Below are 57,671 nucleotides of genomic sequence, written 5' to 3'. Positions count from 1 at the left end.
CCATTAGTCTGTCTGCATCTTTGTATTTCCCTGCGATGATGGCACTGCGTAATTCGACCTGTAGAGCCTTCAATTTATCTAAGCCAGTTGGAGGTTTCGCAAGACGACGCAAACCATCAGCTTGATCCATAGATCTGATGTCATTGTTCATTTAATCTCCCATTTCGATGAAGAACTATATCTATTTGAGTTTGATGAGAAAAAACTTCTGCTGAACAATTTACACACTCATATTTGAAGTATTTTTTGCGGAATACTTTTTCTATGAATGAGCGGTGTATTCGATTAAACACCGTACTCTTATTACACGAAGGGCACACCCCATAAAGTTGCATATAAATTAGCCTACTGACGAACGGACAATATTTTATTCATACCCAAATTGATATGAAACTTGGTTATATGCATGACATTACTTCAAGTTTTTGTTTTTTGATGTGATCTTTGCCGCATAATTTAATGTTAAATAGGCGGTTGGATAAAGTTGGCAGCGGTAGGTTGAAGGTAGATTTATGTAGGATTTTTACACAGGCTAGGCTAAATATTTTCTGCAATTTCTTGTCTATTGGCGATATTGAGCGTATCCGCCCCGTGGGAGCATGGGGAGAATACTGGAAAACAGCTTAATAAAGATTTATACCGAGAGCGAGCCGATGTGCTCAGAGAGTGGGCTGGTGCAGAGATTCTTTACCTAACCATATTTAACGATAGTAGTATCTTGGCAAATGGCGTGTCTGTAGAGCTAATAATTCCACGCCACAAAGGGTCATCACTTCACGTACCCAAGAATAAGTATCCAGAAGAGCCTAAAGCAGAATACGAACCTTACGATAGATTAAAAATTAAAGGTATTCATAGTCTTAATAATCTACCAGACTTGAGTGTGTCATCTGATACTAAAAACTACTACATCAATTGGAGTGTAAACCGCCTGCAAGCGCAAACCAATTTAGAAGCAGATGGGTATGTACTAATTAAAACTGATAAGCCACTTGAGACTCAATGCACTATCTTTTGTGATGAGTTGCCTCAGCCAACCAAGACTACATTCAAGTCAAACCCACCGTTGGGTACTGCTATTGTTTCTGTAGATGAATTGTCGGATGAATCCTACTATACATCATTGCGCGATAAGCTCATTATGGATGGGTATGTTATAAGAGTTTTTGAAGAAATGTTGAACGAATATGAGCTTGAGGACTAGGTAGTTCTAGCACTGCGTTTGTTTACATATTGACATTTATCGCTACTTGCAGAATGTGAGGGACAAAGAGTTTTATTGAGCTGAAGGTTAAGTGTCAAAGAAATCAATAGAAACTTTTTGCTAGAGCTTCAATTTTCAACAATTGTATAGGTTAGTCTTTGGCCTAATTTCAATAACACACCTAGTATAAGGTGGTAGCTATGGCTCTGATCAAATGTCCTGAATGCTATACAGAAGTTAGTACTTCTGCATATAACTGCCCTAAATGTGGGGGGGCAGCTAATTGCTTAGCAATTTTCAACAACTGCCTTGTATATTTGTATTTTTTACCGTCACTTTTGTCATGCTAACCAACTGTTATTTAATAGAAAGCCGATGGCATTAAACCATCGGCTTTAGACTTAGTCATCCCCTAAGTAGTCATCATTATTTGGATTGTGAGCATCCGCCCAGTCATCCATATCAGAATCATTATTAGGGTTATTAATATCAGACCACAGGTCTAGCTCGTCTTGTGACATATCTGAAGGATCCATCATAATTATTTCTTTCCTTGATAACGTGAGTTGTTTGGGTTTAGTTGATTTGCTCGATTATCTTGAGCCTTTTGGTACGTGGTGTTATGTCCAGATGTACCTTTGTTGCTGTTAGCTTGATTTGCTTTATGGTTGTTCTGTTTGTTGCTCATCGTTCTATCTCCTTTGTTGAATGAACGATGACATTGTATGAGAGGTGGTTTAGTAGCGACGATGATGGGACGGTGATTGTTCAGTGATTCTTAGTGATATTCAGTGATTTTGGACGAATGAGTGGAAAATGTCATAGCTTAAAATGGAAACTACCACTGTATTACCTACAGATTTCGCCACCAGAGCCACTAACATAGTATTAATAATAACCAGTACAACAGCAGCCTATGGCAAGCTGTTGTACTGGTTATTATATATTAAATATAAAAATCCCATCCAAGATCTAGACCTCATCTATCAAGCCACATCAACACTAATCTCGCACGCAACTCATCAGAGAGTACCGAGATCATCACTCAGCAAGCTTAGAGCAGCGATATTCATACCCTGATGGTTAGTAGTAGCGATGGAGAATACCGCCATTTATTACTCTTTAATGAGGTCGGTAAGTCAGCCGACTAACACCTAACCCATTTTTTCTTGGACTGAGGACTACGCTTGATTTGGTTATTTTTGGAAAGCTCATTGATTGCCTTGGTAAAATCTGACTTTGACAGCCCTAGCTGCTTTTGAAAGCTAGGATCTAAAGCACGAGGAGACTTCAAAGCATGAAGAAGCTTGTCTTCAGGGGATTTTTGGGGTGTCTGTTGTGACTTAATAATTGGAACAACGGTGTTGTCTCTAGTTCTGATGCTTTGACAAGGTGCGCCTAATTGCTTGCACTGAAACTCAAATGCTGAAATCAAACTTTCATCGTTACTGTATAGCTCAAAATGAACAGAGCCCAACTGCTTTTTATCTAAAGCAAGTAGCACCCTAGACAGATATGCAATGATATAGAAATCGGCTTGGTTCTGACCTGTCGGATAGTCAGATAAGAACAGATACAACGACTTTTCACAAACAAGCTTGACTGAATCTGACTTAGAAAAAACAAAGACTTTATCAACGACCGAAGCATTAATTTTTTCTAGCTCCTTCAGTCCTACATTTTCAGCATCGACGAAAATCATCTTCATAGTTGGCCAAGCTCCATTTGTTCACCACTATAAAGAAGATTACACAGTTGCATATCGATATCAACTTGGAGTTAATTCATCTGTGTGATTGATTGTAGGTGTATTACCCCAACGCGCTTCCAACACACACCGCAAAACCGCCTAACTCAAACTGGCTTTTCGACTATCCATCGAAACGATCCGTTGTTCCATAAGGGCAAAACCAAAACCGCATAGCACCGTAAAGTCACCATGGTCGTACCATGGCTCTTCTCGCTCGAAGCCCTTGATAATACTGGCTTGCGAGATTACAGAAGTTTGCATTTGTTGGATTTACTAGGATTCCCTTGCGCACAGAATCGTCATGCGATGAACCATATATGGACCATGGGAGAAATTTTAAGGCGGATAAAGAGAGCTTATTGGAGCGAAAAAAGAGATGACAACAGGAAAGGAGTTTTGAGGTAAGCAACTGAAAACTAGAACATTTTCAAACACCTAAAACGACGAAAGGCCGCTATAAAAGCGACCTTTCTATGTATGGTACCGGTGGGCGGACTTGAACCGCCACGCCCGAAGGCAACGGATTTTGAATCCGTCGTGTATACCAATTTCACCACACCGGCATCTCTGGGCTATTGCCCTTTGATGGTTGGCATTATACGTAAGCTTTTGACCTGCGCAAGCAGAAAAACCTTAAATAACTATCGTTTGCTGATAATTTCGCCACAAAGTGTGACAAAGCTAAGCTCAGAGAAGAAAATCAAATTCATCTTCACAAAAAATCGCGCAAAATTCTCTCTCGTTCAGAAAAGATTTACTGTCGATTCACTGTAATATCAGAAACGTAGCCGTTGCCAATGTTAGCTAGCGCACCATGTATCATTAATGCTGCATCTTCTGCACTCATAAAGCTACTCGTATCCAAGCTCTTACCACTGGTTTCCCAAAACTCCGTCGCCATTCCTCCCGGATACACGGCAATAATCTTCATTGGCTTACCTTTCAGCTCCAGACGAACCGATTCAATCAATCCTTTGACTGCCCATTTCACAGCACAGTATGTGGATTCTTGAGCTTTGGGCTGCTGAGCCGCAGTAGACATGATCATCACTATATTAACAGGCTGATCCTTGTATCGCTTAACCAACTCACGAAGCACGTTAATCGCTGAGCTGAGATTATTCTCTATTAAGGTTTGAATCTGCTCTGGATCTTGCTCTTCTAACAACCCAAAGTACCCACTGCCTGCACTGTGAACCACCGTGCTCGGAATAGAATCTAACTGTTCAAACAATTGTTCCACTTCTTGATGGGATGCGAGATCACAAGCTCGATAGCCAACATTGTTCGATAAGCGGTTTGTGACTGTAGAGAGCTTACTCTCACTTCGTCCAGTCAGATAAGTGGCTTTCCCTTCCGCATCATAAAGCTTGGCCAACTCCGCCCCTAAGCCGCTACTTGCACCTGTGATTACAATCATTTTCTACCTCGTTCGTAAAAATGCTTTCTAATGTGTGTACCAATTAAGGTAACGGAATATAGGCTGATTCACATCTTACGAACGCCATTCTTTGAAGCAGCATGACTTTCTGATTTTAACGCTCGTTAACTTCTAAATATGCCCAATAGTTTTCAAAACTATCCAATGGTTCGGATACCTGTACCTTGATCACGAAGCCCATCAAGCACAAAGAGAAACCGGAAATTTCACCTATGCTTAAACAAAGAATAACGTTTTGAATTTCCTATCGACTTTCTCACTAAAGATAAGAGGCACATGAGAATGACCGGCTCCAAATGGCAGTGGCTGCTTAAACAAATGACACGTAAACTGTGGGTTCGTACATCACTTTTCGCCTTACTTGCTGTTGTAACCGCCCTGATCTCTATTGTTTTAAATAAATTCATTACCCTGCCTCCCACCATCAATGTCAGTAATGAGCTGCTGAATAACATATTGAATATTCTCGCGACGTCGATGCTGGCGGTGACGACGTTTTCACTCAACATTATGGTTTCAGCGTACAGCGCGGCCAGTGCAGGGGTCACTCCTAGAGCTACTAAGCTATTGATGGAAGACAGCACAACGCAAAATGCTCTGGCGACTTTTCTTGGCTCATTCTTGTTTAGTTTGGTAGGCATCATCGCACTTGGTATTGGCGCCTATCACGAGCAGGCACAGATCTATTTGTTCATCGTAACCATGGTGGTGATCATTATGATCATCCTGACTCTACTTCGCTGGATTCAGCACCTATCTGTACTTGGTAGAGTCTCGGAAACCACCTCAAATGTGGAACAAGCGCTATTAAGTGCGATTCGAAAACGAGGCTGTGAGCCTTGGCTGGGTGCATTTCCTTGGAGTCATCCAGAGCACAAACCGAGAGGAAGCAAACCGATTGTCAGCAAAGAAATTGGTTACTTACAACATATTGATATGCACCACCTAGATAGTGTTGCTAAAGCCTCTCAATCCACTATCTATATTGAGAGGCAGCCAGGGAGTTTTGTTTATCTTGGTCAACCATTGGCTTGGGTCTGTGGCGAATTAACAGAAGAAAGTGAGGTAACGGCAGCGTTCACGATCCGAACTGAGCGATCCTATGACCAAGATCCTCGCTTTGGCTTAGTTGTACTTGCAGAAATAGCCTCTAGGGCCCTCTCTCCTGCCGTTAATGATAATGGTACTGCGATTGATGTTCTGGGACGTTCGATTCGGGCGCTTTCACTTTGGGGAGAACTTATTAGCCAACAGCCGACCAAAACTCGCTTCCCAAGATTGTTTGTGCCCTCGTTAAACTGCCAAGATTTATTCGATGATGTCTTTTTGCCGATAGCGCATGATGGGGCAGCTCAACTGCAAGTTCAGGTTCGCCTGCAAAAGGCATTACTAGCCCTGTCTAGTATGTATCCCAAGCTGTTTAGCGCTCCAGCAACCAAGCTTTCAGAGAAAGCATTAGAACTCGCGTTGACCCAACATTTTACTGAAGATGAAAAGCATCAACTTGCGCAACTTTCGAACCAGGTAACTGACCCAAAAACACGGTGTTGACGATTCATTCAATCAGCATCGTTTTAAGCATACGCCTCAAACATGCGTATGCGCAGCCATCATCCTTCGTGAAAAGTCTCTTAGATTTGGTCGTAATTGGAGAGTCTGTGCGTCAGCTCTCTTTTCACAGACTGGCGGAATCTATATCCTGACGCACAATTTTTAAGGTAAGTGATGGAATTATGACTACTTCTACAACTCTTCCACCAGCGGGATTTTTCCGTCGATTGGCCGCTTTGTTTTATGACACTCTAATTGTCTTAGCCATTGAGATGATGGCGGCGGGTGTCGTAATAGCAGTGGTGTTTGCTTTGAATGCAGCAGGCTTGCTGAGCTACGGAGAATATGTGGATGCCGCAGATATGTTAGGGAAACACCCGGTGTTGAGTCCGATATTCACACTTTATCTGGCGGTAGTCTGGATTTACTTCTTCGTCTTTTTCTGGACGCGAGCAGGTCAAACCCTAGGCATGCGCGCTTGGAAAATGCAAATTCGAAACGCGAAAGACGGCGCTCCAATTACGGCGACTCAAGCATTAATCCGCCTTGCGACATCAGGCTTTGGTCTTGCGAACTTAACCGTGCCAATTGACCCGCAAAAACGTGGTTTCCACGATATCTGGGCAAAAACTGAAGTGGTGGTTTTGCCAAAAGCAAAATAAATCGCCTAGAAACAAAAAAGGAAGGCATAGCGCCTTCCTTTTTCTTTGATTATAGCTTTCTTCTTAGCAACGCCACCGCAATCGCCAAAAACGCTAAGCTCGGGGCTAAGGCACCAAATATCGGCGGTATGCCATACACCAGAGTCAATGGCCCGAAGAACTCGCTGGAGATATAGAAAGTGAAACCAGCCACAACGCCAGATAAAACTCTCGCCCCCATTGTTACGCTTCGCAGCGGACCAAAGACGAAAGACAATGCCATCAACATCATTACGGCAATCGACAAAGGCTGCGTCAACTTACGCCAAAATGCGAGTTCGTAACGTGAAGCATCTTGCTCTGATGCTTTCAAATACGTCACGTAATCATATAAGCCGCTCAGAGAGAGCTCTTCTGGTTTTACTGTCACCACGGCTAGCTTGTCAGGAGCCAACGACGTGTGCCATTCCATTTGATCCATCTCTTGTTTGGAAATCACGTTTTCGTCTTGCATGTTGGTGATTTGCACGTCACGCATCAACCAATTGTTATCTTGTTGGTAATCCACTTCTTCAGCGAAGATAACTTTTTCTAAGTTCTTGTCATCATCAAAGCGCCACATGTTCAACGCATACAACTTGTCATCTTCCACTTTACCGATGAAGATGAAGTCGTTGGCATCACGAGCCCAAACCCCAGCACGAACCGAAACGATGCTGCCGCCAGACAATGCAAAAGATCGCAAATCACGCGCCATTTTCTGAGCTTCTGGAGCACCCCATTGGCCTAAAGTCATCACGATAAACATCAATGGAACGGCCGTTTTTAGCACGGACAAACCGATATCCAGCTTGGAGAAACCCGCCGCTTGCATGACCACAAGCTCAGAGCTTGACGCCAGCATACCCAAACCAATCAGCGCACCCAGCAATGCTGCCATTGGGAAAAACATTTCAACGTCACGAGGCACGCTCAACAAAACGAAATACAAAGCGTGCGTCAGGTCATACACACCACGCCCCACTTTTCGTAGCTGTTCCACGTATTTGATGATACCCGATAGGCCAACAAACGTTGCCAGAACCAAGGCTGTGGTAGAGATGATGGTTCTACCGATGTAAAGGTCTAAGATTTTGAACACAGCTTACGCGAGCCTCTTCTTACGGAATTTTTCTTTCATTCGTCGAGCTGGAACACTGTCCATCATATTGGCCATGATCGCGACAATCAGCAACATCGCATTAATAGGCCACATGCCAATCGCCGCAGGAATCGCACCATCTTCCAATGCCGATTTTGTCGCACTAATCGCAAGGAAGTATGCCAAGTAAATCAGAATCGCCGGGCCCATTTTGGCAAAGCGCCCTTGACGAGGGTTCACCGCAGACAAAGGAATCACAAGCATCGTGAGCAATGGAATACATACAAACAGAGAAATACGCCATTGCAGCTCCGCTTGCGCTTCAGGATCCGGGTGGCCAATCAAATCCGCCGTTGGGTAAGCTTCCCAGTCACGACCTTTCTGTTTGACTTCACGCTGCCCGATCACCCCTTCATATTCATCAAATTTGGTGATCATATACTCCACGCGAGTTGGCACACCTTCATAGCGTGTACCTTCTTGCATCGTAATAACCTGACGGCCATCTGACAGTTCTTTTACTTCACCAGAAGAAGAGAACATCACGCTAGGTAGAACCGAATCTCGTGGACGCATTTGCGCGACAAACACGTTACTAAGCGTGCTGTCCTTAATATCGTCAATGAACACCACGGATGAACCGTCTGGCGTACCTTGGAACTGACCCTTTTTAAGTAAGTCGACGCTATTTTCCGCCGCGACTTGTTCGTAAAGGTGTTCCACTCGGTCTTGAGACCAAGGTGATAACCAAAGTGCATTAAACGCAGCCACACCAGAGGTGATCAACGCCAAGTAAAGTGCAGCTTGCACTAGGAACTTGTTGCCGATCCCCGTCGCATTCATCACGACAATTTCGCTTTCTGCATAGAGACGACCAAAAGTGATCAATATGCCGATGTACAAACTCAATGGCAGCATCAATAAACCCATTGCTGGCATGTTCAAACCAACAATAGAGAAAATCAATCCAGCAGGAATATCCCCGTCAGAAGCATCAGCGAGAACACTGATGAACTTCTGGCTCACAAACACCAAAAAAAGTACGAAAAAAATCGCAAATTGACTCTTGAGTGTTTCGCGGATCAAATATCTAACAATAATCACGCTGAAATTACCTATACAAAACTTGTTTTTTTGGTCGAATCACTATAGTTTCCCGTTGAACCATTTATTTTTTTAAAAATTATAAACTAAATGTTAGTCGCTTAAATCAGCTCTAAATGTAAGCTCGGAGCTAAAATTCAACAAGTAAGCGATCATTATCTAACATTTAGAGCAATTTGTCTTCAGGATGTAGGAGTACGCATGGAGTTCAGTGTTAAAAGTGGCAGTCCAGAGAAACAACGTAGCGCATGTATCGTTGTTGGTGTGTTTGAACCACGTCGCCTTTCTCCAGTAGCCGAGCAACTTGATAAAATCAGTGACGGTTACATCAGTTCACTACTTCGCCGTGGTGATCTAGAGGGTAAACCTGGTCAGATGCTGCTACTGCATCAAGTACCAGGTGTTTTGTCAGAGCGCGTTTTACTTGTCGGTTGCGGTAAGGAACGTGAGCTTGGCGAGCGCCAGTACAAGGAAATCATTCAAAAGACGATCAGCACACTTAACGAAACAGGTTCAATGGAAGCTGTATGTTTCCTAACAGAACTGCACGTTAAAGGTCGCGATACTTACTGGAAAGTTCGCCAGGCAGTAGAAGCGACGAAAGATGGTCTATACACATTCAACCAATTCAAGAGCGTTAAACCTGAAACTCGCCGCCCACTGCGTAAACTTGTTTTCAACGTACCAACGCGTCGTGAATTGAGCCTAGGTGAAAAAGCAATCACCCACGGTCTAGCCATTGCGTCTGGTGTAAAAGCATCGAAAGACCTTGGCAACATGCCACCAAACGTAGCCAACCCAGCTTACCTTGCCTCTCAAGCTCGTCGTCTAGCGGACGATTACGAAAGCGTAACCACCAAGATCATCGGTGAGCAAGAGATGGAAAAACTGGGCATGACATCTTACCTAGCGGTAGGTCGTGGTTCGAAGAACGAATCTATGATGTCTATCATCGAGTACAAGGGTAACCCTGACTCAGATGCAAAACCTATCGTGCTTGTAGGTAAAGGTCTAACCTTCGATTCAGGCGGTATCTCATTGAAACCGGGCGAAGGTATGGATGAGATGAAGTACGACATGTGTGGTGCGGCATCGGTATTCGGTACAATGAAAGCTTTAGCGAAGCTAAACCTACCAATCAATGTAATTGGTGTTCTAGCTGGCTGTGAAAACATGCCAGGCAGCAACGCTTACCGTCCAGGTGACATCCTGACCACAATGTCAGGTCAAACTGTTGAAGTACTAAATACTGACGCAGAGGGCCGTTTGGTTCTGTGTGATGCACTGACCTACGTAGAGCGTTTCGAACCAGACTGTGTTGTTGACGTAGCAACACTAACAGGCGCTTGTGTTATCGCACTTGGCCACCACATCAGTGGCGTTCTATCGAACCACAACCCACTGGCGCACGAACTTGTAAACGCATCTGAGCAATCAAGTGACCGCGCGTGGCGTCTACCAATGGCGGACGAATACCACGAACAGTTGAAGAGCCCATTTGCTGATATGGCAAACATTGGTGGTCGCCCTGGTGGCACTATCACTGCGGGTTGTTTCCTGTCTAAGTTTGCGAAAAAGTACAACTGGGCACACATTGATATCGCAGGAACTGCGTGGAAGTCAGGCGCAGCGAAAGGCTCAACGGGCCGTCCTGTCTCAATGCTTGTCCAATTCCTTTTGAACCGCAGCGGCCAAGAGACAGAAGAGTAATTTCTGAACAAAATCGAAAAGGGCCGCAAGGCCCTTTTTTATTACCCCGATTTTCTTCATTGAAAATGGGCTTTAAGATGGTCTTAGGATGAGACCAAGGCAAGTGAGAGAATGATGCAAACTGCGACCTTCTACATCATTAACGAAGAGAGCCCGCAAGCAACGACGGCTGGCTTTGAAGAGTACATCGTTTTTTTGGCGCAGCATTTCGCACGCCAAGGCGCTAAAGTGTACCTAAACTGCCAAGATAAACCGCATGCCGAACAGCTTGCTGAAGCTTTCTGGCAAATTGATGCAGACCAGTTCATGGCACATAATCTCGTTGGCGAAGGACCGAAATACGCCACCAATATTGAAATCGGCCACGATGGCGTGAAACCATCTTGGAATCGTCAACTGGTAATTAATTTGGCGGAAAATGAGACAACCTTTGCGAACAAGTTTGCTCAAGTGGTAGACTTCGTGCCTTGCGAAGAAAAAGCTAAACAGCTCGCAAGGGAAAGATATAAAATTTACCGACAAGCAGGCTACCAGCTGCAAACGATCGAAATTCAATATCCTTAGCGGTCAATCCTTATAGTTAAGCTCTCTCTTTAGAGAGTTCACTTATAGAGATTGACTAAGATTCAACCATCAACGTATCCATTTAAAGAGCGCTATGGAAAAGACATACAACCCAACTTCAATCGAACAAGCTCTGTATCAGACTTGGGAAGAGAAAGGCTACTTTAAGCCACACGGTGACACTACTAAAGAATCATACAGCATCATGATCCCGCCACCGAACGTCACTGGTAGCCTACATATGGGCCACGCGTTCCAAGATACGATCATGGATACGCTTATCCGTTGTGAACGTATGAAGGGTAAAAACACCCTTTGGCAAGTAGGTACTGACCACGCAGGTATCGCTACTCAGATGGTTGTTGAGCGTAAGATCGCAGCAGAAGAAGGCAAAACTAAGCACGATTACGGTCGTGATGCTTTCATCGACAAAATCTGGGAATGGAAAGGCGAATCAGGCGGCACAATCACTAAGCAGCTTCGTCGTCTTGGCGCATCGGTAGACTGGGATCGTGAACGCTTCACGATGGACGATGGTCTGTCTAACGCTGTTCAAGAAGTTTTCGTTCGTCTATACGAAGATGACCTAATCTACCGCGGTAAGCGCCTAGTTAACTGGGATCCAAAGCTACACACCGCTATCTCAGATCTAGAAGTAGAGAACAAAGACACTAAAGGCCACATGTGGCACTTCCGCTACCCGCTAGCAGATGGCGTTAAAACAGCAGATGGCAAAGACTACATCGTTGTTGCAACCACTCGTCCAGAGACCATGCTAGGCGATACTGGTGTTGCGGTTAACCCTGAAGATCCACGTTACAAAGATCTTATCGGTAAAGAAATCATCCTTCCTATCGTTGACCGTCGCATCCCAATCGTGGGCGATGAGCACGCTGATATGGAAAAAGGTACTGGCTGTGTGAAAATCACACCTGCGCACGACTTCAACGACTACGAAGTTGGTAAGCGCCACCAGCTACCAATGATCAACATTCTAACTTTCGACGCAAACATTCGCGGTGCGGCTGAAGTATTCAACACAAACGGTGAGCCAAGCGACGCTTACTCAACAGAACTTCCTGCTAAGTACCACGGCATGGAACGTTTTGCTGCACGTAAAGCTATCGTTGCTGAGTTTGACGAGCTAGGCCTGCTTGAAGAAGTGAAAGATCACGATCTACAAGTTCCTTACGGCGACCGTGGTGGCGTGGTTATCGAACCAATGCTAACTGACCAATGGTACGTACGTACTGCGCCTCTAGCGAAAACAGCAGTTGAAGCAGTAGAAAACGGCGACATCCAATTCGTTCCTAAGCAGTACGAAAACATGTACTTCTCTTGGATGCGTGACGTTCAAGACTGGTGTATCTCTCGTCAGCTATGGTGGGGTCACCGCATCCCTGCTTGGTACGACAACCAAGGCAATGTTTACGTAGGTCGCACTGAAGAAGAAGTTCGCAAGAACAACAACCTAGAGTCAGTCATTGAACTGCACCAAGACGAAGACGTACTGGATACCTGGTTCTCTTCTGCACTATGGACGTTCGGCACTCAAGGTTGGCCAGAGCAAACTGACGATCTGAAAGTATTCCACCCTTCAGATGTATTGGTAACTGGTTTCGACATCATCTTCTTCTGGGTTGCGCGCATGATCATGATGACCATGCACTTCGTGAAAGACGAAAACGGCAAGCCACAAGTACCATTTAAAACGGTTTACGTTACCGGCCTAATTCGTGACGAAAACGGCGACAAGATGTCTAAGTCGAAAGGTAACGTGCTTGACCCAATCGACATGATCGATGGTATCGACCTAGAGTCTCTAGTAGAGAAGCGCACTGGCAACATGATGCAACCTCAGCTAGCGAAGAAGATCGAGAAGAATACTCGTAAGACGTTTGAAAACGGTATCGAAGCATACGGTACAGACGCACTGCGTTTCACGCTTGCAGCAATGGCATCAACAGGTCGCGATATCAACTGGGATATGAAGCGCCTTGAAGGTTACCGTAACTTCTGTAACAAACTATGGAACGCAAGCCGTTACGTAATGATGAACACAGAAGAGCAAGATTGTGGCTTCAACGGTGGTGAGATTGAATACTCACTAGCGGACAAGTGGATCGAGTCTCAGTTTGAACTAGCGGCGAAAGCGTTCAACAACCATATCGACAACTTCCGTCTAGATATGGCGTCTAACACGCTGTACGAATTCATCTGGAACCAATTCTGTGACTGGTACCTAGAGCTAACTAAACCAGTTCTATGGAAAGGTACAGAAGCGCAACAGCGTGGTACTCGCCGTACACTAATCACAGTTCTTGAGAAGACGCTACGTCTGGCTCACCCAGTGATTCCTTACATCACTGAAACTATCTGGCAAAGCATCAAGCCACTAGTTGAAGGTGTAGAAGGCGAGACAATCATGCTGCAAGCACTGCCTCAATTCGACGAAGCAAACTTCAACCAAGAAGCGCTAGACGATATTGAATGGGTGAAAGCGTTCATTACCAGCATCCGTAACCTACGTGCTGAATACGACATCAACCCAGGTAAGCCGCTTGACGTTATGTTGAAAGCAGCAAACGCAGAAGACGCAGCTCGTCTAGAAGCAAACAAGCAAGTACTGATGTCTCTAGCGAAACTAGAATCTGTACGCGTACTTGCTGCTGACGAAGAAACGCCAGCGTGTGCGACAGCATTGGTTGCTAAGTCTGAGCTGATGATCCCAATGGCGGGTCTGATCGACAAAGACGCAGAACTTGCTCGTCTAGATGGCGAAATCAAGAAGACTCACGGCGAAATCAAGCGTATTGAAGGCAAACTAGGTAACGAAGGCTTCGTTGCGAAAGCACCTGAAGCAGTTGTTGCTAAAGAGCGTGAGAAGCTTGAAGGCTACAAAGAAACACTAGCGAAGCTGGAAGAGCAAAAGAAAACCATCGCAGCTCTTTAATCGTTAGCGTTGGACTAGAAGCGAAACGCTTCTGCTCTTAAAATCAGAAAGGTTGGTCATCATGGCCAACCTTTTTTTTTATCAGTCCATTCAGTAAAAATCCTCCTATCGATAGTTTTTACCTATCAAATTAATATCCACCACCCATTGGCGTTAATGAGAAGTATTATCGATAATGTATTCATCGAAACAAACACGATTGAGTAATTATCATGAAAAAGACACTAACATTCGCAACGCTGCATTTTACTATCGCATTTAGTGTCGCTTACGTGCTTACTGGCGACATTCTAATTGGTAGTTTAATTGCCATGATTGAGCCATCAGTAAACACCGTCGCTTTTTACTTTCATGAAAAAGCTTGGGCAAGTGTTCCCGCTTTAAAAGCTCGTCAATTCATGACCAAGCTAAAAACCGCGAGTTTCGCAACGGTACACTTTAGCGTAGCGTTTACGGTGGTTTACTTGTTAACGGGTGATGCATTTATCGGTGGCGTTATGGCAATGCTAGAGCCATCATTAAATACCGTAGCCTACTACTTCCACGAAAAAGTTTGGTTACGTAAATCGTCTGATCAGAGCTCAGCGCCGCATTTTTGCTTCCACAAACACGCTTAAGAGCGGGTCGAAACCGAAGCAACAGCGAGCTCAAACCGATTCATCATTGACAATGTTGCGCACCGCAATTAAATTAATTGCGGTGCGCAACTTATTATAGGTAACTTAAGATGAATCCTCGTCAGCTCAGACATTACTCCCGACAGACCGTCCGCTTGTTAGGTATGCTTGATAAACAATGTGGCGAGGTTACCCTCACCCCAGTACAAGCTCATGCCTTGGGCGAGATCCAATTACAGCCACTGACTATCAATCAACTGGCGCAGCAGCTTAACGTAGATAAATCCAATGCCAGCCGCACCGTAACTGCTCTCATCAAGCAGAGCCTGGTTGAGAGCATCGAAAATCCAAAAGACAAGCGCAGCCAGTTCATAGCTTTGACCGAGCAAGGCCAACACGCGCTATCTCAACTCGACCAACAACAAAATACTTTCTTCGAATCATTGCTATCCCATCTGGACGAAAACGAGCAGCAACAGCTCAAACAAGGGCTTGAAGTGTATCTAAAAGGCTTAACCAAAGTATGCCAAGCAAACCAATTTGTTCTTCGCCCACTCAGCAAGGCCGATAACCCACAAGTCGCCGACGTGATTCGTCAGGTTTCCGCGGAATATGGTCTAACCGCAGACAAAGGATACGGCGTCGCAGACCCAACACTTGATGACATGTATTCTGTGTATAACCAACAAGGTGCCGCTTATTGGGTGATTGAGCACAATGGCGTCATCGTCGGTGGTGGTGGTTTTGCTCCACTAGCAGGCGAACCTAACGTGTGCGAACTACAGAAAATGTACTTTTTACCCCAAACTCGTGGACACGGCTTGGCAAAACGTATCGTCGCGATGAGTTTGCAACTGGCGAAGCAACTTGGCTATCAAAAGTGTTATTTGGAAACGACAGAGTGCTTAAAAGAAGCGATAGGTTTGTATGAGAAGTTAGGCTTTGAGCATTTACATGCCCCGCTTGGACAAACAGGGCATGATGCATGTGAAGTAGTGATGCTTAAAACACTGTAATAAAGAGCATTACTAAGAATTAAAGCACAACATGGGTAACGCAAAGCTCTTGGCTAAGCGCAACTGAAAATGCTTGGCGCTGCCCATCTAATTCCACCGCAAGTTGGTAGAGATCTTTCGGATCGGGATTATTCAAATCAGCGTACTTAGGCGCTTCGATCTGAAATAACGCACTGGCATGATCGGCGCGCACATCAATTGGAATATGGTAAGTCATACCATCAAACTTCACTGATGCCGAGACCAGACCCGGCACAAAAGTCTGATAGTAAAGATCCACTTTAAACTCACAACCACCACCGTGGTGCCAGATTTGTTCGGTCGCGACACGCTCTAAACGTACGTTGCGAATAAACTGCAGGTAAGGCACTTGCCACACGCCTAAGCGGTCATCGCTTTTTCTATATTCATGATCAGACAGCGAACACAGCTCAGGTTTATCTTCATCAAACAAAAGATCTTCGTCTTCCTCTAAGAACAAGATTTCAAAGCGGTTACGCCCCATTTGCATGTAAGGGCGAATGTCTTTCTTGTAGACATTCTGAGAGCCATCGCAGTCAAACAATGCAACGCCATTCAAACGCACCTCAGCGTGGTAGTCCACCCCACCCAGCACCATTTCAACCGCCGGGAACGCCATCATGGATTCATCCACCTCAATGTCGTGCATCAAGTGCCACTCTTGTTGGCGAATGGCTGCTTCCGTCAGTTCAGCGGGCAGCACCTGACTCAGAGGAGCAGGGAAAGTGATGTCATCCTGTGGGATAGAAAGGTCCGTCAGTGGAGAGACTTGCCATAATCCGGCGAGTGAGAGTTGCATATTTACCTTGAGCTAGATCAATTTTCACGCATTATAGGGAGAAATCCCCCATAAACTCAACGTGAATTGTTTATCGTTACCCAGCGTTGTCATTTTCTAAGCATAAAAAAACCAGCGATAAACGCTGGTTTTTCGAAAACATTAAATTACTCGTCTTCATCATCTTCGTCAGAGTAAAGCGCATCTTCGCCTTCGTAGTACGTACCCCAGCCATCGTAGATGATGTCGTATTTTTCAGCTAGGTGAACCAGCTTTTCAACTTGTACGTCAATCGCCTCTGCATTTAGAGCCGATTCCATTGTCGCGTCACAACACAGCAGTTTGTTGCCGTCTTCGTCTTCTGTTTCTTCTGCTTCTAGAACTTCGAAGCCCATTTTGAACGCTTCAACAACCGCTTTTTCTAGCGTATCGAAATCTTCAGCAAAAAGGTGGTGCTCAATTTCGTATAGCGAATCTGGATCGCTGCCATCTTCTAGCAATGCTGCAATGATATCGCGAGTCTCTTCCTTTTGAATCTCAATTAATTCTTCTACTGATAGATATTCATCTTCGTGAGACATGTTTTTGGCTCCAGATTAGTTACTTGATGGAAACACTATACCCGATACTGAGTATGCTGATCCGGTGAAATATGGCATGGATTGCGATGAAAAGCCACAAACAAACGCCAAACCGCGATGATTCTTTCTGCCCAAATATTAAAACCTATCACAAAGAAACAAAAAGTTAACAAAAAACGGTATTTTTTAATATTCAGAAGATCCTAATTGAGCTCATTGTAGGATATTTGATGGTTTGTTGAGTGATTATGACGCCTGAGTGAATACAGCCACGCTACCAATTTGGAAGGATAACGAATAAAGAAAACTGAAAAACTGCATATTTTAGAATAGAAATGCACGTTTTATGCACTAAGCATGTAATCTTTCCTGCAAAATACAAAAAGAATAAAAACGCATTCATTTAAAAACTAGCAATATGGAATTAAAAACCAAAAATTAAATACAAAAATGCCAACTAAAATAAAAACCACTAAAAATATAACCAATCACAACATTTAAACGAAGTTAACGAATTTGCATCTTTGCCGTAAGGTTGTCATAACTAATGGCTGGAAAATTTGTAAGGATGCAAAATGAGTAAGCTGTACGTTGGATCAGAAGTTGGTCAACTTAGACGAGTACTTTTAAACCGCCCAGAGCGCGCCCTCACCCACCTCACGCCGTCAAACTGCCATGAGCTATTGTTTGATGACGTGCTTGCTGTAGAAGCCGCGGGTGAAGAGCATGATGCTTTTGCTCGAACCTTGAGAGAGCAAGATGTTGAAGTACTTCTGCTCCACGATTTACTGGTGGAAACCCTAGCCGTTCCAGAGGCAAAGCAGTGGCTGTTGAATACGCAGATTTCTGACTTCCGCTACGGGCCAACCTTCGCTCGCGATTTACGCCAATATCTTTTGGAAATGGACGACGAACACCTCGCGACTATTTTGCTTGGCGGCTTAGCCTATTCTGAGTTACCTATTCAATCTTCTTCGATGCTACCGAAGATGAAGCGCCCATTGGATTTCGTGATCGAACCACTGCCAAACCATCTATTTACCCGCGACACCTCATGCTGGGTATATGGCGGTGTATCACTCAACCCAATGATGATGCCTGCGCGCCAACGCGAAACAAACCATTTACGCGCTATCTATCGCTGGCACCCGATCTTTGCAGGCCAAAATTTCATTAAATATTTTGGTGATGATGATCTGCATTACGACAACGCAAACGTTGAAGGCGGAGACGTACTGGTGATCGGTAAAGGCGCGGTATTGATTGGCATGTCTGAGCGAACCACGCCACAGGGGGTAGAAAACTTAGCGGCAAGCCTGTTTAAAGCAGGGCAAGCGAGCGAAGTGATCGCCATTGACCTGCCTAAGCACCGTTCTTGTATGCACTTAGATACGGTCATGACACATATGGATGTGGATACTTTCTCAGTCTACCCAGAAATCATGCGCAAGGATCTGGATACATGGCGTCTGACCCCGAAAGGCACAGACGGTGAAATGCATGTCGAAGCGTCACACAACTACCTACACGCGATTGAATCCGCTCTTGGTCTTGATCAGCTTAAAATCATCACCACAGGCGGTGACAGCTACGAAGCAGAGCGCGAGCAATGGAATGACGCGAACAACGTGTTAACTGTGAAACCAGGCGTTGTGATTGGTTACGAGCGCAACGTCTACACCAACGAGAAGTACGACAAAGCTGGCATCCAAGTGTTGACAGTTCCTGGTAACGAATTGGGTCGTGGTCGTGGTGGTGCTCGCTGTATGAGCTGTCCAATAGAACGAGACGATATATAGCCGATTCACCTTTTACATTAAGTGAATAAAAACTAAGGTTGATGTGAATGCATCAACCTTTTTTAGTTTTACTTTAAAATAATTATTCACAAATAAAGCATTTATATGTTTTAATGCAATGACTCAATTCAATCACACGTACTAAGGGACGAGCTATGGCTTTCAATTTACGTAACCGCAACTTTTTGAAGCTATTGGATTTCTCAACCAAAGAAATCCAGTTCTTGCTCGAACTGTCTGCAGAGCTAAAAAAAGCAAAATATGCAGGAACAGAGCAGAAGACACTTCAAGGTAAAAACATTGCACTCATCTTTGAGAAATCTTCTACTCGAACCCGATGTGCGTTTGAAGTCGCCGCCTTTGATCAAGGCGCACAAGTCACCTATATCGGTCCTTCAGGATCTCAAATCGGCCATAAAGAATCGATGAAAGATACCGCGCGCGTCTTAGGTCGCATGTATGACGGCATCGAATACCGCGGCTTTGGTCAATCCATTATGGAAGAGCTTGGCGCTCATGCGGGCGTGCCGGTTTGGAACGGATTAACTGACGAGTTCCACCCAACGCAAATCCTCGCAGATTTCCTTACCATGCAAGAACATGGTCGTGGCAAACAACTCCACGAAATGACCTTCGCGTACCTTGGCGACGCTCGTAACAACATGGGTAACTCATTGATGGTTGGCGCAGCGAAAATGGGCATGGACATTCGCCTAGTGGCACCAAAAGCATTCTGGCCAGAAGAACATCTTGTCGCGACTTGCCAAGACATTGCTAAACAAACCGGCGCGAAAATCACCTTGACGGAAAACGTCGAAGAGGGCGTGAAAGGCTGTGATTTCCTCTACACTGATGTTTGGGTTTCAATGGGTGAAGCAGCAGAAGCATGGGATGAGCGTGTCGCGCTTATGACGCCTTATCAAATCAATATGGATGTCATCAAGCAGACGGGTAATCCACACGTGAAATTTATGCATTGTCTACCTGCGTTCCATAATGACGAAACCACTGTCGGTAAAGAAATCGCAGAGAAATACGGCATGAAAGGCCTAGAAGTCACCGAAGATGTGTTTGAGTCAGAGTACTCTATCGTCTTTGATGAAGCAGAAAACCGCATGCACACAATCAAAGCCATTATGGTTGCAACGCTAGGAAGTTAGTGTTTTTTGGAAAGCAAAAAGCATGATGTAATCGCTTGCGCTCGCAAAAGTTAGGCGTATAATGCTCGGCAATTTGTCTGAGGATTAAGAAATGACCAAGCTGATTGCTGACGTAAAAACGCGATTTGCTCTAACTAAGCGACTACGCTTACGTGGTGTTATTTTCGTTAATTCTATCGATTTTTAAACCTCCCCATTTGGGGAGGTTTTTTTATGTCCAAAATTCCTCAGCGGTCAATTTTGGAGATAGTCATCACTGTTATAGGGAAGAAGATCATGGCGAACTCGCTTTACCAGAAGCACATCATCTCTATTCCAGAGCTTTCTCGTGAAGAGCTGGAACTTATCGTCGAAACAGCAGGTAATCTGAAGAAGGAACCTCGACCAGAACTGATTAAAAACAAAGTCGTTGCGAGCTGTTTCTTTGAGCCATCAACGCGTACTCGCTTGTCATTTGAGACCGCGATTCAACGCATTGGTGGTGATGTCATTGGTTTTGATAACGATGGTAATACGTCTCTGGCGAAGAAAGGGGAAACGCTTTCTGATTCTGTACAAGTTATCTCTTCATACGTCGATGCATTTGTGATGCGCCACCCTCAAGAAGGTGCAGCGCGCCTTGCTTCCGAGTTTTCGAATGGCGTTCCAGTGATTAACGCGGGCGACGGTGCTAACCAACACCCAACACAAACTCTGCTTGACCTCTACACCATCGCGGAAACGCAAGGTCGCTTAGACAACCTAAACGTAGCATTTGTCGGCGATTTAAAATACGGCCGCACCGTTCACTCACTGACTCAAGCACTGGCGAAGTTCAATAACATCCGCTTCTACTTTGTCGCTCCAGACGCATTGGCGATGCCAGAGTACATCTGCGAAGAACTCGATGAAGCTGGCATTGAATACAGCCTACACACAGAGATGGAAGCGGTAATTCCTGAGCTCGATATTCTTTACATGACTCGCGTTCAAAAAGAGCGTTTCGACGAGTCTGAATATGCGCACATCAAGTCAGCTTACATTCTGACGGCGGCTCTATTGGAAGGCGCGCGTGAAAATCTAAAAGTACTGCACCCGCTACCTCGTGTTGATGAAATCACGACAGACGTAGATAAAACCCCACACGCGTACTACTTCCAGCAGGCACAAAATGGCGTGTACGCTCGCCAAGCGCTGTTGGCTTTGGTTCTAAACGAAACACTGTAATCGAGGAGATAAAAACATGGCTAAAGAAACTCAATTGCAGGTAGAAGCAATCAAAAACGGCACCGTCATCGACCACATTCCAGCACAAATTGGTATCAAAGTGCTGAAATTGTTCGATATGCACAATTCTTCTCAACGTGTAACGATTGGTCTGAACTTGCCATCTTCAGCTCTGGGTCACAAAGACTTGCTGAAGATTGAGAACGTGTTCATCAATGAAGAACAAGCAAGCAAACTGGCGCTGTACGCACCGCACGCGACGGTAAACCAAATCGAAAACTACGAAGTCGTGAAAAAACTGGCTCTAGAGTTGCCAGAGAAAATCAACAACGTGTTTGAGTGTCCAAACTCAAACTGTATCTCTCACAACGAGCCAGTAGAAAGCAGTTTTAAAGTTTTCGAAAAGAAAGAAGAGATTCGTTTGAAGTGCAAATACTGTGAGAAAGTATTCTCACGTGAGATTGTGACTGAGCGATAATCTCGCCAACGCTCCGAACTCTCATACGCATGAAATACCCTGTCTTGGCAGGGTATTTTGCTCTTTACCTGCCGCAGGTTTAAAGGCAAACTGATTACCTTCAAGCATATTAATAAGGCTTGGGTATACTCTTTCTTCCCCTAAAACAGATGGAAAAAATCAAATGACGAAAGTACTTCACACTGAGTCTGCACCAGCAGCAATCGGTCCTTACGTTCAAGGCGTAGATCTAGGCAACATGGTTCTAACTTCTGGTCAAATTCCAGTAAACCCAGCGACAGGTGAAGTGTCTGCTGACATCGCAGAACAAGCTCGTCAATCTCTAGACAACGTAAAAGCGGTTGTTGAAGCATCTGGTCTTAAAGTGTCAGACATCGTGAAAATGACGGTTTTCGTTAAAGATCTAAACGACTTCGGTACAGTAAACGAAGTGTACGGCAAATTCTTTGATGAGCACGAAGTAGCAAACTACCCTGCTCGCTCTTGTGTTGAAGTTGCACGTCTACCAAAAGACGTAGGTATCGAAATTGAAGCAATCGCGGTTCGCAAATAATTGCGATATCAGATTGAATGAATAAAAAATGGGTAGCCTTAGCTACCCATTTTTGTATTCGGTATTTAACCCGTTTAAGCGGCGTTACGCTGTTTTACTTCTTCATCCAGCGCTTCTAGCTTTTCCTTCATCTGCTCGCGGCATACATTTGCGAGTTCACGAATGCCATCTTTACCGTAACCTTCAGTGCTCACCGGTGGCAACATTTCAACAATCACATGACCATTGTTCCAGCGGTTAAGTTTAATGTGGTCAGTGGAGCTACATACGATTGGAATAATTGGCACTTCAGCGCCGATTGCCGCATGGAACGCACCCGTTTTAAACGGCAGCAAACCACGACCACGTGAGCGTGTACCTTCTGGGAACATCCAAACCGACACATCACTTTCTTTCATGCTGTTAACCACTTGGTCGATGGTACCTTTCGCTTTTGAACGGTTTGCACGGTCAATCAGAATATTGCCTGTCAACCAGTAAAGCTGACCAAACAATGGCATCCACGCTAGGCTTTTCTTACCGACGGTCACCACTTTCGGTGTCACTGCCGCAGACACAGTAAACATGTCCCAGTTGTTTTGGTGGTTAGCGATGTAAACGTGCTGACCACGAGAGTACGCATCTTCAGGAATACGTAATTCTAGCGTTACCCCAAATACGCGAGACATCTTGGCAAACAAGCGGCCAAATGTGAAAACGTGTTTAGGATTTCGAGGGCTTAATAGGCAGTAACCACAACCACCAATAAACATCACAATTGCGAAAATTGCGACAGCAAATACACGTAACAGTGCAATCATTCTTGTTCTCCAGGAACCGGCTTTTGCCAGATACAGCTATTAATATCGCTTTTTACATAGTCAGAAACTATGACAGAAAGCGCGATATAAAAAAGCCGAAACCTGAGTTTCGGCTCTCTTCATATCCAAGTCACCTGCTGTGCAGTTTAACTTGACTAGCTCACTCGCTCAATATTTGCGCCGAGTGCAGCCAGTTTATTTTCAATTTTGTCATAACCGCGATCGATGTGATAAATACGATCTACGATGGTTTCGCCTTTCGCGATACAACCAGCAATCACCAAACTTGCCGAAGCACGTAGATCCGTTGCCATCACTTGTGCACCACTTAGAGATTCAACGTCACCACAAATAACCGTGTTACCTTCAATCTCCGCTTTCGCCCCCATACGCATCAGCTCAGGCACGTGCATAAAGCGGTTTTCAAAGATAGTTTCAGTGATCACGCCGCCGCCTTTCGCCATCATGTTCAATAGCGTAAATTGCGCTTGCATGTCTGTCGGGAAACCAGGGTGAGGCGCAGTGCGAATACTTACTGCTTTTAACTCGCGGTCTGTCATATCAACAGAGATCCAGTCTTCGCCTGTCTCCACCAATGCGCCCGCTTCTTCTAGCTTCGCTAGAACCGCTTCAAGCAAGTGACCGTTGGTATTACGACAAACCACTTTACCGCCAGATACCGCTGCAGCTACTAGGAATGTCCCCGTTTCAATACGGTCTGCTACGACACTGTGCTTGCCGCCACCTAAGCGCTCAACACCTTCGATAGTGATGGTGTCTGTACCCGCGCCAGAGATTTTCGCGCCAAGTTTATTTAGGAAATCCGCCGTATCGACGATTTCAGGTTCGCGCGCTGCGTTATCTAACGTTGTAGTACCTTCAGCCAGAGCTGCTGCACACATGATGGTAATGGTCGCGCCAACGCTCACTTTGTCCATCACGATGTGCGCGCCTTTCAGACGACCATCAACTTCAGCTTTCACGTAACCATCTTCAAGTGTGATGGTGGCGCCTAGTTGTTCCAGGCCAGTAATGTGCAAGTCAACTGGACGTGCGCCGATAGCACAACCACCAGGTAGAGAAACTTGACCTTGACCAAAACGAGCCACAAGTGGGCCTAACGCCCAGATAGAAGCACGCATGGTTTTAACTAAATCATAAGGAGCGCAATATTCATTGATGCTGCTTGGATCGACGTGAACAGAACCGTTACGGCTTACTTTAGCGCCAAGGCGTTTTAGTAGCTCCATGGTTGTGTCGATATCGCGAAGATGTGGTACGTTTGCCACTTCTACAGGCTCTTCAGCCAAGATAGACGCAAATAAAATAGGCAGTGCTGCGTTTTTTGCACCAGAAATGGTCACTTCACCAACTAGTGGTTTATCTGACCCAATAACTCGAAACTTTTCCATCAATAAACCTTAAAGCGACATCAGTTTCTTATCACGAGCCCACTCTTCCGGTGTGAACGCTTTGATCGATAATGCGTGAATGTCGTTACGCTGGATGTATTCCATCAGAGGACCATAAATCAATTGCTGCTTCTTAACGCGGCTCATTCCCTCGAAACAAGCATCAACAGCAACCACTTCATAGTGGCTACCTTCACCTTTTACATGCACTTCTTGAAGGTTTAGTGCTTCTTCTAATAACTGTTGTACTTTTGCGCTGTCCACAATTTACCCCTGATAATTCTTTATGTGTTTGGCCACTAAAGATTCAACGTTGCTAAGTTGAAACAAAGTGCGCAGTTGCGCCGGCACGAAACTGAGCATTATATGACAGTTTTGCTTTTTTGCATGCTCTAATAAGTGGATTAACATCACCATTCCTGCAGAGTCGACTCGTTCGATCTCTTCTAGTGAGCATTCCAGTTCTTTTTGCGACGGTTTCCACTGCTGGGCAAAGGCCCACAATGACGGCACTGAGTCTCTATCCAGCGCCCCCGTTAGTGTTAACGTGTCTTGTTGCAACTGCCACTGTGCGTGAGACTGAGCCATTACTTTTTCGCCTCAAAGCGAATTGGCTCCGCTGCAAGTTTTTCAAGGTCTTGCGCTACCGCAAGAATACCGTCTTGGCGAATTTTGGTGTTCCACTCAGATTGCTTACTTGAAAGTAAACTAATGCCTTCTGCAACCATGTCGAACGCTTCCCATTCGTCAGTTTTGTTGTCTTTACGCAGTTTAAATTCTAGTTTGATGTTTGGACGAGGCGCATCAATGATCTCAACTTTGATGCTGGTAATACGCTTAGAGTCGTCTAATTTCGGCTCTGGACCAAACTCAATTTGTTGATCGCTGTATTGCGTCAATACTTGTGCGTAAGACGCAATCAAGTAAGCACGGAACGCATCGACAAACTCTAGCACGTCTTCACGTTTTGCCCCTTTCAAGTTAGGGCCAAGCAGTTTCAGTGCTGCGTAACGGTCGTTGACGTAAGGCATCAGCTCTTGCTCAACAATCACCTTTAATAGATTAGGATCTTGTTTGATTTTTGGCTGTTCTGCTTTTAGTCGGGCAAATGTCACTTCAGCCACTTGCTTCATCATTTGATATGGCTGAGTTTTATCCACTTCTGCCGCGCCAACACCAAAAGCGGTAAGCACCACTGAAAATGAAAGTAATAGTCTAGCTAACATAGTTATTCCTTACTTGAACCGTCTGAACCACCAACGCTGTAAAGTACCTGACCAATTAAGTCTTCAAGTACTAACGCAGATTTAGTGTCTTCGATGGTATCTCCGTCTACCAGCATAGCTTCGTCATCAAAAACAAACCCTGGTACTAAACCAATGTACTGCTCACCGATCAACCCTGACGTTAGAATTTGTACGCTGGATGTTTCTGGAAATTGATTGTACTGGCTGTTAATTGACAAGCTGACCACTGGCAATAAGTTATCTGGATTCAGAGTAATGTTACTTACACGACCGATAACCACGCCTCCAACTTTCACCGGAGAGCGTACTTTCAAGCTGCCAATATTATCGAACTCGGCTTTGAGGGTGTAAGTATCACCAGAGCCAATGCTTTTTACGTCAGCAACTTGAAAAATCATCACAAGAATCGCGCAAATTCCCGCTAATACAAAGCTGCCAACCCATAATTCTGTTTTACGTGTTTGTTGCATGATTAATTCCCAAACATCAATGCGGTCAGTACAAAGTCTAGTCCCAGTACTGCTAAAGAAGAATGCACAACAGTGCGCGTAGTTGCTCGGCTGATCCCTTCCGAGGTAGGAATCGCATCGTAGCCATTAAATAGAGCAATCCAAGTTACCGTAATGGCAAACACAAAGCATTTGATCATGCTGTTGCCGATATCTTGTCCCAACTCAACAGAAGATTGCATGGCTGCCCAAAAGCTGCCGTGATCCACACCTTTCCAATCCACACCGACGAGCTGTGCCCCCCAGATGCCAACAGCCATGAAGATCATCGCAAGTAGTGGCATTGAGATAGCCCCAGCCCAAAAACGTGGTGCAATCACTCGTTTCAGTGGGTCAACCGCCATCATTTCTAAGCTTGAAAGCTGCTCAGTCGCTTTCATCAAACCAATTTCTGCCGTCAGCGCAGAGCCTGCACGTCCAGCGAAAAGAAGCGCAGTAACCACCGGCCCAAGTTCACGCAGTAGTGACAACGCGACCATCTGACCAAGACTGCCTTCCGCGCCGTAATCCACCAGCACTACATAGCCTTGCAAGCTAAGAACCATGCCGATAAACAAACCAGACACGACGATAATAGCCAGTGATTGCACGCCAACGGAATACAACTGTTTGATGAGTAGAGGAAAACTTTTAGAGGGTTGAGGCTTAGAGAAGATAGCGCCAACAAGCATCAAGGTTGCACGGCCAAAAGCTTCACAGATGGCGAGCGTGCGTTTTCCTAATGAAGCGACAAATTGAATAAAGCTAGCGACCATCAAATAGATCCTTTTCGATACTTTGCGCAGGAAAACGAAACGGCACTGGGCCATCTGCATCACCTTGTAAGAACTGCTGCACTCGCGGGTCTGGGTTTTGACTCAACTCCTCTGGCGTGCCAAACGCGATGATCTTGCCATCTGCTAGTAGGTAAACCCAATCAGCAATACTCATGACCTCCGGTACATCGTGTGATACCACAATAGACGTAAGGCCTAGAGCTTGGTTTAAGTCTTTGATCAACTCAACCAAAACCCCCATGGTAATGGGGTCTTGTCCCACAAATGGTTCATCGAACATGATTAAATCAGGGTCAAGTGCGATGGCACGAGCCAATGCGGCGCGCCTCGCCATACCGCCCGAAAGCTCACTTGGCATTAATTGCGCAGCTCCGCGCAGACCAACCGCTTCGAGCTTAAGCAGCACCATAGTACGAATCAAATCTTCTGAAAGATTGGTGTGTTCACGCAGTGGAAAGGCCACATTGTCAAACACATTCAAATCCGTGAATAGAGCCCCGGATTGAAACAGCATGCTCATTTTCTTACGAGCGTTGTAGAGTTTTTTGCGAGAAAGAGTCGGAATGTTGTCACCATCAAACCAAATCTCTCCTTGTTCGGGATACAACTGACCGCCAATTAAACGGAGCAGTGTCGTTTTACCGATTCCCGATGGTCCCATAATCGCCGTCACTTTACCTTCAGGAACATGCAGATCAATACCATCAAAGATCGTGCGATTTCCTCGTGAAAAAGTGAGGTTGTTCACGGTGACTAAATCGTTGTTCGACATATCATCTCTTCTACTGTCAGAGCATTAACGCTCGCAGAGTTGTCAAGTCAATCCACTTCCGAATAGCGCTAAGGGTTCCCTTATCGCCGCTTCGGTACATTTATTAGGCTGCAATCATAAGCACATTGGCTTGGAATTTAAAGCACTGTTCGATTAAATAAAGCCGACCAAATTCAAGCTATTCTCCATAAATTATGGCCTGATCGTCACCAAGTGTTTAAATCCTAGACCAGAATCGTCACTTTATTTGCAATGATTGAATGAGTGACAATTACATACATTTTCGTTACTAACCTTTAATTTATTCGTTGTTTATCTTCCATTTTAAGCTGCAAAAGGTCAAAATTAGCGGTTACTCATTTCACTCATTTAATACTTAGGAATTCTCATGCTCGAAGCCGTAGCGTTGCTTATCGTCGGTCTTGTTTTACTTGTTTGGAGCGCAGATAAACTTGTTTTTGGTTCTGCAGCTATAGCCCGCAACGTCGGTATTTCACCCTTAGTGATCGGTATGACCATTCTTGCAATGGGCTCATCAGCACCAGAAATGATGGTGTCAGCAACAGCCGCTTGGGACGGTAAAACCGATACCGCTGTCGGTAACGTTTTGGGTTCAAACATTGCTAATATTGCCCTAATCCTAGGTATTACTGCGCTGATCAAACCTCTTTCTATTAGTTCTGCAGTTATCCGTCGCGAATTACCATTAATGATCGCAGTAACCGTACTAGCCGGGATTTTACTGTGGAATAGCCACCTTGGTTTTTATGAAGGTGTCTTACTATTTGTTCTGTTTGGTGCTTTTTTATTTGCTATGTTGCAAATCAGCCGCAAAGAACAAAAATCTGGCGATGCGTTTCTTGAAGATCAAGAATCAGAAATCCCACAAGGCGTTAGCAACCCTAAGGCCATCATGTGGGTGGTTATCGGTTTAATATTGCTTCCTTTGGCAGCAAGCCTGCTGGTCGACAATGCAGTTATTATTGCTAAGCATTTCGGCATGAGCGACCTAGTGATCGGTCTGACAATTATTGCCATCGGTACGAGTCTTCCTGAACTTGCAGCATCACTTGCTGGTGTACTGAAAGGCGAAGACGACATGGCAGTTGGTAACATCATCGGCTCGAACGTTTTCAATATTTTGGCGGTAATGGGCCTTCCTGGCATCATTAACCCATCCACACTAAGTGAATACGCAATGGGACGTGACTTCTGGGTCATGCTTGGCGTGTCACTGTTGTTAGTAGCAATGTGTTTAGGTAAATCACGCAGCATCAACCGCCTCGAAGGGGCGATTCTGTTTACGTGTTTCTTGGGTTACCAAGTGTACCTATTTGCCAACATGGCCGCTTAATACCATTAATAAGTAGAGACAAATTGGAGCCCTGATATGTCCAATCCATTTGATTTTCGCGCTGCAGCTAAACAAGTTCTTGATATCGAAGTCGCGGCTCTGCAAGAGCTAGACAAATACTTTGATGAGCAGTTTGAACAAGCTTGCGAATTGATCCTTTCCAATAGCGGCAAAGTTGTCGTGATGGGTATGGGCAAATCAGGCCACATTGGCAACAAGATTGCAGCAACGCTTGCCAGCACAGGTACATCAGCGTTTTTTGTTCACCCGGGTGAAGCAGCGCATGGTGACTTGGGTATGATCAGTGCGGGTGACATTGTTATCGCCATTTCTAACTCTGGCGAGTCCCATGAAATCTTGTCTCTCTTCCCAGTTCTAAAGCGTTTGAACATTAAAATCATTAGCATGACGGGCAAGCCAGAATCCAACATGGCCAAACTGGCTGACTTGCACTTGCAAATCACTGTCCCTCAAGAAGCTTGCCCACTTGGCCTTGCACCAACCAGCAGTACTACAGCAACTTTAGTAATGGGCGATGCGCTAGCAGTTGCCCTACTTCAAGCGCGTGGATTCTCAGCAGAAGACTTCGCTCTCTCACATCCTGGTGGTGCTTTAGGAAGAAAATTGCTACTTAAGCTGTCTGATATTATGCACTTCGGAAATGCATTACCGAAAGTGTCTCCAGATGCGTTGATTCGCGATGCACTTTTGGAGATTTCAGAGAAAGGTTTGGGAATGACCGCCATCGTGGACGAGCACGATGCTATGCTTGGTATATTCACCGATGGTGACTTACGCCGCACTTTGGATAAGCGCATTGATATTCATACCACGGCTATTGGTGAAGTCATGACGAAAAATCCAACCACGGCACATCCAGAAATGTTAGCAGTGGAAGGATTGAACTTAATGCAGAACAAAAACATCAACGCACTTATCCTATGCAAAGAAGATAAAATCGTTGGCGCATTAAATATGCATGATTTACTAAAAGCTGGTGTGATGTAATATCGGCAACACGAAACATTCAAACGATTGATTACACAGATTAAGGCAATAGTCAGGGAAGTACTGAGCTAAACAAAAGGCCTTTAATATATGAGTTTTACTCGCCTTATTTATTTGCTCTTGGTTTTCGTCGTCGCATGGTGTGGTTATTACCTGCTCACACCAAAAGGTAACGATGCAATTCAAGTAGCCCCAGACACCGAGCTGCCATTGTTCAGCGGAACTGGTTTAGAAAACATCACCTATGGTGAAGATGGTGTACGTAGTTACATCATCCGCTCCAACAACTTAGATTACTATGCTAAGAGTGGAGAAACGATTTTTAACAGCCCTACCTTGATGGTTTACCGAGAAGGTAACGTCGTCGAGTGGAAGGTAACAGCCACAAGAGCTGTTTTAGATGAAGACCAAGTGCTGACTTTGTACGACAAGGTCTTAATGCAAAACCTATTACCGGGCGCCAGTTTCGATACGATGGCGACCGATAAGTTGGTCATCAATCTAACCAATCGTGATTTTAAAGCCGATCAACAAGTAATGTTGGTTGGACCGCAATTTGAAACTACTGGAGGCGCGATGCACGGAAACTTAAAACAGCACACCGCGACTCTAACGAATGAAGTTCAAGGTCGATATGAAACCGTTACACCTTAGTCTACTGGCACTAGTATTAGCAGCGCCTCAAGCGTTTGCACTTAAGTCGGATACTCAACAGCCGGTTTACATTAACTCTGACACCCAACAGGTGGACATGAAGAGTAACCAGGTCATTTTTAAAGGTGATGTCTCGCTTAAGCAAGGCAGCATCAATATCGATGCAGATAGAATTGTCGTCACTCGCGATCCAAAAACGGAAGCAATCAAACAAATTCAAGCATTTGGTAAGCCTGCGACATTTTCGCAGCTGATGGACGATGGTAAAACGTTAAGTGGTCAAGCAACCGAGCTCGATTACCGCATCTCGACTGACGAACTGACCATGAAAGGCCAAGCACAGCTCGCTCAAGATGGTAACACCATCAAAGGCTCATCGATTCGTTACCAAATCGGTCAACAGAAGTTGGTGGCTGACAGCTCTAAAAACGAGCGTGTAACCACGATTTTGCAACCAAATCAGATAGAGAACTAATATGGCGGTACTGAGTGCAAAAAATCTCGCAAAAAGCTACAAAAAGCGCAAAGTCGTCACCGATGTTAGCTTAGAAGTAGAATCTGGTCAGATTGTGGGTTTACTTGGTCCTAACGGTGCTGGTAAAACCACCTCGTTTTACATGATTGTTGGTCTGGTACCTCGCGATGAAGGCACCATCACCATCGACGACAAAGACATCAGTATTTTACCAATGCACAGCCGCTCTCGCATGGGTATTGGCTATCTACCGCAGGAAGCGTCGATTTTCCGCAAACTGTCCGTGGAAGATAACATCATGGCCGTATTGGAAACTCGCCAAGAAATGACCCGCGAAGAGCGTCAGGACAAGCTGGAAGATTTGTTGGAAGAATTCCACATACAGCACATAAGAACCAGTGCGGGTATGGCACTATCGGGTGGTGAACGTCGCCGAGTAGAAATCGCTCGAGCTCTTGCGGCAAACCCACAATTCATTTTGTTGGATGAACCTTTCGCAGGTGTCGACCCTATTTCGGTTAATGACATCAAGAAAATCATCGAGCACCTACGCGATCGTGGCCTTGGTGTATTAATCACAGACCATAACGTACGTGAAACACTGGACGTATGTGAAAAAGCCTATATCGTAAGCCAAGGGCACCTCATTGCATCGGGAACTCCGGAAGAAGTTCTGAACAATGAACAGGTGAAACAAGTTTATCTCGGCGAACAATTCCGTCTATGATTACATTAGGAACGGTAAGATTCTGAGCATTACAAGGTAAGTAACACTGAATGAAACCTTCATTACAACTCAAGCTAGGTCAACAGTTAGCCATGACGCCACAGTTGCAACAAGCGATTCGCTTGCTGCAGTTGTCGACTCTCGATCTTCAACAAGAAATCCAAGAAGCGTTGGACTCAAACCCGCTATTGGAAGTTGAAGAAGGCCACGAAGAACCTCAAGCAAATGGTGAAGACAAATCAGCACTCGAAACTGCTGACAACAGTGCTAACGAGCCAACAGAAATCGAAGTTCCTGATAGTTCTGACGTCATCGAAAAGTCCGAAATCAGCTCAGAGCTTGAAATCGACACAACTTGGGATGATGTCTACAGCGCAAATACGGGCAGTACCGGTTTAGCGTTAGACGATGATATGCCGGTCTACCAAGGCGAAACCACAGAATCGCTGCACGATTACTTAATGTGGCAACTCGACTTAACGCCTTTCAGTGAGACCGACCGTACGATTGCCATTGCCATCATTGATGCGATTGACGATTACGGCTATCTGACCCTATCTCCTGAAGAGATTCACGAAAGCTTCGACAACGAAGATATTGAGTTGGATGAAGTCGAAGCCGTGCGCAAACGCATCCAACAGTTTGACCCGCTTGGTGTGGCATCGCGGAACCTGCAAGAATGCTTACTCCTGCAACTTGCAACCTTCCCAGAAGACACGCCTTGGCTTGCGGAAGCCAAAATGATTCTTGCCGATCACATCGATCACCTTGGTAATCGCGATTACAAACTGGTCATCAAAGAAACTAAGCTAAAAGAAGCGGATCTACGCGAAGTATTAAAACTGATCCAACAGTTAGATCCTCGTCCGGGCAGCCGCATTACCCCAGACGACACAGAATACGTCATTCCGGACGTATCGGTATTTAAAGATCATGGGAAATGGACCGTTTCCATCAACCCTGACAGCATTCCAAAGTTAAAAGTTAACCAACAATACGCTCAATTAGGCAAAGGCAACAGTGCGGATAGCCAGTACATTCGCAGCAATTTGCAAGAGGCAAAATGGTTAATTAAGAGCTTAGAGAGCAGAAACGAGACGCTACTCAAAGTTGCAAGATGTATTGTTGAACATCAACAAGATTTCTTCGAGTATGGTGAAGAAGCCATGAAGCCAATGGTACTCAATGATGTAGCCTTGGCGGTGGACATGCATGAATCCACAATATCTCGTGTTACGACACAAAAGTTCATGCATACGCCACGTGGCATTTTTGAATTGAAGTACTTCTTCTCCAGCCACGTCAGTACAGACAATGGCGGAGAATGTTCGTCAACAGCAATCCGTGCACTCATTAAGAAACTGGTCGCGGCAGAGAATACTGCTAAACCACTTAGTGACAGTAAGATTGCTGCTCTTCTGGCTGACCAAGGGATTCAGGTCGCAAGACGTACGATAGCTAAATATCGAGAATCCTTGGGTATTGCCCCTTCAAGTCAGCGTAAACGCCTACTTTAAGGCACTAACTGAAAAGGAAAGTCTATGCAAATCAATATTCAAGGCCATCACGTTGATCTTACCGATTCAATGCAAGACTATGTTCAATCTAAGTTTCAGAAGCTCGAAAGGTTCTTCGACCATATCAATCAAGTACAAGTTGTACTTAAAGTTGAAAAAATTAACCAAATCGCGGAAGCTACACTCCACGTAAATCATGGCGAAATCCACGCATCAGCCGATGACGAGAATATGTATGCCGCGATCGATTCGCTGGTAGATAAATTGGTTCGCCAACTTAATAAGCACAAAGAAAAATTAAACAGTCATTAATCATGCAACTGAGCGAAATACTGTCATTGGACTGCACGAAAAGTGCAGTCCACTGTACGAGTAAAAAACGCGCCCTCGAAATGATCAGCCAAATCGTCGCTGAACACACGGGCCAAGATTCTACCGAGCTGTTTGAGTGCATGCTCAACAGAGAGAAAATGGGCAGTACTGGTATCGGAAACGGTATTGCAATCCCACATGCACGAATGCAATCTAGCGACAAAGCCATTGCGGTACTTCTGCAATGCGATGAAGCAATTGAATTTGATGCGATTGACAATCGACCTGTCGACCTTTTGTTTGCACTCCTTGTACCAGAAGAACAGTGCAAAGAGCACCTCAAGACTCTATCCTCTATGGCAGAACGTCTGAGCGACAAGCAAGTACTGAAATTGCTACGCAATGCTCAGAGTGATGAAGAACTCTACGACATCATGATTCACCAATAAGCAGGACGATCACCATGCGATTAATTGTTGTTAGCGGGCACTCTGGTGCAGGCAAAAGTATTGCGTTGCGCGTGCTAGAGGACTTAGGGTACTACTGTGTCGACAACCTACCAGTAAACCTATTGGATGCGTTTGTGCATTCCATCGCTGACAGCAAGCAAAATGTTGCGGTGAGCATTGATATCCGCAACATCCCAAAAAAGCTCAAAGAACTGACTGGCACGTTAGAGCAGCTAAAAACTGAACTCGATGTAACCGTACTTTTCTTAGACGCTAATAAAGAAACCTTGCTCAAACGCTACAGCGAAACTCGTCGCATCCACCCGCTATCATTAGGCGGTCAGTCGCTATCGCTCGATCAAGCTATCGAGCGAGAAAAAGAGATCCTGACACCACTAAAAGCGCATGCGGATTTAATCCTCAACAGTAGTGGTCAATCTTTGCATGAACTGAGTGAAACAGTTCGCATGCGAGTAGAAGGACGTGATCGCAAAGGCTTGGTGATGGTGTTTGAATCATTCGGCTTTAAATACGGCCTTCCGTCTGATGCAGATTACGTATTTGATGTGCGATTCCTACCGAACCCACACTGGGAACCTGCACTGCGCCCACTGACGGGTTTAGATGCTCCTATCGCTGCGTTTTTGGAGCAGCACCAGTCGGTATTGAGCCTCAAGTACCAGATAGAAAGTTTTATTGAAACTTGGCTACCTTTGCTCGAAAAAAATAATCGCAGCTATCTCACCGTAGCCATTGGCTGTACTGGCGGCAAGCACCGCTCAGTGTATTTAACCCAACAGATTGGCGAGTACTTTGCGGATAAAGGGCATCAAGTTCAGATTCGTCACACCTCGCTCGAGAAAAATGCTAAGGAGTAGCAGTGGAGTTAAGTCGTAAAGTATTGATTCAAAATCGTCTTGGGTTACACGCACGCGCTGCAGTTAAGTTGGTAGAACTTGCGCAAAGCTTTGATGCTGTAGTAACCATCGACAACGAAGAAGACAAAACCGCCACCGCAGACAGCGTGATGGGGCTGCTGATGTTGGAATCGGCTCAAGGACAATACGTAACGATTCATGCCACAGGCGATCAAGCAGAGTTGGCACTCGACGCTGTATGTCATCTGATTGAAGACAAGTTTGACGAAGGCGAGTAATTTACTCGCTTTTTTAGTTCCAATCTCTAGCCTCCAAACTGAATAGAGCGCAATCCCCTTTCCTAGCTAAAAAGTACAGCGATATCTCTCCCAAATCTTTGCGACTGCTCTGGTCACTCAGCAAATAATTTTGTCCTGTTTCACAAGTTGTTATTAAAAGGTGCCTAGAATTAAGTTATTATTCAAAGCATTGTAAATATCAGGAATTGGGAGGAACGAATGGCAGAGCAAATAGAATTCGACCAAGCTCACCAAGCCCTCCAAGAAGTCACAGAAGCGCTGGAAAACGGCCGCTTCGTCCATGTTCGTCGTCAGCTTCAGGACATGGAACCTGAGGATATTGCTCACCTTTTAGAAGCATCCCCACGTAAAAGCCGTGAAGTTCTTTGGCAACTTACCGACCCCGAAGATTACGGTGAAATTCTTGACGAACTAAACGAAGACGTTAAAGACAGTCTTGTATCAAAAATGGCTCCCGAAGACCTTGCAGAGGCGACGGAAGGCATGGATACCGATGACGTTGCGTACGTCCTACGTAGTTTGCCAGATGATCTTTCTCGTGAAGTTCTCTCCCAAATGGATTCAGCAGATCGTGCTCGCGTCGAGACGGCACTGTCTTATCCTGAAGACACCGCTGGTGGGTTGATGAACACCGACGTTATCACGATTCGTGGTGACGTTGATGTCGACGTAGTCCTGCGTTATCTGCGTATGAAGGGCGAACTGCCTGAAGCCACCGATGCGCTCTACGTGATTGATGACGAAAGCAAACTGATTGGCGAACTCCCAATCACGACACTTATCACGACCCAACCCGACGTAAAAATTATCGACGTCATGGAAGATGCTGACGATGCGATTACCGTTGACACCAGTGACTCAGACGTTGCTAGCCTGTTTGAACGTCGTAATTGGGTGTCAGCGCCCGTAGTGGATGAAAACCAGCACCTTGTTGGTCGTATCACCATTGATGACGTGGTTGACGTTATTCGTGAAGATGCCGAACACTCAATGATGAGTATGGCGGGTATGGACGATGACGAAGATACCTTCGCTCCCGTCTTCAAATCCGCGCGTAAACGAAGTGTTTGGCTCGGAGCCAATGTCCTAGCTGCATTAGCTGCAGCTTCGGTTTCCAACATGTTTGAAGCCACGCTGGACCAAATGGCGGCAATTGCGGTCTTGATGACCATCGTGCCATCCATGGGTGGTGTTGCAGGTAACCAAACCGTTGCACTGGTTATTCGTGGCCTTGCTTTAGGTCATATCGGTGATTCGAACAAACGTGAACTATTGATGAAAGAAGCCGCAATCGGTTTGCTTAACGGCATCATGTGGGCGTTGATCATCGGTGGTATCGTTGTGGTTTGGAAAGGTAACTGGATGCTCGGAGGTATCATCTCTGCCGCCATGTTGACCAACCTGTTCGTGGCCGGGGTTGCAGGGGTAACCATCCCTGTCCTTCTGAAGAAGATGAATATCGATCCTGCCCTTGCTGGCGGTATGGCACTGACGACTGTCACTGATGTGATTGGCTTGTCTGTTTTCCTCGGTCTCGCAACCTTGCTGATCTAAGCCAGTAGCCAACGATGAACATTAAAAAAGCCTGATGAATACATCAGGCTTTTTGGTATTTCCGCGCTAGTAACTATTATTCACCTGCGACTTTCATTGTGTCGAGCAAGATAGAACCGGTTTGGATTTGTGAGCGTGTTTCAATATCACTACCAACGGCCACAATCTTGGTGAACATGTCTTTTAGATTACCGGCGATGGTAATTTCAGAGACTGGGTATTGGATTTCACCGTTCTCAACCCAGAAGCCTGCCGCACCGCGAGAGTAATCACCCGTTACCACATTTACACCTTGGCCCATCACTTCTGTTACCAAAAGGCCTGTGCCCAATTCCTTCTGCATTTGCTCAAAGTTTTGGCCTGTCGACTTCACGTACCAGTTGTGAATACCACCAGCGTGACCAGTTGGATCCATCTTCATCTTGCGAGCGGCATAACTGGTCAGTAGATAGGTCGCCAACACACCATCGGTAATGATTTCACGATCTTGCGTATAAACACCTTCGCTATCGAATGGGCTGGAAGCCAAACCGCGCAATACATGCGGACGTTCTGAAATATTGAACCATTCAGGCAAGACTTGTTTACCCAAGTGATCCAGTAAGAAAGAAGATTTGCGGTACAGGTTGCCACCGCTGATCGCCATCACTAGGTGACCAATCAAGCCAGTTGCCACATCTGCCGCAAACATAATTGGGTATTGGCCCGTTTTCAATCGTTGAGCATCCAGTCGGCTTACAGTATTTTCCGCCGCTTTGCGGCCGACGGTTTCTGGCGTCCACAAATCATCGCGATGGCGGGCAACGGTATAGCTGTAGTCACGTTCCATTTCACCATTTTTGCCCACGCCAATAACGCAGCAGCTTGTACTATGGCGGCTAGACGCGTAGCTTGCTAACAAACCATGGCTGTTTCCGTACACTTTGACGCCATAGTGGCTATCGTAGCTTGCACCGTCACTTTGCTTGATTGCATCGCTGTAGCTTAGCGCTTCTTTCTCAGCGGCAATCGCCACTTGTGCTGCGTAGTCTGGGTCTGGAGAGTCTGGGTGGAAAAGGTCAAGATCTGGCACCTCTTTCACCATAAATTCTTTCGGCGCTGGGCCTGCGAATGGGTCTTCAGATGTGTAATGAGCGATATCAAGCGCGGCATTCACTGTCTGTTCAATCGCCGCTTCACTCAAATCAGATGTGGAAGCGCTGCCCTTACGTTGGCCTCGGTAAACGGTAATGCCAAGCGCACCATCACTGTTGAACTCGACATTTTCTACATCACCCATTCGAGTGGAAACACTCAAACCTGTGCTTTTAGTAATTGCGACTTCTGCTGCATCCGACTTCGCCGACGCGAGCTCCAATGCTCGTGCCACGGCTTGCTCTAGCTCGGTACGTTGCTCAGCAACCTGCTGTTTAATATCCATTGTCTTTCACATCTTGTATTCAATACGCAATAGAATAACAAGAATTTCGCTTTCTCCCCACGATTCTTGTTAAAATAGTCATAATATTAATCAAAACACAGGCAACTGAAATGGCACGTAAGAATCAAAAAGCGCCATGGGAACCAGAAGAAGAGATCATCTGGGTAAGTAAATCCGAGATGAAGCGAGACATGGAAGAGCTGCAAAAGCTTGGCGAAGAGCTTGTAGGCCTAAAGCCAGCAGTTCTCGAAAAGTTTCCATTGAGCGAAGACCTGCGAGAAGCAATTGCCGATGCACAGCGCTTTAAGAACGAAGCGCGTCGTCGTCAGCTACAACGTATCGGTAAATTGATGCGTTATGAAGACCCAGAACCAATCCAAGCGGCATTGGACAAAGTACGCAACAAACACTCACAAGCAACAGCAGCGCTGCATAAACTGGAAATGCTGCGTGATCGCGTTGTGGAAGAAGGCGACAAAGCCATTGATGACGTCATGGAATTGTACCCAGAAGCGGATCGTCAGCGTCTACGTCAACTTGCACGACAAGCAGCGAAAGAGAAAAAAGCCGGTAAACCAGCAAAATCTTACCGTGAAATTTTCCAAATCCTGAAAGCGTTAAACGAAGAAGAAATCTAATCTTCCTTCGTAAACCATAAAGACAAAGCAGACCACTAGGTCTGCTTTTTTAATGCGGATAATCAACGCCCATTAAGCGAGGCGATTGAGGAGGTCTCCGCGCTGAAACGCGTTAATGTTCTCAATCAGGATGTCGGCCAAGCGTTGAATCGACGAATCACTTCCCCACGCAACATGAGGCGTTAACAGCAAATTCGGTAAGTGAATATTAGCGATCAGAGGGTTGCTCTCATCGGCAGGCTCTTGAGTAAATACATCAAAACCCGCTGCTGCGATCTCACCCTGTTTTAGCGCATCCACCAACGCTTGCTCATCAACCAAACCGCCACGACCGGTGTTGATTAGAATCGCGTTTGGTTTCATTTGCTGTAACTCGGCTTTGCCAATCAAATTCTGCGTATGCTCGTTAAGCGGACAGTGCAAAGTCAACGCGTCAGAGTGTTTCAACACTTCCTCAAATGGCACATAACCTGGTCGACATTCTGCTGCTCCTTTACGCTCCGCAAATAAAACGGTCATTCCTAGCGCTTGAGCCAGATTCGCCGTGGCTTGTCCCAATGCACCACTACCGACGACACCTAGTGTACTGCCGCCAACATCCCCGATGGAATGAGTAAAAAAGCAGAACTGCTTATTACGCTGCCATTCACCAGCCGCAATGTCTTGATGGTACCCAAACAAGTTTCGACGCAAAGCAAACAACATCGCGATCACATGCTCAGGAACAGATTGAGTGGCATAACCACGCACGTTCGCGACTGCAATGCCATGTTCAGCACAATAGTTCACTTCGACATTGTTAAACCCTGTCGCCGCAACAGCAATCATCTTGAGCTGAGGCAGCTGCGAAAGTACCGATTGATCCAACACCACTTTATTGCTGATGACGATATCGGCATCAGCCAAGCGTTCAACCACGAACTCAGGCGGTGTCAGTTCATACTCCATCCAATGATGAGGAAACTCAGGGCGCGGGACTTGAATGTGATTGGGAATGGTGGCGCGGTCGAGAAAGACCACTTTAGGCAGTGACATAACGGCTCCTTGTTCACTGCCTAATGAAATCTATTTATGGGCGTGGCAGTGTTTTGTAATCAGGTAATTTACGCTCTGGATCGAAATAGTCAAAGATCATCTCTTCGGCTTCCTGGTAAAAGTCACACGGAACAAAAATACTGCGGAGCCAGTGACTTTTCGGATGGTAGAAGCTCAGTTCAGAAGCGTGCAGTTCCAAACGCTCAGAGAAGGCTTTGGCTTCTTCGGTAGCATAGAACTCATCACCAACAATAGGGTGACCCAACGCTTGCATGTGCACACGCAATTGATGTGAGCGGCCAGTAATAGGCAGTAAACGTACGATGGTCGTCTTTGTGCCGTCTTCATGTTCTTCTCGCTTCGCGACTTGGAAGAGAGTTTTTGATGGCTTACCATCTTCAAAACACACTTTTTGCAGCGGACGGTTTGGCCAGTCACAGATCAATGGCAGATCGATTTCGCCCTCTTCCTGCTCGACATGACCCCAAACGCGTGCGTAGTAAATTTTATGCGTTAAGCGGAACTGGAACTGCTTTTTCAACGCACTTTCTGCTCGCTTGTTTTTAGCCAGTACCATCAATCCCGACGTCGACATATCTAAGCGATGCACGACTTGGATATCTGGGTACTCCTCCTGTAAACGACTCCACATGCTGTCATGGTGTTCTGCAAGACGTCCCGGAACTGACAACAAACCAGACGGCTTATTCACAGCCAAGATATGGTCGTCCTCAAAAACGATGTCGATCCAAGGATCTGTCGGTGGGTTGTACTCAAGCATTGCCATGGGTGGGATCTCTAGAAAATAAAAACGCCGCGATTATAACGAGGGCTCAGCCAAAACGCATTTTAATTTCGCGACCAATGAAAACACCAAAACCAACAGGGTTAATCAAGTCAATAAATTCGAAAAATAAAATAAAAACTGATTTGTAAATATAGTTTGACAAGTACTGCGGGAGTGATATTTATAGAGTGGTTACCCAAATAACTTTATTCCGTTCGGAAAAGCACCCCATAACATTAAATAAGGTTTCACGCCGTTTGGATTCCCGCGAACCGTTCTCGCGGGGAAGGTTATGCCGCTATACACAACATCAAAGGACAATAAGAAATGGAATCCGCCGTACCAGATCAACCCCAATCCAGAATATCGCTATTTTTCCGCTCACTTGGCCCAGGCATCCTAATGGCTTCTGCGGCGGTGGGTGGCTCTCACCTTGTAGCCTCAACCAAAGCGGGTGCCATCTATGGCTGGCAACTTGCCGCACTCATCCTGCTCGTAAACCTGTTTAAATACCCATTTTTCCGAGCTGGCGTGCAATACACGATGGGCACAGGGCTTACGTTAGTCGAAGGCTACGCGAGACTGGGGCGCCCTTACCTTTGGTTGTTTCTGTTCTTAAGTGTGGTGTCGGCGGTGATCAACACCGCAGCATTGTTGATGTTTAGTGCGAGCTTGCTGGGTTACTTCATACCGTTTTCACTGTCGATGGCATCGTTGAGCATCATCGTTTTGGTCACGTGTTTGATCATTTTATTCGCCGGCCATTACAAAGCACTCGACACACTTTCGAAAGTGATCATGTCCGTGCTCACCATTGCAACGCTGCTTGCTGTTGCAATTGCGTTTGGTAACCCAGTGGAACCCGTCGCGAACTTTGAATCACCTTCCCCTTGGTCAATTGCGGCAATTGGTTTCATCGTGGTTACGATGGGGTGGATGCCAGCACCAATTGAGATTTCGTGTTTAACCTCAGCGTGGCTAAAGCGCCAGTCGAGTCAGCAAGAAGTAACACCTCGCTCTGCTCTGTTTGACTTCAACGTTGGCTACATCGGTACAGCCATTTTGGCGCTAGTGTTTGTTTCGCTCGGTGCGTTAATGCTGCACGGTGCTGGAATTGAACTGAAGAGCTCAGGGGTTGGCTTCTCGCATCAGTTGGTTGGCTTGTACGCTTCGACCATCGGTGAATGGTCACGTTACTTAATCGCGGTGATCGCTTTCTTCTGTATTTTCGGCAGTACGATTACTGTTATTGACGGTTACTCGCGCGTAATTGCCGACTCACAACGCCTGTTGCGCTCTCAAGCGGAAACCGATCCAAAAGCAACGTCAGCGATTATGTTGGCGGTATCATTGCTGGCGCTGGGTATTGTCGTATTCTGGGCATCGGCACTGCTGCCTATGCTCGACTTCGCGATGGTTCTGGCGTTTATGACGACACCATTCTTCGCGCTACTGAACTACATCTTAGTGAGCAAAACGGACTTACCGGAACCGCTGGCGGTGGGACGCAAACTGAAATGGCTATCGATTGCTGGGCTGATTTACTTGTTTGGCTTCTTAGCTTTGTTTATTTGGTGGAAGTGGTTGATGTAATCCGCAGGCAAACCGTAGATAAAGAAAAAGGTCTTCGATTGAAGACCTTTTTAATGCGTTTAATGCGATTAGTTGTGGCTCACCACGATCAGACGGAGCGAATCGAGCTGTACTTGAGCTTGGTTGATGTAACCAGTCAGCTCTTTGATTTGTGCTTCAATCGCTTCAATCTCTTCATCACGAATGTTTGGGTTCACCGCTTTCAAGGCTTGTAAACGCTCTAGCTCCGCATTCAAGCTTTGCTGCATATCTTGCTGCGCTTGCTTACGAACGGCTTCCACTTTCTCTTCAACCAGCACATCACCCGCTTCAATCAACCGGTGCACGTCTTTTTGCACAGACGTCACCAACTTGCTACCAAGATGACGGTTTACTGGGCTAAGTTGACGGTTGAAACCTTCAAACTCCACTTGAGCCGATAGATCGTTACCGCGAGAGTCCATCATCAGACGGATTGGCGTTTTCGGTAAGAAACGAGTGATACCGCTGCGTTTTGGTGCTTGCGCATCTACCGCGTAAATCAGTTCAAGCAGAATCGTACCAACTGGCAACGCCTTGTTTTTCAACAGAGATACAGCAGAAGTACCCACACCTTCACTCATCAGAAGATCGATACCACCTTGGATCATTGGGTGTTCCCAACTGATGAAGTGCATGTCTTCACGAGAAAGCGCGGTATCGCGATCAAAAGTGATCGTCGCACCTTCGTATGGCAAACCAGGGTAGCTTGGCACCATCATGTGCTCTGATGGCGTCACCACCAGTGCATTTTCGCCTTTGTCGTCTTGGTTCAAACCAATCGTATCAAACAGAGAAAGCGCAAACGTGACTAGGTTTGTATCACCATCAGTTGATTCAATTTTCTCAACGATTTGCTGAGCTTTTTCGCCGCCGTTAGAGTGCATTTCTAGCAAGCGGTCACGACCTTGCTCTAGTTGCGATTTCAATTCTTTGTTCAGCTTCGCTGATTCTTCGATGATCTCATCCAGAGTACTAGTATCTCCTGACGCCAGAATCTCAATCAGAGCGTCTGAGTACTTGTCATAAACCGCACGACCTGTCGGGCAGGTTTCTGCAAAGGCGTTCAGACCTTCATCGAACCAACGCGCAAGGATCGCTTGCGATGTACCTTTCAGGTAAGGAACATGAATGTCGATATCGCGGTTTTGACCGATACGGTCCAAACGACCAATACGTTGTTCAAGCAAGTCTGGGTTGAATGGCAAGTCGAACATCACCAATTGGTTGGCAAATTGGAAGTTACGACCTTCAGAACCGATTTCGCTACAGATCAGAACCTGTGCACCGCCTTCTTCTTGCGCAAAGTAAGCCGCAGCTTTGTCGCGCTCAAGAATTGACATGCCTTCGTGGAAGACCGTCGCACGGATGCCTTCGCGTTCACGCAGCGCTTGCTCCAATTGCAATGCCGTGCTCGCACGAGAAGCAATCACGAGAATTTTCTCGCCGCGTTTCTCTTTTACTTTTTCAAGTAGCCAGTTTACACGTGAGTCAAACTGCCACCAGCTTGCGTCATCGCCTTCAAATTCTTGGAAAATTTCTTCCGGGTACAGGTTCTTCATCGCACGCGCTTCAGAACTCATCTTACCGCCAATCATCCCTGCCACACGCATTGACGTGGTGTACTGCTGTGGGATATCCATCGGCATAAGGTGCACATTACGCGCTGGGAAACCTTTGATTGCCGCACGCGTGTTACGGAACAAAACACGCCCCGTACCGTGACGGTCCATTAGGTTATCGATTAGCTCTTGGCGAGCTGATGCTTTCGCCTCTTCATCGCTGTTGCTTTCGATAATGCGGAAAAGTGGTTCTACGTCTTGTTCAGACAACAGCTCAGTGATCTGGTTTTTCGCTTCATCAGGCAGCTTTTCGCCTGAGAAGAGTGAAGTAATCGCATCCGCTACAGGCGCGTATTGCTCTTCTTCCTCGACGAACGCTTCATAATCATAGAAACGATCGGGATCCAGCAGACGTAGACGAGCAAAGTGGCTTTCACGACCAAGCTGTTCTGGCGTTGCCGTCAGTAGCAACACGCCCGGAGTACGTTCAGCCAAGCCTTCTACCACTTGGTATTCACGGCTTGGTTTGTCTTGGCTCCACTCAAGGTGATGCGCTTCATCGACGACAAGCAGATCCCACTCACCTTCCAACGCTTGTTCAAAACGCTTGCGGCTCTTACGTAGGAAATCGAGTGAACACAGCACGTATTGCTGAGTATCAAATGGGTTTTCAGCGTCCGCGAATGCTTCAATACAACGCTCTTCATCGAAGATAGAGAAATGCAGGTTGAAACGACGCATCATCTCAACTAGCCATTGGTGTTGCAGTGTTTCAGGCACCACAATCAAAATGCGTTCAGCACGACCAGACAGCACTTGCTGGTGGATGATCATGCCCGCTTCGATGGTCTTACCCAACCCTACTTCATCCGCCAACAAAACGCGTGGCGCGTGACGGCGACCGACTTCGTGCGCGATGTAAAGCTGATGAGGGATCAAACCTGCTCGCATACCACACAAGCCACGCATTGGGCTCTTGTGCTGTTCAAACTGGTTGGTTAGCGCACGGTAACGAAGAACGAAGTTGTCCATGCGGTCGATTTGACCGGCGTACAACTTATCTTGAGGTTTGTTGAAACGAATTTGGTTGCTAAGGAAAATCTCACGCAGAACAACTGCGGTTTCTTGCGTGTCTTCACGAGTACCGAAATAGGTGTACAGACCTTCATCTTCCAGTACTTCTTCAACTTTCAGAGACCAACCTTCTTGGCAATCGATGACATCACCGACGTTAAACGTTACTCGGGTAACAGGTGCATCGTTACGTGCGTAAACTCGGTTTTCCTCTGACGCTGCAAACATCAATGTCACAGTACGAGCATCCATTGCTACTACGGTACCTAAACCTAAATCGCTTTCCGTATCGCTAATCCAGCGCTGCCCCAAAGCAAATGTCATGAATTGACTACCTCGTTATTAGTTCTTGATTCGTATTTCTTGTTGGTCTACTCACACCCGAGGGCATGGATAATAGTTTAGATCTGATTCTGGCTTCTGCTATGCACATTGAGCTCGTCATGCGAGTGTGGACTGAACATTTTTAAGTCAGCTCAACATGATAAATCGGACGTAGCCTATGCGCAGAAAAAGGTCGCTAATCTTACTTGAAGCTGTGATTTAGGTCACGCCGAAACCGCACCAAGCGGAAACTTTTTTTCCCAAATTACAAATGCAATCAAATTGTAAAAAACTCATGCCAATTATTAACTTGTTGGAAGTAAATATTACGTATACTTCTAATGAGGGGCGCTTAAAAACATTGCATATAATTTGAGCGCATTAGTACACGATTAGGATCAACACGGGTTTGCAGTAAGTTGTCTTGCTACTCGGTTGCTAACTAACCGACGATAGCCCGATAACCTCTATTGCAAGCAATCAGAGTTAGGTCATTTCTTATGTTGAATTTGGCTTAACCACTCGCAAGCAAAGCCGCGCTGCGGCAAGGAGACGCTATGGGCGATACCGATCGGAAACTGTTTGTACTTGATACCAACATCCTTCTTCATGAACCCTTCGCCATCTTCTCTTTCCAAGAACACGATGTCGTCATCCCCATGACCGTGTTGGAAGAACTCGACCGAATTAAAGACAGCAAACGCGATGTCGCAAGAGACGCACGCGTAGCTATTCGCGCTTTGGAAGATCTCTTTAAAGACGCAACGCCAGATGAAATTTCAGAAGGCATTCCCGTATCGAAAGAAAAACCAGACCAAGGCTCTATTTCCATTTTGGCGGATTTTGAATTGCAGGAAACCGTCAAAGCTTTCGCCGACAAAGCCGGTGACAACCGTATTCTCAACGCGGTGCTTTATCTGCAAAACAAACGAGCACCACGAGAAGTCGTGCTTATCACAAAAGACATCAACATGCGTCTGCGCGCGAAAGGAGCCGGAGTTCGCTTTGTTGAAGACTACCGAACCGACCAACTCATCGACGACATTCAATACCTCACTAAAGGCTTCCAGCAACGAGAAGGCGATTTCTGGAGCGGCATTGATGAAGTTGAAAGCTACGCGTTGGGTGGCAGAACTTATCACAAACTCAGTCGTGAGCCTTTTGACCCAACGTTCATCAACCAATACGTCATTGATGAAGATAGCGATTTTGCAGGCCGCGTTGAAACCATCAATGAAGACAAGCTAACCCTACTCGACCTAAGCCGAGAACGCATGATGCACCGCCGAGCTTGGGACATCACACCAAAAAACATTTATCAGGCCATGGCGCTCGATGCCCTACTCGACCCTGACATTGATTTGGTGATCCTCACTGGTGCGGCGGGTAGTGGTAAAACGCTATTGGCCATGGCAGCTGCGCTCGAGCAAACTATTGAAAAAGGCATGTTTGATAAAATCATCGTCACGCGTAACACGCCAGACATTGGTGAGTCGATTGGCTTCTTACCAGGCTCAGAAGAGGAAAAAATGATGCCTTGGTTGGCGGCGGTAACCGATACTTTGGAGGCGCTGCATAAGCACGATCACTGCACCGAAGGCTCGTTGAAATACATCTGCGATAAAGCCAACATTCAGTTTAAGTCGATCAACTTTATGCGTGGCCGTTCGATTCAAAATGCGTTTGTGTTGCTTGATGAGTGTCAAAACCTCACAGCATCACAAATCAAAACCATCATTACCCGCTGCGGTGAAGGAACCAAAATCGTCTGCTCCGGTAACTTGGCGCAGATTGACTCACATTACCTCACCCCAGTGACGTCAGGTTTGACCTACATGGTTGAACGCTTCAAGAACTTTGAAGGCAGTGCGAACATTCACCTCAACGGCGTGGTTCGTAGCCGCTTGGCAGAGTTTGCAGAAGAGAACCTCTAACCCACGTCGATTCACGCACAAAGTAAAAGAGCGCTCCAATGAGCGCTCTTTTTATCAAGGTTCGAGTGATTTACTCGGTGCCACCAACAGTCAGTGAATCAAGCTTCAACGTTGGCTGACCAACGCCTACTGGCACGCTTTGCCCTGCTTTACCACAAACGCCAACACCTTTATCGATGCTTAAGTCGTTACCGACCATCGACACTTGCTGCATCGCTTCAATGCCTGAACCGATTAGAGTTGCCCCTTTGACGGGACGAGTCACTTTACCATCCTCAATCAAATACGCTTCTGATGCAGAGAACACGAACTTACCTGAGGTGATATCCACCTGACCACCACCGAAGTTAGGCGCGTAGATGCCTTTCTTCACGGTCGAGATGATTTCTTCTGGTGTGTGTTCACCTGGCAGCATGTAGGTATTGGTCATGCGTGGCATCGGTAAGTGCGCGTAAGATTCGCGGCGACCGTTACCCGTTGGGTTTACCCCCATTAGGCGCGCGTTCAGCTTGTCTTGCATGTAGCCTTTCAATACGCCATTTTCGATCAGCGTGTTGTACTGACCATTCACACCTTCGTCGTCCACATTGAGTGAACCACGTAGATCTTTCAGCGTACCATCATCCACAATCGTACATAGCGATGACGTCACTTGCTGACCCATTTTGCCAGAGAATACCGACGACTCTTTGCGGTTGAAATCCCCTTCTAAACCGTGACCTACCGCTTCATGCAGCAGTACGCCCGGCCAACCAGAACCAAGAACCACTGGCATCATACCTGCAGGTGCAGCTTCTGCTTCTAGGTTAACTAACGCCATACGAATGGCTTCGTCCGCGAAGTGGAAGGCTTGCTTCACACCATCTGTTTCAGACAAGAAGAAATCGTAGCCAAAACGACCACCACCACCAGCACTGCCACGCTCGCGACGGTCACCTTTCTGTGCAAGTACACTGATGGATAGTCGAACAAGAGGACGAGTATCACCAGCGAAAGTGCCATCTGTAGCGGCAACTAGCATTTGCTCGTGCACGCCACTGATGCTGATAGAAACTTCTTTGATCAGAGGCTCTTTAGTGCGAATGTACGCATCCAAAGACATCAGTAACTCGGTTTTTTGTTGTTTTTCCCAGCTTGCTAGCGGGTTAACCGCATCATAGTAAGCTTGATTTTCCGAACGTTTGAATGCTTGAACTTTGCCATTTTGGCCCTGCTGCGCAATGCCTCGCGCCGCAATTGCACTTTGCTTCAAACCTTCCGGATTGATTTGATCTGAGTAAGCGAAACCGGTTTTTTCGCCCGTCACTGCACGCACACCGACACCACAATCAATGTTAAAAGAGCCATCTTTGATGATGCTGTCTTCTAGAACCAGAGACTCGTGCCAGCTGGACTGAAAGTAGATGTCCGCATAATCGATCTGGCGCGTAGCAATGCTGGCAAGCGTGTCAGCAATGTCCTGCTCTGTCAGACCATTTGGGGCAAGGAGTGCCTGTTCTATTTGGTTTGTGCTCATAGTTAGCTCTTTTATTTCCGTCTCAATTCATTTTGAAAGCGACTGTGTTGAGTCAGCGGCATATTCTGCCTTACTTGCTGGGTTTGTGACAAATCTATCTCTGCCACCAGCAAACCCACTTGGTCTTGAAGTTGTTTGTGAATGCGTCCCCAGGGGTCAATCACCATTGAATGCCCCCACGTTTTACGGCCGCAAGAGTGTGTTCCCGTTTGTCCACTGGCTAAAATCCAACATTGCGTTTCAATTGCTCGAGCTCGCAGCAACACTTCCCAGTGAGCTTGCCCAGTAACCGCAGTAAACGCGGCGGGAACAACAATGATATCCGCCCCCGCTAAACGCAGTGCTTTGTACAGTTCGGGGAAACGAACGTCGTAACAAATGCTCAAGCCGACGCTGCCGATATCCGTTTCTGCCACCACAATTTGGTTGCCCGCGGTAAAAGTATCTGACTCTCGGTAGCTGCCATGGCCATCTTCTACATCGACATCAAACATATGCAGCTTGTCATAATGGGCAATGCACTTTCCGTGAGGAGGTAAAACGAGCGTCGTCGTTGTCACACCACGCGCGGTTTGAATCGGCATGCTACCAACGACAAGCGTCTGTTGATGACTCTTCGCGATATTGGCTAAACGCTCTTGAATAGCACCGCTACCTAACGGCTCTGCATGTTGATGGTACTCTTCTCGACTGGCAAACAACACCGCATTTTCCGGCGTGAGCACCAGCTTCACTCCTTGATTGGCCGCCAAAGCACATTGCTGGTCAATAAAGTCCAAATTCGCCTGAATATCAAGCCCCGAAGTCATTTGAATGATGCCAACACGTTCCATGTGTTCTCTTCCTTCTACCACTTAGTCGGGCGATCTATTTAGCCTGCTCACGCAGTTTTTCTGGCAGCTTGTATTCGCCTTTACTACGTGAAATCTCTTTTACGGTTGGTGAATCTAACGGGCCTTTGACCTCGTAATTCACTTGGGTGAACACCTCTACAACAGGAGAAATCACCGTGGAAATCGCCAGCACGTACAGAGCGGTTTGAGGGGCCACCGCAAACGCCGTCAACATTGGTAACCCTGACGTAATATCCGGCGTAAACTTCACTTCCGCATCCACCATTCTGCTGGTCATGTTTGCAATACCACGAATTTGCATTTCACCAGCTAGCGCATCCATCACAATATCATTGGTGATGAACACACCATCTTGGATTTTGCCTGTACCCGTGATGGAGTTGAACGCCATGCCTTTGTCGAATACGTCGGTAAAATCGAGCTGCATCTTACGAATGATGGAGTCCAAGCTAAATAAGCCAAGCAAACGCGCCGCGCCGCTGACTTCACTCACGACTCCTTTGCCAAACTCCGTCGAGACATTCCCCTGCAAGGTTGGTGTCTTCATCGACCAAGGCGCACCATCCCAATTCATATTGGCGTTGATCTCAAATGGCGCTTGCTGGATCCCAGACGTGATACCAAAACGCTCCATCAGATCCGTGTTGTTATCGCCTTTCATTGTTAACGTCAGATTGGAATGGCTACGATCTTTGGTCAGCTCCCACCAACCATTCATATCGATGCGGTTTTTGCCGCTACTGAAGGTAATGTTTTTCCACTCCAAACGATCATCTTGACGCTGTAAGTCGACATTCACTTTGCCAACCTTGTAACCTTGCAGCCAAAAATCGTCGATGTTCAACGTTAAGTTTGGCATCTCTGCGTGAAACTTGCGGTCAAAGTTGGTAATAAGTGGTGCATTCTGATCTTCACTAGCGAAAATCGAACTGCGCTCTTTGGTCATTTCCTCAAAGTCTGGCAAGTACAAATGCAGATGGTCTAGAGACACCGATAAATCGTACGGTTTGAGGTACGTTGCTTTGCCTTTCACCTCTTGGCTACTCACGTCCAACTGCCAACTTAGGTTCTTTTTACTGGCGTTCAATGCCACATCGTGAAACTCAATGCCGCCCAGCAACAAGTTCGGCGTTTCGACTTCAATACGCGTTGGTAAAGGAATCGTAGGCGTCTGCATGTTTGCCAGCACCGATTGCGCTTTACTCTCTGGCGTATCCAGTAACGTCGCCCACTTATCTAGGTTTAACTCATCTAGACGAATCGAAGCATCGTGTCCAACGACAGGGCTAATTTTAAAACCGCCTTTGCCTAACACTAAGTTGGTCGCGGTTAACACTGGCACATCGCCCGAGATATCAATTTCGGTCTGATATTTCGCATTTGGGATTTGCAAACGAGCCGAAATGCTCTCCTGATTCCCCGATGCTTGGAGTTTCGCCTGACCAGCTTCACCGACCTTTTTCGTCAATGGGTATGGGTATTCACTGGCTAATCGACCGAGCTGCGCCAACACATCCACTTGGTAAGTAAAACCCACATCGTTGAGCTGCAAGTCAATGTCCATTTGCCAAGGTGCATGACCGGAAACCAAGCTCAACCAACGTTCACCCAAATAAGGCTTGAGCGGCTCCACATCCCAATCACCTAAAGTATTGATGGTCACGTTGTAGCCTTGGTCCGCACTTTCGCCGTGGAAATCGAGTGAAATAGGCTGCGAGAGTAACTCTGCTGACAAGCCAGATGTCGTCACCACATCGTTGTCGAACTGAATGCGGCCTGTGGCTTTTTCTAGCGTCATTGGCGGCGCATCAATATCAACACGGTTGTCTTTCAAATCCGCATAACCCCAAGCTCGCGCGTCTTTTTCCATATCAAAAGGAATGTTGAGCTGGAACTCGGAATATACCGGGCCACTAACTTGCAAGGCCGTCAAAGCGGCACCAACCGAGTCAACCAGCGGCGTAGCCATCATGTAGTCACGAACTTCATTACCCGGAGCTGTGGCTTTAGCTTCAATTTCGATATGGCCATCTTCAGCCAACTCCGGAATGCGCCCCGTGATGCGTTTAGCGTGAACGCCATTTAACGTCGCCGATTTGGAATCCAGATACATGGCGTCGTTTTCAAACAATAGATCAAGCTGCAAGTCGGTAATGGTTGGCCACGCAGTATCAAAACTGAATTTCGCGTCTTTTAAGCCAACCCATGCCTGAAACATGCCGTTGTGCTCTTTGTAAGGAAAATCTCCTAACTCGCCATACCATAGCAATTTGGCTGTGTTTACTTTACCGCCTTGAATGGCGGTCGATAAGTAATCCGTCAGATCTTGGCCTAATGCCAAGGTTGGCAAGTAACGCCAAGTTTCACCAGCGTTGTAGAGATCCGCCTCAGCATAAAACGATAGGAATGGGCTTTGCTCTTTAGGGAAATCGAGTCGAAATGCGCCCAACACTTGAAGGTCCGGAGTCGCAGCCGTGACTTTATCCGACCACAAACGCCAACCTGTCTCATCTTGCTGCCAGATGATGTCGACTTCGCCTTGCTTGATGTTCAATGGGGCTTGGAATACATCCCCGTACGGGAAAACATCATCAATGACCATGACTTTCGCTTTCGCTTGCTTCAAGTCACCCGCAACGCTGCCTTGCACATGCTGAAAGCCCGGCAGCAGTTCCCATTGAGTCATAGCTAACTCATCGAGGTCCGCCGAATAACGCAACGTATCTAAGCCACCATTCATGGCTAAACGAATGTCTTCAACACGACCTTTCGGCGCTAATTTATTGAGTAAGTCACTGGTTGATTCCGATTCCGGCGCGAGCTTAACGAGTGGAATCAACGCCTCAATGTCGAGCTGAGAAAGGTTGAGCTTCCAGCCATCTGGTTGCCAATCAAAAGCCGCATCAAGTTCAGGCCAGGATTTGTCATCGGTGCGAATTTGAAGTGAGTGACCATTTACTTTCCAACCTTGCTTATCAGGCAAGAGCTTAAACACTCCCGATTCGATAAACAGTTCATGGCGGCCATTTTCATTCCATACGAGCTCAGACGGTTGCAGCTCTACGTACGCATAATTAGGTTGGCTGTGTTTGAGAGTCAGCCAGGTATTCAAACTGACCTTGCCAGACTCCGCCCCCGACTCTTCTTGCATGTAAGTGGTAAGCCAAGGCGTTACCGAGACATCTTGCGCACTCACGTAAAACTCACCAGACACATCACGCAGCGAACCATGGTCTTTAAAGTTAGCATTTACTAACAGTGAGTTCAGGCTAGCGTCTGCAATACTGACTGTGCCTTCCGCTAAGTGACGTTTGCCTTGGTTACTCCAGCGAAGCTGTTCAATATCGAGTCGACGAGTTTCGCCCGATACCGATTTGTACCAGACGCGTGAATTCGTAATGGTGAAGTCTTCAAACTGACGCAGCAATAGTGAGTCCAGCTGATCAATCAGCTTAATTTCATTTTGATCAACATCAGTGGTCGGCTCTTGATTACTCGACGTAGGTAGAAGATCGACCGTGCGAATATCTAATGCCAAGTTATGAATGGTTAAGTCTGCCACGACGGGCTTAAACTGAAGTAATGATTGAATCAAATCGAATTCAATTTGAATTTCATCAACGGCGAATCGAGCTTCTTGGTTATTCGGTAAGTTAGCTTCTAAGCCGAGTAACGCGATAGAGGGATGGCTATTACGCCAAGAACCAGCAACGCTGGAGATAGAAAAGTCAAAACCTGTGCCTTGTTTGACCCAGGTTTTGATCTCATCTTGGAAGTGGTTAAGTTGTGGCAATGTGACGCGTAGAGTGGTCACTAGAATGGCTAAAAAAACCAAGACAGTGACTAACGTCCACGCGCAAAAACGCCCAAAACGGTTAAAACCAGAATTCACAAATGTTCCAATTACATCATCACGACGTCAAACTGTTCCTGAATGTACAGGGGTTCAGCCTGAATACGGACTTGCTTACCAATAAATACTTCAAGTTCTGCCAACGCATGAGACTCATCACCCAAAAGCGCTTCTGCGACAAATGGCGATGCGTATACGACAAAGTTGTCGGCATCGTACGCTCGGTTTACACGAGTGATCTCGCGCAGAATCTCGTAACACACCGTTTCAACCGTTTTCACGGTGCCACGGCCTTCACAAGTAGGACAACCAGAACAAAGAATATGTTCAATACTTTCGCGCGTACGCTTACGCGTCATTTCAACCAGACCTAACTGCGTAAAGCCATTGATGTTGGTTTTCACGCGGTCTTTCGACAATGCAGCTTCTAACGAAGTTAGTACTCGCTGACGATGCTCTTCTGACGCCATATCGATAAAGTCGATAATGATGATGCCACCTAGGTTACGCAGACGTAACTGGCGAGCAATGGCTTGAGTCGCTTCAATATTGGTATTAAAGATGGTCTCTTCTAAGTTACGACGACCAACAAACGCACCCGTGTTGATGTCGATGGTGGTCATCGCCTCTGTTTGATCGATGATTAAGTAACCACCCGACTTGAGCTCAACTTTGCGCTCCAAAGAGCGTTGAATTTCGTTCTCAGTGTCGTACATATCAAAGATAGGCTTGTCACCTTCGTAAAGCTCAAGCTTATCGGTCAGCTCCGGCACGTACTCAGAAGTAAACTCTTTGAGGTTCTCATATTCTAAACGTGAATCGACCAAAATCTTGTCGAGTTCCGTTCCAACGAAGTCACGCAAAATACGTTGTGCAAGACCAAGCTCGCCATACAGCGTTGAACGTGTCTTGTACTTAGAACGACGCTCCATGACTTTCAGCCATAAGCGTTTTAGGAACGCAGCATCTTGAGAGAGTTCTTTCTCGTCTGCCCCTTCTGCGGCCGTGCGGATAATGAAACCACCGTGCTCATCGCAGTAGTGATTCACCACTTTTTTAAGGCGCTCACGTTCGCTTTCGCTTTCAATACGTTGCGATACACCAACGTGGCTAGCGCCAGGCATAAAGACGAGATAACGGGAAGGAAGTGTGATGTCAGTAGTTAAACGCGCACCTTTAGTGCCAAGAGGATCTTTAACTACCTGTACGACGATATCCTGACCTTGGCGAACCAATTCAGAAATGTCACGAACTTGAAACTGCTGTTTCTCGTTCTCTGCCACACATTCAGTATGCGGAACGATATCAGACGCATGTAAAAACGCCGCTTTATCTAAACCGATATCGACGAAAGCCGCTTGCATGCCAGGCAGTACTCGGCTTACTTTGCCTTTGTAAATGTTGCCCACAATGCCGCGACGAGATTCGCGCTCGATATGAATTTCTTGTAGTACTCCACCTTCAATCATGGCCACACGAGTTTCACTCGGGGTCACGTTAAGCAGCAATTCTGCACTCATGTGCACACCTCAAAACAATTATAAAAATTCTTGAATTAGCTGATCGGTTTCGAACAAAGGTAAGCCTACTACAGCGTGATAACTGCCTTCGATTCGGGTGACAAATCGCCCTCCGAGTCCCTGAATACCATAACTTCCAGCTTTATCGCATGGCTCTCCTGACTGCCAATATTGTTCGATTTCTTCGTGAGTCAGTGGCTTGAACCATACGTCAGTGGTGACGACCACCGAGTGTTGTTGTTCCGATGATACGACGCTCACCGCTGTCATCACTTGATGACGACGACCGGATAAGTCAGTAAGCATACGCTTTGAATCTTCAAAACTTTTGGGTTTCTCTAACACACGGTCATCGCATACTACGACCGTGTCTGAGCCCAATACAACGGAATCAGGCTTAGCCAACGCTAAGCCTGCCTGAGCTTTTTCCAAAGAAAGACGCAGCACGTAATCTTGTGCTTGCTCATCAGCCTGTTTGGCTTCTTCGATGTCCGGTAATACGATATCAAAGTCATAGCCTAGTTGAGCAAGCAGCTCTTTTCTTCTCGGAGAACCCGAAGCGAGAACGAGAGATAGGCTCTTTTTCACCGCATTACCTTACGTGCCAAGCGCGACGAACTCGTCGCATTAATAAAAACATCCATGGCCAAAGTATACAGTTTATTGCCGCCGTCCACAGAGATAATGGATTAAATACTACGTCCTGGTTCAAATATTCCCCACAGAATATCAAAACTTCCAATAACGCAGTAAAAAAGGCAATTAAAATCGACTGTTGCCACAATGCCATGTTACGAATTAGCAAGAAATTCAGTGCCACCAAGTAGATGACAATGGACATCATCATGCCCCGAATTCCTAGCGTTGAACCAATGAGAATGTCCCACAATAAGCCCAACACTAACGCCGTGCCGACGTTCACTCGATGCGGCAATGCCAGCACCCAATAACACGCCACCAAAAATAGCCATGAAGGACGAAGTAGGTCCAATACACCTGGCCAAGGAATGGTTTGCAGTACTAGCGCAACGAAGAAACTAACACCAATCACCATTCTGCTACGCAATACATTACTGGCCATTAGTTACCTCTTGTTCTTGCTCTAACCCGTCATTCGCGTTGGATTGCAGTACTTTGTGCTGACGATCTTCGTTTGGCCAGATCAACAGCAAGTATCGTAGACGATCAAACTCCACCACAGGTTCGGCTTTGATCGATGCAAACTCTTGACGAGTATCGTGATCCACATTCGTGACCGTCGCCACAGGGTAGCCTTCAGGGTAAATGCCTCCCAGACCGGATGTCACAAGTAAATCACCGACTTGAATATCTGTACTGGTTGGAATGTGTTCCAGTTGGATTTCATCCATTTCACCATTACCTGATGCAATCACTCGAATGTCATTACGAATGACCTGAACTGGAATGGCATTTTTTGCATCTGTCAGTAGCAATACGCGCGCATTGTGCGCCGCAACAAACGTAACCTGACCGACAATACCTTTTTCGTTAATAACGGGCTGACCAACGTACACACCGTCAATTTGGCCTTTATCAATCACCACTTGATGACGATAAGGAGAAGTATCCACCGCCATAACTTCGGTCACGACCTTCTTCTCATCACGAACAAAAGACGAGCCAAGCAACTTACGCAAGCGTTGGTTCTCTTCTTTATATTGGTCGAGCAAGATCAATTCGCTTTTTAGACGAAGCACTTCGCGCTTTAAGTTGCGATTGCCTTCTACTAATGCCTGACGAGTATTAAAACGTTCGAATACACCATCAAACATGCTGCGAGGCATATTCGCGGCGTACTGAATTGGCGCAACCATACTGTTGAGTAGGTAGCGAACGTTGGAAAACGTATCTAGACGACTATCAGCCAGCATCAAGCTCGCCGACACGATGACAGCAAAAAACAGACGTAATTGCAGAGACGGGCCTCTGCCAAAAATCGGTTTCATCTTGTTTTTAACCTGATTGCTTCCATGATTATTGAGCCTTACTTGGCAACCTGAAACGCGTTCAGATATGGAGCATGTTTGAATTACAGAGAGAGCAGAAAAGAAGGTGAAGCCCGTAATGAGCTTCACCTACATTTTTATTCTTCAGAGAACAGATCGCCACCGTGCATGTCGATCATTTCTAGTGCTTTACCACCACCACGTGCCACACACGTTAGTGGATCTTCAGCGATAACTACCGGAATACCCGTTTCTTCCATAAGTAGGCGATCAAGATCTTTCAGTAGTGCGCCACCACCGGTTAGCACCATGCCGTTTTCAGAGATATCTGAAGCTAGCTCTGGTGGACACTGCTCTAGCGCAACCATGACTGCAGAAACGATGCCTGATAGCGGCTCTTGAAGCGCTTCTAGGATCTCGTTTGAGTTCAAGCTAAAGCTGCGTGGCACACCTTCTGCAAGGTTACGGCCGCGAACTTCAATCTCTTGAACTTCATCACCTGGGTAAGCTGAACCGATTTCGTGCTTGATCTTTTCTGCCGTAGCTTCACCAATCAAACTGCCGT

The 57,671-nt window shown here is 46.2% G+C and carries 58 protein-coding genes and 1 tRNA gene (2 of these 59 cut by a window edge); 28 read left to right on the top strand and 31 right to left on the bottom strand.

Features of this window, described 5'->3' with window-relative positions:
- Nucleotides 1-151, bottom strand: partial view of a hypothetical protein gene (locus ACF8EG_RS05555; protein WP_023585700.1) — the 5' portion only. Its footprint begins 50 nt before the window's first position; 151 of the gene's 201 nt are visible here — the first part of the coding sequence; its start codon is at nt 149-151; its stop codon lies beyond the left edge, outside the window.
- Nucleotides 152-574: 423 nt separating this feature from the next.
- Here ACF8EG_RS05555 and ACF8EG_RS05550 point away from each other — a divergent pair, with 423 nt between their 5' ends.
- Nucleotides 575-1,204 (top strand): hypothetical protein, encoded by a 630-nt coding sequence (locus ACF8EG_RS05550; protein ID WP_023585699.1) that lies wholly within the window; start codon nt 575-577, stop codon nt 1,202-1,204.
- A 401-nt stretch (nt 1,205-1,605) separates the two neighbouring features.
- Here the strand turns inward: ACF8EG_RS05550 and ACF8EG_RS05545 are convergent, their stop codons facing one another.
- The 6 genes from ACF8EG_RS05545 to ACF8EG_RS05520 form a co-directional block, all read right to left on the bottom strand.
- Entirely contained in the window at nt 1,606-1,743 is a 138-nt protein-coding gene (locus tag ACF8EG_RS05545) for a hypothetical protein (RefSeq protein ID WP_023585698.1), read from the bottom strand.
- Nucleotides 1,744-1,745: 2 nt separating this feature from the next.
- Nucleotides 1,746-1,892 carry a hypothetical protein gene (locus ACF8EG_RS05540; RefSeq protein ID WP_023585697.1) on the bottom strand — a complete coding sequence of 49 codons (147 nt, stop codon included), beginning with the start codon at nt 1,890-1,892 and terminating at the stop codon, nt 1,746-1,748.
- Nucleotides 1,893-2,351: 459 nt separating this feature from the next.
- Entirely contained in the window at nt 2,352-2,912 is a 561-nt protein-coding gene (locus tag ACF8EG_RS05535; protein WP_023585695.1) for a hypothetical protein, read from the bottom strand.
- A gap of 141 nt (nt 2,913-3,053) precedes the next feature.
- The gene (locus ACF8EG_RS05530) at nt 3,054-3,215 is read right to left on the bottom strand and encodes a hypothetical protein (protein ID WP_158156911.1); all 162 of its coding nucleotides are present in this window, start codon (nt 3,213-3,215) and stop codon (nt 3,054-3,056) included.
- 217 nt (nt 3,216-3,432) lie between these two features.
- Nucleotides 3,433-3,517: transfer RNA gene (locus tag ACF8EG_RS05525), tRNA-Leu, on the bottom strand.
- Nucleotides 3,518-3,708: 191 nt separating this feature from the next.
- Entirely contained in the window at nt 3,709-4,374 is a 666-nt protein-coding gene (locus ACF8EG_RS05520) for an SDR family oxidoreductase (RefSeq protein ID WP_053320664.1), read from the bottom strand.
- A gap of 303 nt (nt 4,375-4,677) precedes the next feature.
- Between ACF8EG_RS05520 and ACF8EG_RS05515 the strand changes: the two genes are divergently transcribed.
- Together ACF8EG_RS05515 and ACF8EG_RS05510 are read left to right on the top strand one after the other, a co-directional pair.
- Nucleotides 4,678-5,946 carry a DUF2254 domain-containing protein gene (locus ACF8EG_RS05515; RefSeq protein ID WP_025505157.1) on the top strand — a complete coding sequence of 423 codons (1,269 nt, stop codon included), beginning with the start codon at nt 4,678-4,680 and terminating at the stop codon, nt 5,944-5,946.
- 182 nt (nt 5,947-6,128) lie between these two features.
- Nucleotides 6,129-6,608, top strand: coding sequence for an RDD family protein (locus ACF8EG_RS05510; protein WP_005461101.1), 480 nt, complete (start codon nt 6,129-6,131; stop codon nt 6,606-6,608).
- Between the two features lie 49 nt (nt 6,609-6,657).
- On the opposite strand, the gene lptG is transcribed toward ACF8EG_RS05510, so the two are convergent.
- Together lptG and lptF are read right to left on the bottom strand one after the other, a co-directional pair.
- A complete protein-coding gene (lptG, locus tag ACF8EG_RS05505) occupies nt 6,658-7,728 on the bottom strand; it encodes an LPS export ABC transporter permease LptG (RefSeq protein WP_042770996.1) in 1,071 nt (356 codons plus the stop codon).
- Between the two features lie 3 nt (nt 7,729-7,731).
- The gene (gene lptF, locus ACF8EG_RS05500; protein ID WP_005461105.1) at nt 7,732-8,832 is read right to left on the bottom strand and encodes an LPS export ABC transporter permease LptF; all 1,101 of its coding nucleotides are present in this window, start codon (nt 8,830-8,832) and stop codon (nt 7,732-7,734) included.
- 201 nt (nt 8,833-9,033) lie between these two features.
- On the opposite strand from lptF, the gene pepA reads away from it, so the two are divergent.
- From pepA to ACF8EG_RS05475, 5 genes are all read left to right on the top strand, one after another.
- Nucleotides 9,034-10,542 carry a leucyl aminopeptidase gene (pepA, locus tag ACF8EG_RS05495; RefSeq protein WP_005461107.1) on the top strand — a complete coding sequence of 503 codons (1,509 nt, stop codon included), beginning with the start codon at nt 9,034-9,036 and terminating at the stop codon, nt 10,540-10,542.
- Between the two features lie 114 nt (nt 10,543-10,656).
- On the top strand, nt 10,657-11,106 hold the full coding sequence (locus ACF8EG_RS05490; RefSeq protein ID WP_005497325.1) for a DNA polymerase III subunit chi: 450 nt from the start codon (nt 10,657-10,659) through the stop codon (nt 11,104-11,106).
- Nucleotides 11,107-11,200: 94 nt separating this feature from the next.
- The gene (locus ACF8EG_RS05485) at nt 11,201-14,059 is read left to right on the top strand and encodes a valine--tRNA ligase (protein WP_005478852.1); all 2,859 of its coding nucleotides are present in this window, start codon (nt 11,201-11,203) and stop codon (nt 14,057-14,059) included.
- Between the two features lie 212 nt (nt 14,060-14,271).
- Complete coding sequence (locus ACF8EG_RS05480) at nt 14,272-14,676, top strand: DUF2061 domain-containing protein (RefSeq protein WP_015297309.1); 405 nt, start codon at nt 14,272-14,274, stop codon at nt 14,674-14,676.
- A 110-nt stretch (nt 14,677-14,786) separates the two neighbouring features.
- Entirely contained in the window at nt 14,787-15,692 is a 906-nt protein-coding gene (locus ACF8EG_RS05475; protein WP_025521009.1) for a bifunctional helix-turn-helix transcriptional regulator/GNAT family N-acetyltransferase, read from the top strand.
- Nucleotides 15,693-15,711: 19 nt separating this feature from the next.
- On the opposite strand, the gene ACF8EG_RS05470 is transcribed toward ACF8EG_RS05475, so the two are convergent.
- Both ACF8EG_RS05470 and rraB read right to left on the bottom strand, forming a co-directional pair.
- Nucleotides 15,712-16,512: a hypothetical protein gene (locus tag ACF8EG_RS05470; protein ID WP_029801856.1), complete on the bottom strand. Its 801-nt coding sequence runs from the start codon at nt 16,510-16,512 to the stop codon at nt 15,712-15,714.
- 146 nt (nt 16,513-16,658) lie between these two features.
- Entirely contained in the window at nt 16,659-17,072 is a 414-nt protein-coding gene (rraB, locus tag ACF8EG_RS05465; protein WP_069498171.1) for a ribonuclease E inhibitor RraB, read from the bottom strand.
- A 575-nt stretch (nt 17,073-17,647) separates the two neighbouring features.
- On the opposite strand from rraB, the gene arcA reads away from it, so the two are divergent.
- The 6 genes from arcA to ACF8EG_RS05435 all read left to right on the top strand — a co-directional run bounded on the left by arcA (nt 17,648) and on the right by ACF8EG_RS05435 (nt 22,268).
- The gene (gene arcA / locus ACF8EG_RS05460; protein ID WP_053816443.1) at nt 17,648-18,871 is read left to right on the top strand and encodes an arginine deiminase; all 1,224 of its coding nucleotides are present in this window, start codon (nt 17,648-17,650) and stop codon (nt 18,869-18,871) included.
- 155 nt (nt 18,872-19,026) lie between these two features.
- Nucleotides 19,027-20,031, top strand: coding sequence for an ornithine carbamoyltransferase (locus ACF8EG_RS05455; RefSeq protein ID WP_069507422.1), 1,005 nt, complete (start codon nt 19,027-19,029; stop codon nt 20,029-20,031).
- A 91-nt stretch (nt 20,032-20,122) separates the two neighbouring features.
- Complete coding sequence (locus ACF8EG_RS05450; RefSeq protein ID WP_005497312.1) at nt 20,123-20,218, top strand: hypothetical protein; 96 nt, start codon at nt 20,123-20,125, stop codon at nt 20,216-20,218.
- Between the two features lie 89 nt (nt 20,219-20,307).
- Complete coding sequence (gene pyrB / locus ACF8EG_RS05445; RefSeq protein ID WP_005484879.1) at nt 20,308-21,237, top strand: aspartate carbamoyltransferase; 930 nt, start codon at nt 20,308-20,310, stop codon at nt 21,235-21,237.
- 16 nt (nt 21,238-21,253) lie between these two features.
- Nucleotides 21,254-21,715, top strand: a complete 462-nt coding sequence (gene pyrI / locus ACF8EG_RS05440) for an aspartate carbamoyltransferase regulatory subunit (RefSeq protein WP_005455107.1) — start codon at nt 21,254-21,256, stop codon at nt 21,713-21,715.
- A gap of 163 nt (nt 21,716-21,878) precedes the next feature.
- The gene (locus ACF8EG_RS05435) at nt 21,879-22,268 is read left to right on the top strand and encodes a RidA family protein (RefSeq protein WP_005455108.1); all 390 of its coding nucleotides are present in this window, start codon (nt 21,879-21,881) and stop codon (nt 22,266-22,268) included.
- 74 nt (nt 22,269-22,342) lie between these two features.
- Here ACF8EG_RS05435 and ACF8EG_RS05430 read toward each other — a convergent pair whose 3' ends face one another.
- The 8 genes from ACF8EG_RS05430 to mlaF all read right to left on the bottom strand — a co-directional run bounded on the left by ACF8EG_RS05430 (nt 22,343) and on the right by mlaF (nt 27,784).
- Nucleotides 22,343-23,068, bottom strand: a complete 726-nt coding sequence (locus tag ACF8EG_RS05430) for a 1-acylglycerol-3-phosphate O-acyltransferase (protein WP_069507423.1) — start codon at nt 23,066-23,068, stop codon at nt 22,343-22,345.
- A gap of 155 nt (nt 23,069-23,223) precedes the next feature.
- Nucleotides 23,224-24,480: a UDP-N-acetylglucosamine 1-carboxyvinyltransferase gene (murA, locus tag ACF8EG_RS05425; RefSeq protein WP_005455110.1), complete on the bottom strand. Its 1,257-nt coding sequence runs from the start codon at nt 24,478-24,480 to the stop codon at nt 23,224-23,226.
- A gap of 9 nt (nt 24,481-24,489) precedes the next feature.
- Nucleotides 24,490-24,744: a BolA family iron metabolism protein IbaG gene (ibaG, locus tag ACF8EG_RS05420; RefSeq protein ID WP_005484869.1), complete on the bottom strand. Its 255-nt coding sequence runs from the start codon at nt 24,742-24,744 to the stop codon at nt 24,490-24,492.
- A 3-nt stretch (nt 24,745-24,747) separates the two neighbouring features.
- On the bottom strand, nt 24,748-25,068 hold the full coding sequence (locus ACF8EG_RS05415) for a lipid asymmetry maintenance protein MlaB (protein ID WP_005455113.1): 321 nt from the start codon (nt 25,066-25,068) through the stop codon (nt 24,748-24,750).
- Nucleotides 25,068-25,706: a phospholipid-binding protein MlaC gene (locus tag ACF8EG_RS05410; RefSeq protein WP_005478835.1), complete on the bottom strand. Its 639-nt coding sequence runs from the start codon at nt 25,704-25,706 to the stop codon at nt 25,068-25,070. Before ACF8EG_RS05410 ends, ACF8EG_RS05415 begins: the two co-directional genes overlap by 1 nt.
- A 2-nt stretch (nt 25,707-25,708) precedes the next feature.
- Complete coding sequence (mlaD, locus tag ACF8EG_RS05405) at nt 25,709-26,197, bottom strand: outer membrane lipid asymmetry maintenance protein MlaD (protein WP_005455116.1); 489 nt, start codon at nt 26,195-26,197, stop codon at nt 25,709-25,711.
- 2 nt (nt 26,198-26,199) lie between these two features.
- Entirely contained in the window at nt 26,200-26,991 is a 792-nt protein-coding gene (gene mlaE, locus ACF8EG_RS05400) for a lipid asymmetry maintenance ABC transporter permease subunit MlaE (protein ID WP_021454015.1), read from the bottom strand.
- Nucleotides 26,981-27,784, bottom strand: coding sequence for a phospholipid ABC transporter ATP-binding protein MlaF (mlaF, locus tag ACF8EG_RS05395; RefSeq protein ID WP_005455119.1), 804 nt, complete (start codon nt 27,782-27,784; stop codon nt 26,981-26,983). Before mlaF ends, mlaE begins: the two co-directional genes overlap by 11 nt.
- A gap of 388 nt (nt 27,785-28,172) precedes the next feature.
- On the opposite strand from mlaF, the gene ACF8EG_RS05390 reads away from it, so the two are divergent.
- The 11 genes from ACF8EG_RS05390 to mgtE all read left to right on the top strand — a co-directional run bounded on the left by ACF8EG_RS05390 (nt 28,173) and on the right by mgtE (nt 37,011).
- A complete protein-coding gene (locus ACF8EG_RS05390) occupies nt 28,173-29,138 on the top strand; it encodes a calcium/sodium antiporter (protein WP_005455122.1) in 966 nt (321 codons plus the stop codon).
- 36 nt (nt 29,139-29,174) lie between these two features.
- On the top strand, nt 29,175-30,146 hold the full coding sequence (gene kdsD, locus ACF8EG_RS05385) for an arabinose-5-phosphate isomerase KdsD (protein WP_005484881.1): 972 nt from the start codon (nt 29,175-29,177) through the stop codon (nt 30,144-30,146).
- Nucleotides 30,147-30,236: 90 nt separating this feature from the next.
- Nucleotides 30,237-30,800 (top strand): LPS export ABC transporter periplasmic protein LptC, encoded by a 564-nt coding sequence (gene lptC, locus ACF8EG_RS05380; protein WP_020841312.1) that lies wholly within the window; start codon nt 30,237-30,239, stop codon nt 30,798-30,800.
- On the top strand, nt 30,781-31,275 hold the full coding sequence (gene lptA, locus ACF8EG_RS05375; protein WP_005467803.1) for a lipopolysaccharide transport periplasmic protein LptA: 495 nt from the start codon (nt 30,781-30,783) through the stop codon (nt 31,273-31,275). The genes lptC and lptA overlap by 20 nt, the downstream gene beginning before the upstream one ends.
- 1 nt (nt 31,276) lies before the next feature.
- The gene (gene lptB, locus ACF8EG_RS05370; protein ID WP_005467801.1) at nt 31,277-32,002 is read left to right on the top strand and encodes an LPS export ABC transporter ATP-binding protein; all 726 of its coding nucleotides are present in this window, start codon (nt 31,277-31,279) and stop codon (nt 32,000-32,002) included.
- A 50-nt stretch (nt 32,003-32,052) separates the two neighbouring features.
- A complete protein-coding gene (locus tag ACF8EG_RS05365) occupies nt 32,053-33,519 on the top strand; it encodes an RNA polymerase factor sigma-54 (RefSeq protein ID WP_005484866.1) in 1,467 nt (488 codons plus the stop codon).
- A gap of 24 nt (nt 33,520-33,543) precedes the next feature.
- Nucleotides 33,544-33,831 carry a ribosome hibernation promoting factor gene (gene hpf / locus ACF8EG_RS05360; RefSeq protein WP_005467451.1) on the top strand — a complete coding sequence of 96 codons (288 nt, stop codon included), beginning with the start codon at nt 33,544-33,546 and terminating at the stop codon, nt 33,829-33,831.
- Between the two features lie 2 nt (nt 33,832-33,833).
- A complete protein-coding gene (gene ptsN, locus ACF8EG_RS05355) occupies nt 33,834-34,280 on the top strand; it encodes a PTS IIA-like nitrogen regulatory protein PtsN (RefSeq protein WP_005467453.1) in 447 nt (148 codons plus the stop codon).
- A 14-nt stretch (nt 34,281-34,294) separates the two neighbouring features.
- Entirely contained in the window at nt 34,295-35,158 is an 864-nt protein-coding gene (gene rapZ / locus ACF8EG_RS05350) for an RNase adapter RapZ (RefSeq protein WP_005468663.1), read from the top strand.
- Between the two features lie 2 nt (nt 35,159-35,160).
- The gene (locus ACF8EG_RS05345) at nt 35,161-35,436 is read left to right on the top strand and encodes an HPr family phosphocarrier protein (RefSeq protein WP_005468661.1); all 276 of its coding nucleotides are present in this window, start codon (nt 35,161-35,163) and stop codon (nt 35,434-35,436) included.
- A 219-nt stretch (nt 35,437-35,655) separates the two neighbouring features.
- Nucleotides 35,656-37,011 (top strand): magnesium transporter, encoded by a 1,356-nt coding sequence (gene mgtE / locus ACF8EG_RS05340; RefSeq protein ID WP_005468659.1) that lies wholly within the window; start codon nt 35,656-35,658, stop codon nt 37,009-37,011.
- A gap of 76 nt (nt 37,012-37,087) precedes the next feature.
- Here the strand turns inward: mgtE and pmbA are convergent, their stop codons facing one another.
- Complete coding sequence (gene pmbA / locus ACF8EG_RS05335; RefSeq protein ID WP_069488097.1) at nt 37,088-38,431, bottom strand: metalloprotease PmbA; 1,344 nt, start codon at nt 38,429-38,431, stop codon at nt 37,088-37,090.
- Nucleotides 38,432-38,541: 110 nt separating this feature from the next.
- Between pmbA and yjgA the strand changes: the two genes are divergently transcribed.
- The gene (gene yjgA / locus ACF8EG_RS05330) at nt 38,542-39,069 is read left to right on the top strand and encodes a ribosome biogenesis factor YjgA (protein ID WP_005457057.1); all 528 of its coding nucleotides are present in this window, start codon (nt 38,542-38,544) and stop codon (nt 39,067-39,069) included.
- 72 nt (nt 39,070-39,141) lie between these two features.
- Here the strand turns inward: yjgA and ACF8EG_RS05325 are convergent, their stop codons facing one another.
- Nucleotides 39,142-40,104 carry a D-2-hydroxyacid dehydrogenase gene (locus ACF8EG_RS05325; protein ID WP_031853649.1) on the bottom strand — a complete coding sequence of 321 codons (963 nt, stop codon included), beginning with the start codon at nt 40,102-40,104 and terminating at the stop codon, nt 39,142-39,144.
- 34 nt (nt 40,105-40,138) lie between these two features.
- Nucleotides 40,139-40,891: a bifunctional tRNA pseudouridine(32) synthase/23S rRNA pseudouridine(746) synthase RluA gene (rluA, locus tag ACF8EG_RS05320; RefSeq protein ID WP_021484738.1), complete on the bottom strand. Its 753-nt coding sequence runs from the start codon at nt 40,889-40,891 to the stop codon at nt 40,139-40,141.
- A 327-nt stretch (nt 40,892-41,218) separates the two neighbouring features.
- On the opposite strand from rluA, the gene ACF8EG_RS05315 reads away from it, so the two are divergent.
- On the top strand, nt 41,219-42,484 hold the full coding sequence (locus tag ACF8EG_RS05315) for an NRAMP family divalent metal transporter (RefSeq protein WP_021823466.1): 1,266 nt from the start codon (nt 41,219-41,221) through the stop codon (nt 42,482-42,484).
- Nucleotides 42,485-42,552: 68 nt separating this feature from the next.
- On the opposite strand, the gene rapA is transcribed toward ACF8EG_RS05315, so the two are convergent.
- The gene (gene rapA / locus ACF8EG_RS05310) at nt 42,553-45,462 is read right to left on the bottom strand and encodes an RNA polymerase-associated protein RapA (RefSeq protein ID WP_015297323.1); all 2,910 of its coding nucleotides are present in this window, start codon (nt 45,460-45,462) and stop codon (nt 42,553-42,555) included.
- A 557-nt stretch (nt 45,463-46,019) separates the two neighbouring features.
- Between rapA and ACF8EG_RS05305 the strand changes: the two genes are divergently transcribed.
- Nucleotides 46,020-47,396, top strand: coding sequence for a PhoH family protein (locus ACF8EG_RS05305; protein WP_023585526.1), 1,377 nt, complete (start codon nt 46,020-46,022; stop codon nt 47,394-47,396).
- 70 nt (nt 47,397-47,466) lie between these two features.
- Here ACF8EG_RS05305 and tldD read toward each other — a convergent pair whose 3' ends face one another.
- The 8 genes from tldD to ACF8EG_RS05265 form a co-directional block, all read right to left on the bottom strand.
- Complete coding sequence (gene tldD, locus ACF8EG_RS05300; protein WP_020835343.1) at nt 47,467-48,912, bottom strand: metalloprotease TldD; 1,446 nt, start codon at nt 48,910-48,912, stop codon at nt 47,467-47,469.
- A gap of 11 nt (nt 48,913-48,923) precedes the next feature.
- The gene (locus tag ACF8EG_RS05295; RefSeq protein WP_069507424.1) at nt 48,924-49,745 is read right to left on the bottom strand and encodes a carbon-nitrogen hydrolase family protein; all 822 of its coding nucleotides are present in this window, start codon (nt 49,743-49,745) and stop codon (nt 48,924-48,926) included.
- A gap of 34 nt (nt 49,746-49,779) precedes the next feature.
- Entirely contained in the window at nt 49,780-53,658 is a 3,879-nt protein-coding gene (locus ACF8EG_RS05290; RefSeq protein ID WP_069507425.1) for a YhdP family protein, read from the bottom strand.
- An 11-nt stretch (nt 53,659-53,669) separates the two neighbouring features.
- Nucleotides 53,670-55,139, bottom strand: coding sequence for a ribonuclease G (gene rng / locus ACF8EG_RS05285; RefSeq protein ID WP_005461826.1), 1,470 nt, complete (start codon nt 55,137-55,139; stop codon nt 53,670-53,672).
- An 18-nt stretch (nt 55,140-55,157) separates the two neighbouring features.
- Entirely contained in the window at nt 55,158-55,727 is a 570-nt protein-coding gene (locus tag ACF8EG_RS05280) for a nucleoside triphosphate pyrophosphatase (protein WP_005461824.1), read from the bottom strand.
- A 4-nt stretch (nt 55,728-55,731) separates the two neighbouring features.
- Entirely contained in the window at nt 55,732-56,220 is a 489-nt protein-coding gene (gene mreD / locus ACF8EG_RS05275; protein ID WP_069507426.1) for a rod shape-determining protein MreD, read from the bottom strand.
- Nucleotides 56,210-57,106, bottom strand: coding sequence for a rod shape-determining protein MreC (gene mreC, locus ACF8EG_RS05270; RefSeq protein ID WP_005461822.1), 897 nt, complete (start codon nt 57,104-57,106; stop codon nt 56,210-56,212). Before mreC ends, mreD begins: the two co-directional genes overlap by 11 nt.
- A gap of 137 nt (nt 57,107-57,243) precedes the next feature.
- On the bottom strand, nt 57,244-57,671 hold the end of the coding sequence (locus tag ACF8EG_RS05265) for a rod shape-determining protein (protein ID WP_005381144.1). 616 nt of this gene lie beyond the right edge of the window; the window shows 428 of its 1,044 coding nt (coding positions 617-1,044); its start codon lies beyond the right edge, outside the window; it ends in the stop codon at nt 57,244-57,246.

The organism is Vibrio sp. YQ_11 (assembly GCF_043103065.1).
GTDB lineage: Bacteria > Pseudomonadota > Gammaproteobacteria > Enterobacterales > Vibrionaceae > Vibrio > Vibrio parahaemolyticus.
The sequence above is the reverse complement of the archived record's forward strand: the minus strand, read 5'-3'. Positions and strand labels throughout refer to the sequence as shown.

What these genes read in the sequence shown, in the direction of transcription:
- ACF8EG_RS05325 (WP_031853649.1), bottom strand. Translation starts at nt 40,104, where the DNA reads ATGTCACTGCCTAAAGTGGTCTTTCTCGACCGCGCCACCATTCCCAAT.
- ACF8EG_RS05450 (WP_005497312.1), top strand. Translation starts at nt 20,123, where the DNA reads ATGACCAAGCTGATTGCTGACGTAAAAACGCGATTTGCTCTAACTAAG.
- tldD (WP_020835343.1), bottom strand. Translation starts at nt 48,912, where the DNA reads ATGAGCACAAACCAAATAGAACAGGCACTCCTTGCCCCAAATGGTCTG.
- pmbA (WP_069488097.1), bottom strand. Translation starts at nt 38,431, where the DNA reads ATGGATATTAAACAGCAGGTTGCTGAGCAACGTACCGAGCTAGAGCAA.
- ACF8EG_RS05430 (WP_069507423.1), bottom strand. Translation starts at nt 23,068, where the DNA reads ATGATTGCACTGTTACGTGTATTTGCTGTCGCAATTTTCGCAATTGTG.
- pepA (WP_005461107.1), top strand. Translation starts at nt 9,034, where the DNA reads ATGGAGTTCAGTGTTAAAAGTGGCAGTCCAGAGAAACAACGTAGCGCA.
- lptB (WP_005467801.1), top strand. Translation starts at nt 31,277, where the DNA reads ATGGCGGTACTGAGTGCAAAAAATCTCGCAAAAAGCTACAAAAAGCGC.
- rng (WP_005461826.1), bottom strand. Translation starts at nt 55,139, where the DNA reads ATGAGTGCAGAATTGCTGCTTAACGTGACCCCGAGTGAAACTCGTGTG.
- ACF8EG_RS05295 (WP_069507424.1), bottom strand. Translation starts at nt 49,745, where the DNA reads ATGGAACGTGTTGGCATCATTCAAATGACTTCGGGGCTTGATATTCAG.
- ACF8EG_RS05475 (WP_025521009.1), top strand. Translation starts at nt 14,787, where the DNA reads ATGAATCCTCGTCAGCTCAGACATTACTCCCGACAGACCGTCCGCTTG.
- hpf (WP_005467451.1), top strand. Translation starts at nt 33,544, where the DNA reads ATGCAAATCAATATTCAAGGCCATCACGTTGATCTTACCGATTCAATG.
- rapZ (WP_005468663.1), top strand. Translation starts at nt 34,295, where the DNA reads ATGCGATTAATTGTTGTTAGCGGGCACTCTGGTGCAGGCAAAAGTATT.
- ACF8EG_RS05415 (WP_005455113.1), bottom strand. Translation starts at nt 25,068, where the DNA reads ATGGCTCAGTCTCACGCACAGTGGCAGTTGCAACAAGACACGTTAACA.
- ACF8EG_RS05470 (WP_029801856.1), bottom strand. Translation starts at nt 16,512, where the DNA reads ATGCAACTCTCACTCGCCGGATTATGGCAAGTCTCTCCACTGACGGAC.
- ACF8EG_RS05545 (WP_023585698.1), bottom strand. Translation starts at nt 1,743, where the DNA reads ATGATGGATCCTTCAGATATGTCACAAGACGAGCTAGACCTGTGGTCT.
- mgtE (WP_005468659.1), top strand. Translation starts at nt 35,656, where the DNA reads ATGGCAGAGCAAATAGAATTCGACCAAGCTCACCAAGCCCTCCAAGAA.
- rluA (WP_021484738.1), bottom strand. Translation starts at nt 40,891, where the DNA reads ATGGCAATGCTTGAGTACAACCCACCGACAGATCCTTGGATCGACATC.
- ACF8EG_RS05520 (WP_053320664.1), bottom strand. Translation starts at nt 4,374, where the DNA reads ATGATTGTAATCACAGGTGCAAGTAGCGGCTTAGGGGCGGAGTTGGCC.
- ACF8EG_RS05305 (WP_023585526.1), top strand. Translation starts at nt 46,020, where the DNA reads ATGGGCGATACCGATCGGAAACTGTTTGTACTTGATACCAACATCCTT.
- ACF8EG_RS05530 (WP_158156911.1), bottom strand. Translation starts at nt 3,215, where the DNA reads ATGCAAACTTCTGTAATCTCGCAAGCCAGTATTATCAAGGGCTTCGAG.
- rapA (WP_015297323.1), bottom strand. Translation starts at nt 45,462, where the DNA reads ATGACATTTGCTTTGGGGCAGCGCTGGATTAGCGATACGGAAAGCGAT.
- ACF8EG_RS05535 (WP_023585695.1), bottom strand. Translation starts at nt 2,912, where the DNA reads ATGAAGATGATTTTCGTCGATGCTGAAAATGTAGGACTGAAGGAGCTA.
- murA (WP_005455110.1), bottom strand. Translation starts at nt 24,480, where the DNA reads ATGGAAAAGTTTCGAGTTATTGGGTCAGATAAACCACTAGTTGGTGAA.
- pyrI (WP_005455107.1), top strand. Translation starts at nt 21,254, where the DNA reads ATGGCTAAAGAAACTCAATTGCAGGTAGAAGCAATCAAAAACGGCACC.
- rraB (WP_069498171.1), bottom strand. Translation starts at nt 17,072, where the DNA reads ATGTCTCACGAAGATGAATATCTATCAGTAGAAGAATTAATTGAGATT.
- ACF8EG_RS05435 (WP_005455108.1), top strand. Translation starts at nt 21,879, where the DNA reads ATGACGAAAGTACTTCACACTGAGTCTGCACCAGCAGCAATCGGTCCT.
- ACF8EG_RS05490 (WP_005497325.1), top strand. Translation starts at nt 10,657, where the DNA reads ATGCAAACTGCGACCTTCTACATCATTAACGAAGAGAGCCCGCAAGCA.
- mreC (WP_005461822.1), bottom strand. Translation starts at nt 57,106, where the DNA reads ATGAAACCGATTTTTGGCAGAGGCCCGTCTCTGCAATTACGTCTGTTT.
- ACF8EG_RS05365 (WP_005484866.1), top strand. Translation starts at nt 32,053, where the DNA reads ATGAAACCTTCATTACAACTCAAGCTAGGTCAACAGTTAGCCATGACG.
- ACF8EG_RS05390 (WP_005455122.1), top strand. Translation starts at nt 28,173, where the DNA reads ATGCTCGAAGCCGTAGCGTTGCTTATCGTCGGTCTTGTTTTACTTGTT.
- mlaF (WP_005455119.1), bottom strand. Translation starts at nt 27,784, where the DNA reads ATGTCGAACAACGATTTAGTCACCGTGAACAACCTCACTTTTTCACGA.
- ACF8EG_RS05410 (WP_005478835.1), bottom strand. Translation starts at nt 25,706, where the DNA reads ATGTTAGCTAGACTATTACTTTCATTTTCAGTGGTGCTTACCGCTTTT.
- arcA (WP_053816443.1), top strand. Translation starts at nt 17,648, where the DNA reads ATGAGTAAGCTGTACGTTGGATCAGAAGTTGGTCAACTTAGACGAGTA.
- ACF8EG_RS05315 (WP_021823466.1), top strand. Translation starts at nt 41,219, where the DNA reads ATGGAATCCGCCGTACCAGATCAACCCCAATCCAGAATATCGCTATTT.
- ACF8EG_RS05540 (WP_023585697.1), bottom strand. Translation starts at nt 1,892, where the DNA reads ATGAGCAACAAACAGAACAACCATAAAGCAAATCAAGCTAACAGCAAC.
- ACF8EG_RS05480 (WP_015297309.1), top strand. Translation starts at nt 14,272, where the DNA reads ATGAAAAAGACACTAACATTCGCAACGCTGCATTTTACTATCGCATTT.
- mlaD (WP_005455116.1), bottom strand. Translation starts at nt 26,197, where the DNA reads ATGCAACAAACACGTAAAACAGAATTATGGGTTGGCAGCTTTGTATTA.
- ACF8EG_RS05515 (WP_025505157.1), top strand. Translation starts at nt 4,678, where the DNA reads ATGACCGGCTCCAAATGGCAGTGGCTGCTTAAACAAATGACACGTAAA.
- mreD (WP_069507426.1), bottom strand. Translation starts at nt 56,220, where the DNA reads ATGGCCAGTAATGTATTGCGTAGCAGAATGGTGATTGGTGTTAGTTTC.
- lptA (WP_005467803.1), top strand. Translation starts at nt 30,781, where the DNA reads ATGAAACCGTTACACCTTAGTCTACTGGCACTAGTATTAGCAGCGCCT.
- yjgA (WP_005457057.1), top strand. Translation starts at nt 38,542, where the DNA reads ATGGCACGTAAGAATCAAAAAGCGCCATGGGAACCAGAAGAAGAGATC.
- pyrB (WP_005484879.1), top strand. Translation starts at nt 20,308, where the DNA reads ATGGCGAACTCGCTTTACCAGAAGCACATCATCTCTATTCCAGAGCTT.
- ptsN (WP_005467453.1), top strand. Translation starts at nt 33,834, where the DNA reads ATGCAACTGAGCGAAATACTGTCATTGGACTGCACGAAAAGTGCAGTC.
- lptC (WP_020841312.1), top strand. Translation starts at nt 30,237, where the DNA reads ATGAGTTTTACTCGCCTTATTTATTTGCTCTTGGTTTTCGTCGTCGCA.
- ACF8EG_RS05485 (WP_005478852.1), top strand. Translation starts at nt 11,201, where the DNA reads ATGGAAAAGACATACAACCCAACTTCAATCGAACAAGCTCTGTATCAG.
- ACF8EG_RS05455 (WP_069507422.1), top strand. Translation starts at nt 19,027, where the DNA reads ATGGCTTTCAATTTACGTAACCGCAACTTTTTGAAGCTATTGGATTTC.
- ACF8EG_RS05510 (WP_005461101.1), top strand. Translation starts at nt 6,129, where the DNA reads ATGACTACTTCTACAACTCTTCCACCAGCGGGATTTTTCCGTCGATTG.
- kdsD (WP_005484881.1), top strand. Translation starts at nt 29,175, where the DNA reads ATGTCCAATCCATTTGATTTTCGCGCTGCAGCTAAACAAGTTCTTGAT.
- mlaE (WP_021454015.1), bottom strand. Translation starts at nt 26,991, where the DNA reads ATGGTCGCTAGCTTTATTCAATTTGTCGCTTCATTAGGAAAACGCACG.